The following is a 57,671-nucleotide window of genomic DNA, read 5'->3' as shown; positions in this document are numbered from 1 at the left end:
TTACAAAAATGTAGAGCTAGAGCGAACCCTTGCTTTAATAAACTTACCAGAGCTTGATAGCACTATTACGTTAGATATTTTTAATGCCAATGCCAATGCTAAGACTAAACATCAATTTGATTTACCCCTTCACTACAAAGGGCAGCTCATTGACACAAGTTTTGACTTAAAAGCGAATGCATCACAGCTATCTGCATTAGGCAGTAATAATGGTTACCAGCATTTATGGCTTAAAGCACAAGCAACACCTCAAAGTGGTCTTGCTAAGGTGACATGGCTCAATGATAACGGACGCTTTTATACGCAAACAAGTTTAGTTTCGGGTGATGAAGAATTTTTGTTTACTCAAATTGGTGCAAACGATCCACACTTTAATTTACGTAATGAAAATGGCTTTATTCGTCGCGTAGAAGATCAAAAACAGCATACGTTTGTATCTATCTTAGAGCCTCACGGTGAATATAACCCTAGTAAAGAATATACCCTAGAGGCTGTTAGCCGTGTGTCAGCTGCCAACTATATCGAGCAGGGTAATTTAATGCTCGTGCATTTAATCATTAAGAACAAAGCCTACTTAGTCGCTATTAATAAAGCGCACAGCAAAGCAAGCAACACATTCACATTTAAAAATAAGTCATTCACCTTAAACGACCGACTTGGCGTTTATGCGTTGAAGAATAATTAGGAGTAATTAGGATGCAAAAGCAAAGTGCACATTTTTCATTTGGTGACAAAACTGAAATTGAAGATTTAGGCAATGGTTTAAAGCGTCAAATGTTAGGTTTTAACGAAGAGCTTATGGCCGTTAAAATTTGGTTTGAAAAAGGCGCAATTGGTTATAACCATGCCCATAGACACTCACAAGTAACCTATGTAGTTGAAGGTGAATTTCACTTTAACATTGACGGCGTCACTGAAATTTTAAGACCCGGTGACAGCTGTTTTATTCCCCCGTTTGCAGATCATGGCGCTACATGCCCAACAGGTGGTATTTTAATCGATACTTTTAGTCCAGCTCGTGAAGACTTTCTTGAGGAATAATTATGCAACTTAAAGGCTTACGCTGGTGGGTTATTGCGTTAATCGCGTTAGCAACCATCATTAATTATATCGACCGCCAAGCACTTAGTGTGCTTTGGCCGGATATTGTAGAAGAAATGTTCCCTGATGAATCAGCATTAGAACGTAAACAAATATACGCAAATATTTCCATCGTGTTTGTATTTGCCTACGCATTTGGCCAAGCTATTTTTGGTAAAATATTTGACTGGGTGGGCACCCGTTTTGGTTTTGTTTTATCAATTGGTGTGTGGTCGTTGGCAACCATTGCGCATGCATTTGCACAAGGTGTTTTAAGCCTGAGTATTTTTCGTGCCATTTTAGGGGTAGCTGAAGCCGGTAACTGGCCAGGTGCTGCCAAGGGAAACGCTGAGTGGTTCCCAACTAAAGAACGCGCACTCGCACAGGGTATTTTTAACTCTGGTGCTGCAATTGGTGGCATTATCGCTATTCCTCTAATCGCTTACTTAACAGTGTATTTTAGCTGGCAAATGGTGTTTGTTTTTGTAGGTGCCTTGGGTTTTCTATGGTTAGTTCCATGGTTAATTTTAGTAAAAGCGCCACCAGGTTCTCACCCTTGGATAAGCGAAGAAGAGCGCGAGTACATTTTAACAGGTCAAAGACGTGTTGATGACAACGGCGATGTAACAGGCGAAGATGAAGAAGAATATAACCCTTCTACTGGCGAGTTGCTTTCACGTAAACAAAGCTGGGGTGTAATTATAGCTTCTGCGGCGATTGACCCAATCTGGTGGTTATTTGTTTTCTGGATCCCTATTTATCTAAACGAAGTGTATGCCATGGATGTTAAATCTATTGGTATATATGGCTGGGTTCCTTATGTAGGCGCAATGTTTGGTGCATGGTTTGGTGGTCTACTTGCTCAAAATAGACTTAAATCAGGTTGGAATACTGACAAAACACGCAAGCTCACTATTACACTTGGTTGTTTAATCATGCTTCCTGCATTACTTGCCATGGCTAACCCAGGTGGACCAACAACAGCTGTTCTTATCATGGCCGTTATTTTGTTTGGCTTTCAAACAGCTATTGGTAATGTTCAAACTTTACCAAGTGACTTACTGGGTAAAAAAGCAGTAGGTACCTTATCTGGTTTTTCTGGCATGGCTGCAAAACTAGGTGCGGTAGGTCTTACGTCACTTGTACCAATATTAACCGCTGATGGTAATTATGCTCCGGCATTCATAATTGGTGCATCACTTGCCATTATAGCAATGGCTGCAGTGTGGATTTTAATCCCTAAAATTGAACCTCTTAAAAAGCCTGATTAATCTGCTTCAACTGCTATGCCAACACGGTAGTGCTTGTGCATAGCAGTTAGTTACAAAGGATACTTTTAAAAATGAATACTATTTATTTTATGGGTGAATGCATGGTAGAGCTCAGGGCTATGAGCGCTGCTACGTTACATCAATCTTTTGCAGGCGATGTATATAATTCAGCGGTATATTTGAAACGCTGTTTTCCTGAAATAAGCACATCTGTAATTACGGCTTTAGGGCAAGACAACCTAAGTAAAAAAATGCGCGAACGCTTTGAAAGTGAACAGCTTGATACACAGTATGTATTTAGCCACGAAAGCAAAGTGCCCGGCATGTACTACATTGAGACAGATGAGCACGGTGAGCGAAGCTTTATTTATTGGCGAAGTGATTCTGCGGCTAAAAAAACAGTTGAGTTTTTAAATACCGAGTGCGTTGACCAATTATGCCAAGGTGATATGTTTTTCTTCTCAGGGATTTCTTTAGCCATCATAGACAAAACATCACGAGAGCAATTCTGGAAGGTTTTAGAGCAACTAAAAAGTGCTGGGGTTAAAATTGTATTTGATCCTAACTACCGAGCTCGTTTATGGGACAGCGTAGAGGATACTAAGGCGCAGTATCATTTAGCATTTGGCCTTGCAGATATAACTCTACCAGGAGTTGAAGACCTAACAATATTATATGATGTTCACAGCGTTGAGGCGGTAATTGAGTACTTGAAGCCATATCAAATTAATGAGGTTGTGGTTAAAAATGGTCCAGAATCTGTTATTACACAACAAAACAACACACTTCAAAGCCACACAATAATACCTGTCACCACAGTGGTAGATACAACGTCAGCAGGCGATGCCTTTAATGGTGTTTATTTAGGAGCTCGACTTTCAGGTAAGTCAATTGCGGCAGCAGTTCAACTTGGCGCTAAAGCAGCCGGAGCTGTGATTCAACAACCGGGTGCAATTGCACCAAAAGATGTTTTTCAACATGCAATGGTTGAAGCTGGTATCTAATAAAATTTAAGGCCTCCATACCCCGGCCAAACTACTTAAAATAAAGGAACAACGTTATGACTCGCTTTTCTGAACTTATGTCAGGGCAAACTCTGCTACCTATAATTCAAGCTGATACCCCAGAGCAGGGTGTTCAAATTGCAAAAGCTATGGCTAAAGCAGGCCTTACTTTGGTTGAAGTTGTGCTAAGAACAGACGCCTCAATTGATGCTTTAAAAGCGATTAAAGAGCAAGTCCCAGAGCTTAAAGTTGGCGCAGGTACCGTTATTAACGAAGCTATTTTACAGCAAGCAATTGAAGCAGGTTCTGATTTTATTGTAACCCCAGCGGTATCTCCTAAATTACTAACTGCACTCACAAAGTGTGGTGTTCCTGTTTTACCCGGCGTATCAAATACCGGCGATATTCTTATGGCGCTAGAGTATGGCTTTGAGGAGCAAAAATTATTCCCTGCATCGCTAGCCGGAGGAGCTCCGTTTGTGTCGGCTGTCTCGAGTGTATTTAGAGCGGTTAGCTTTTGCCCAACGGGTGGGGTAAGTGAAAGTAACAAAATGGATTATCTTTCTTTAAATAACGTATTTGCTGTAGGTGGTACATGGGTTGCTAAAAAGGAATGGGTTGCACAAGAAAACTGGCAAGCTATTACAGACTCATGTATTCAAGCAATAAAATAGCAGGGAGCGCTAAAATGAACGATTTATCTCAAACTATTTTACCTGGCGTAATAGTGGGTGACGAGGTAAGTGCAATATATAACCATGCGCGTGCTAACCAGTATGCGCTGCCAGCTGTAAATGTAGTTAGCACAACCTCAATTAATGCAACTCTTGAAGCCGCTAAAAAACTGAAGTCACCGGTTATTATTCAGCTTTCAAATGGGGGTGCACAGTTTTTTTGTGGTAAAGGCCTCTCATTACCAGAACAACAAGGTGCAGTACTTGGTGCGGTGAGCGCAGCTAGGTATGTACATAGTGTTGCGGCGCACTACGAAATCCCCGTTATGCTTCATACCGATCACGCAGCCAAAAAATTATTACCATGGATTGATGGTTTGTTGGATGAGGGTGAAAGGCATTTTAGATTGACAGGTAAGCCGTTGTTTAGCTCACACATGATCGATTTATCTGAAGAGCCGCTAGAAGAGAACATAGAGATATGTGAGCGCTACTTAGCACGCATGGCTAAAATAGGGATGACACTAGAAATTGAGCTTGGTTGTACAGGCGGAGAAGAAGACGGTGTTGATAATTCTCACCTTGATAGCTCAGCGCTTTATACGCAGCCAGAAGATGTTGCTTACGCTTATGAACGCTTAAGTGCTATTAGTCCTAATTTTATCATTGCCGCTTCTTTTGGCAACGTGCATGGTGTTTATAAACCAGGAAATGTTGTCCTTACGCCTACTATTTTAAAAGATTCGCAAGCATATGTAGCGAAAAAATTTAGTTTACCGAGTAATTCAATTAACTTTGTATTTCATGGTGGCAGTGGTTCAGAGGAAGAAAAAATTGCAGAGTCATTAACGTATGGTGTAGTTAAAATGAACATTGATACCGATACGCAGTGGGCATGTTGGAACGGTGTTTTAGATTACTACAACAGCAACGAGGCCTACCTACAAGGTCAAATTGGTAACCCTAACGGTGATGATAAACCTAACAAAAAGTACTATGACCCACGCGTGTGGCTTCGTCACTCTGAGCAGCATATGGTAACAAGACTCATCCAGTGCTTTAAAGATCTTAATTGTGTAAATCGGTATAGCTTATGAAAAGACTCAATACAGTATTAAAAGAAGATGGTGTAAGAACGGATCTAATTTTACTTATCCGTACTATTTTAGCCACAAGTAAAGAGATTGCGTTTAGGGTTGGTCAAGGTGAACTTGCAGGTGTTTTGGGTTCCACAATGAATGAAAACATTCAGGGTGAAGTTCAAAAAAAACTAGACATAATTGCCAACCAATTACTTAAAGATATTCTTCTTGACGACAGCTCTGTAAGAACCGTTGCCTCTGAAGAAGAAGATCATGCGGTTGGTGGCCACCCTGAAGGCACTTTTATTGTTGCTTTTGATCCACTCGATGGCTCTTCTAATATTGATGTAAATGGTCAAATAGGCACAATATTTACTATTTATTTGGCAAGAGACGACGTACCTTTTGACAGTGATGAGCAGTTTAACCAACCGGGTGTAAGCCAAGTGTGTGCAGGCTATGTATTATATGGCCCTTCATCATTGCTCGTAATGACCACCGGTGGGCCAACACGCTGTTATACCCTTGACTCAACACATGGTGGGTATTTACTCACTAATCCACAACTACAAATTCCTTCGCAAAGCCGAGAGTTTGCCGTAAATATGGCAAATTATCGTTACTGGGATGAGCCTACACAAGTGTACTTTGACAAGTTGCTTTACACATCTGAAAGCTTTGAAAAAAGCTCAATCCGATGGAATGCGGCAATGGTAGGTGATGTACACCGGATATTATGTCGCGGTGGCTTATTTTTATACCCGCAGGATAAACGCGTTGGTAATGACAATGGCAAAATTAGGCTTTTATATGAAGCCAACCCGCTTGCAATGCTCGTAGAAAATGCGGGAGGCAAAGCCACATCGCGTGGCGCTCGAATTTTAGATATAACTCCTGACGATTTACATCAACGAGTTCCCGTTACTTTAGGCTCGATTGAACCCGTTGAATATTTTAACAATTCAGCGCTAAGCTAATTCGATACCCTTCACTTCGGTTATTTAGTAACAGAGAAAGCTTTTCTCTGTTACTTTCCTTTTCAACTAATTACTTATCTTCTTGTTCTAGCAATTCTATTAATACGCTCATTAGTTAAATAGTCATTTGTATTTTAGAGTCATTATTGTAAAGCCAATTGGAAAAAATTTATTTTTTGTCAATGCTGATTTTTGTACATTTATGCATCCTTTAAATAGGTTGGTGGGTTACCTATGTGCCTTGTATAGGTAAAAAGGTACATTGACATCAGTAAATAAGCTGGAAATATCATTTCTATTGTGGTTATATGACCAAGTTGGTTAACAAATTATTTTCAAATAAAGTAAATTTGGTAACAACTAATACGATTATTTGGTAACACACACAATAGCTGGCCAAATATTTAACCTATAAAATGGAGAATAGAGGCATCATGAATTTAAAACACTTTGCACTATGCGCTATTGCAGCGGCAATAGTTGGTTGTGACACTGACGCAAACAACAATGACAACGAACTGGGCTCTATTGCTCTGTCAGGAACAGCCACAAGCGGTCAAACATTAACAACAAACGTGTCAGATCCTGATGGTATATCAGGAACTGTTTCTTATTTTTGGTATGCAGATAACGAAGTAATAGAAGGCGCTAATAGCGCATCGTTTACACTTACGGACGATCAAATTGGTTTAGCTATCACAGCTCAAGCTAAATACACTGATGATGGTGGTGTTAACGAGTCACATATTTCAGATCCGACCTCTGACGTAGCAGCCATTGCATTTCCAGCAAGCGTAACAATAACAGGTGATGCACTTATCGGGTCAGAGCTGACCGCGAATGTTGAAGACGAAAATGGTTTTGATAGTTTAACAGTTGTATACGAGTGGTTGGCGGATGACGTAGTAATTGAGGGAGAAGTTCTTTCGTCACTCATGCTTACTGAAGCACAGTTTAATAGCGTGATCACCGTTACAGCATCGTTTGAAGACGATCGTGGGTTTGCTGAGTCAGTGACGTCTGTTGGCACTGCGCCTGTTGCGCGTGTTAATGCGCAAGGTGATGTAGCAATTAGTGGCACACCCACAGTGGGTAATACGCTTAGTGCTGATATTACTGATATGGATGGTGTATCTGGCGAAGTCATTTATCAATGGTTTGCTGACGATGAAGAAATAGTTGGTGCAAACCAAAGCGAATATATTGTAGAGGCTGCTTTAATTGGGCAAGCTGTATCGGTAAAAGTGACTTATACAGATGACAATGGTTTTGTAGAAGATAATACATCAGAAAAAACAATTCCCGTATCGGCTGTTGCGGTTGATGAAGCGGGAAGTATTACAATTATAGGCACATCACCTTACTTAGTTAGCGGTGAATTAACAGCGCAACTAACAGATAATAATGGTATTGAAGAAACAAATGTTACCTATAGCTGGTTTGCCGATGGCGTTGAAGTAGCCGATACAAACAGTAATACGTTTTCACCTGCGGCATATGCGGGTGCAATTATATCTGTGAGTGCTTCTTATACCGATAACGACGGATTTGAGGGTTCTGTAAGTGGCTCACTAGAGACGGTAATTTATTCCCAACTTGTTAGCTCACCAACAGAGCTACTAAGTGCGGTAAGTGGCGGCCTTGCTGATGGTGATGTTGTTGGCCTTAATACCGGTGTTTACGCTGATATGGATGAAGTTTTACTCACCAGTGGTGTAACGCTTCGCGCTGTTGAAGAACAAACGCCAGTTATTAGTGGCGAAGTATGTATTCACGTTGCTTCAGGTGTAGAAGGTGCAGCGCTAACAGGCCTTACGTTTAAAAATATAGATACAAAATCAGGCTCATTTTGTGAAACCCAAGAAAGTGCAATTATTTATTCTGAAGGGAATAACTTCGAGTTTACTCAAAACACAATGGATGGCGATGAAGCCGAGTTAAATAATTCGACTTACCACTGGTTAATGATCAAAGGCACGGGCGCGCTAATTGAGCGAAATACATTTAGTAATCGTGATAATGCTGAAAATGGCTCCGTTATTAAAATTGCTTCATCAGGCAGCGACCATGTTGTTCAATACAATTTATTTAGTGGCACCAGTGCGAATCCAAATTTTGGTAACTCAAGCCTTCATTTAATTAATGCGGGTAGTACTACCGGTTCAGATGCAGCTGACGATGCAAACTTTACTATTCAATATAATCGAGTAGAAAACTTTGTAACCGGTCGTCGTTTAATGCGTGTGCAAACATCGGGTGCAACTATCAAAGGTAACACTGTGGTTAACCCTAATGGCGGGATTTCACTAGAAGATGGTGGTTTTAATAACGTGACAGACAACGTTATTATTCGTACTACTGATATTGCAAGCTCTAGCGATCGTCCTGCTGGTGTGCTAATTACACCGCTAGGCCACACAGTTAGTAACAACTACATTGCAGGTATTCGTTCTGGTAATAAAGAGGCTGGTGGAATTGTATTTACAGCAAATCCATTCTCTCAAGCTGATGGCGGTATACCAAACTCAGGCAACCAAGCTGTATTAGATGCGGCGGGTGACTTCACATTAACGGTAACTAACAACACTGTTTTGAACTCTCAGCAACCAATCGTGTTTAGTACTGAAATAGGTTCTCGTGCCCCTGTGGGTGATTGTGATGAACTTACAGTGGATAATGCTCCTGTACTCTATGGCTTAACTAAAAATGCATTTGTCATAAACTTTGATGGAAACCTTATTGCTAATGGCTTAGGTGATCAAACTGATGCAGATACCATTGAAAGTAGCGCCTTAACACAAGGATTATTCTATCCAAATACGCTTGATAGCGACCATGCTTTTGAATACGACTGTGATTTAATCAAGCATGATACATCAGTATTAAGCAACAACTTTGGTTACATGGATAGCCGTGTATCTGGTGATACAAGTGGCGATTGGGTTGCAATCAGAAACCTAAATGGTAACGGCTCATTTGATACCGATGGCGCTATTGATCAAGACCCAGCTGCAAACGGTAAAGAAATACTTGAATATGTATTCGCAGCAAGCACATTACTTGAAACCGACCCAGCAGGTTTACAAGCTGTGGCAGGTGCAAAAGGGCTTTACTACATTCAAGCGAGTGATGTAGGTGTTGGCTCAACATGGGTTGTTAATAACGACTAACCTAAGTAAACACTCTTAATTAAAAAGCCCCTTTTTTGGGGTTTTTTTATGCCTGTGAGTAAAATATGACCGAAAAATGCGTTTGCTTTTCTAATTATTTTTCATTATAACGCCGCCTGACCCCTTGGTAATGCTGGTTTGTGAAAATTGGTATGTTAATTGGTAATGCTTTGGTTGTAAAATTGGTTGATCATCCGTGGTTACTTGAGTATATTAACAACAGTTGTCACATAACTTATACAGATGAATAACAAGTCAACACACAACAATCACACAACAATAACCAACGGAGCATAAAAATGTCGTTGAAGTCTTCAAAAAATAATAAAATGCGTTCAGGTCAATTCGCACTGAGCCCGGTAGCTAAGTGGGTACGAACAGCCGCTATTGCCGGTGTAGCAAGCTCATGTGTATTTTCAGCGCACGCACAACAAGAACAAGCAAAAGCGACTGAGGTCGAGCCTGATGTAGAAATCATCAGTGTTACAGGTACACGCAGAACAATTCAAGATCAAATAGCCATAAAGCGCGAAGCCACAACCGTTGTTGATGGTCTTTCATCTGAAGATATTGGTGATTTACCCGCTTTATCGATAGGTGAAGCATTAGAGTCTATTACAGGCGCAGCATCGCATCGTGAAAATGGCGGTGCGACAGAAATTACCATTCGCGGCCTAGGCCCATTTTTAAGTGCAACACACATAAACGGCCGTGAAGCGACCAATGGTAGCGGTGACCGCTCAGTAAACTTTTCACAATTTCCATCAGAACTTGTAAAAAAAGTAGCTATTTATAAAACCCAAGATGCTTCGATGATTGAAGGTGGGGTTGCGGGTGTTATCGCACTTGAAACGGTTACCCCATTGGATTATGGCAAGCAGCGTTTGCAAGGTGAGGTTAAACTTAACTACAACCCTGACGAGAGTAATGTAGATAACTCACTACAAAGCGATTTAGGTTACCGTGGCACATTTAGCTATGTTGACCAGTTTGAGTTCGATAATGGTCAGGCAGTTGGCTTTTCTTTTGGTGTGCAACGACAAGATATTTCGCAGCCAGAAGCAGAATACCGAAGCTCTAGCCCATCAGGTTCTTCGCTTTGGGCATGTTTAAATGATCCAACAAATACAAATGAAGGTTTTTACCGCAGTAGTGCAGGTGATTGTGAGGATCAAGTAAACGGAAGTAATAACCAAGGTTATGACACAGAAATTGACCCTGACACAGGCAAAGCTGTAAGTGACGGCACTCCATACGCATGGACTGGCAGCAGCCGAAGCTTTCGTCAAAACGAAACGTCAGACGAGCGTGACGCTGTATTTTTTGCCTTTCAGTACCAGCCGTCTGCAGAATGGGATATTAATTTTGATAGCCAAATTTCTGATAGAACGCAACGAGAAGCACGCCATGATTTAATTTTCTTACAAAAGCGCGCAACACCAGGTGTAACCGGCCCATCACTTGTCACTAACGATGTAGGCGGCATTTTACATTGGGAAGGTGAAGAGCGTATTGAGTCTGCTGGTGAGCAATTTTCTCGTGAAGAAAACTACCGTGGTTACGGCTTAAATATCGAACATACTGTAAATGATAGACTGACCATAGATTTAGATTTAGCGTATTCAAAAACTTCGCGTGAAGAACTGCAAATTTCTAACCGAGGCAGAACCGCTGGACGTAGTTACTTCTCGTGGGATATGGGCGATAACATCCCACATTTTACGCTTACTGATTTTGACGTAACAGATATATCTAATTTTACAGACAGCTTAAGAACGCGTATTGACCGTGAAAACGTGAGAGATAACAAAGTTGTGTCTGCTCGTTTAGATTTTGACTATTTAGTTGATAGCGGTATGTTCACCACAATTCAAGGTGGCGTCCGTACCTCAGAGCTTAGCTTTACACAATTTGGTGGAACGAACGGTAACGGCTCTCGTAATCAATTTACTTTAGGTTCAGGTGCTGAAGCGCTCGATGTGCTTCAAGGTTGTCAAATTGATTTTCCTGAATCAGGCTTTTTGTCTAGTGTGTCAGATGGGAATATCATCACGCATGTAGATAGCGATGGCAATGTGGTAGACACAGGGACAGGCTCTTCATGGGCGACTTACGATAATGAGTGTTTTTCTCAAGCTGTTGTCGCGTCTAATGAGGGGGGAGTATTTGAATACCCTGAGGTTGAATACCAAAACGCAGGAACCATTGACGTAACTGAAAAAACAACTGCTGCTTACTTAATGGCTAATTACGATACAGAAATGTTTGGTAAGTTTATTCGTGGTAACTTTGGTTTGCGTATTGTCGATACTGAAGTTACATCAATTGGTTTTAGAAATAGTTTTGACGTTGTTACCAGTGATACAGGGGTTCTTTCTCTTGTTGAATCAGACACTGGCACACTTGATAAAATAAAAGGGGGCGGTGATTACACCAAGTTCTTACCTAGCTTTAACTTAGTGGTCGATTACAGCGAAGATATTTTATTACGTGCGGGTATTTACCGTGGTATGTCGCGTGCAGACCCTTCTGATTTAGGTTATAGCCGCTCTTTTCAAGAAGACACATCTGATACGGCCACTACAATTAGTGACTTGTTAGTGGGTGTAAACGGCTCTGGTAACCCAGATACGCAGCCTCTAATGTCATGGAACTACGATGCAGCATTTGAGTGGTACCCTAATGAAGATTCAATTTTTGCATTAAGCCTATACTACAAACAGTTCCAAGGCGGCTTTCAACAGCGCACAGTTATTGAAGACTTTGTTGTAGGGGGGGAAACCGTTTCATTGCCTATTACAAATTCAGTAACAAACGACGAAGAGAGTGAGATTTTAGGCCTAGAAACATCATTCTCATACCGTTGGGACAATGGTATAGGTGTTAAGTTTGGTTATAACTATGCCGACACTGATTTTGAATTTGAAGACAGCCTATACGGTGATACATTTGTAACAGACGTTGATGGCAATACAACTCAGCTTAAAGAAGGCATTGTTGAGCCAGGTTCTGTACCAGGGTTTTCTAAGCATGTATTTAGCAGCCAACTTTATTACCAAATAGGTGGCTTTGATACTGCGGTTATTTACAAATACCGTAGTGAGTATTTCCAACCTTATACAAGCAATGGCACACGCTTACGTTATGTTGATTCGGTAGGCGTATGGGAAATGCGTGCATCGTACAAAATTAACAAGCACTTTAGAGTTAAAGCAGAGGCAATTAATCTATTCAGTGCTCCTAAATCTCAAGACTTTTTTGTTGAAGATAACTTAGGTGAAGTAAACGATTACGGCCCACGTTTATTCTTAGGTTTAAGTTATAAACTGTAAAAGTTAGTAACTTATAAAAACCCCCAATTGGTTTAACTAATTGGGGGTTTTTTGTATCTACGTGGATGTGCATACCTTTATCACTGAAATGTCTTAACTAAACCATCTAAACTGATCGCAGATTAAATTCTATTCAACTTTTACAGCCTTTGTTGTAAGCCAAAAAAACTCCTTTGTATTTTTATAAGCGTAAATGCGATTAGTCTGTTTTATTTTTGTACCTTTTTATTCTAGCCAAAAGTCTAATAGATTTTTAATTGGTTAACCAATTTGAGAGCTTTTTATACTTTTATAATTAAAAGCTTTCAGTTTATAGCTAAATAATATAACGGAATAATGAACTTAAAAATACAATCTAACTACTACTATAGTGCTACACACCGGATTTGAAAACTATATGTATTACAGGTGGTTGTATTTTTTTCCTACATTGTTGTAGTTGTCAGGTATGGGGAATTTATTTTTGGTAATAACAAACTTGAATTATTTTATAATATTTGACTTACAACGTGGTTGACCTTTTTGGTTTTGAGTGTAAATATTCAGTTAACCTTTTGTAATACATTAATTCACTTTTGTATGAAAAGTAACAAGTAGCATAGCGTTTCACACACACAGGAAAAAACTATGAATCATAATTTATCAAAAATCACACTGGCGGTTATCTCTGCAACGGCAATGAATATGTCTTTATCTGTTCATGCGCAGGAAGAGACAAAAAATGTTAAGGATGACCTAGAGGTAATTGAAGTTTCTGGTATACGTCAATCTTTAACTAATGCGCTTGCTGAAAAACGTTCAGCAGACAGCCTTGTAGAAATTATTCAGTCAGAGGATATTGGTAAGTTACCTGATCAAAATTTAGCTGAAGTACTTGAGAACGTAACGGGTATTCAGATCACGCGTCAGGCTGGTGTAGGTACGGGTGTTCAAATTCGTGGTACCGATGCAAACCGTACTGAAATAAATGGCGTTTCAACTGTGGGTTCAGGCTCTGGACGCAGCGGCATTAGCTTTGAAGATGTGTCGGCTTCTATTATCTCTAGTTTAGAAGTTATAAAATCGCCTGAAGCCAAAACAATTGAAGGCTCCGTAGGCGGAACAATAAACCTTAAAACAATACGTCCACTCCAACTAGGTGAACAATTAGCCACAATTAGAGTACAGGGCGAAAATAGTAGTTTAAGCACTGATAGTGGCTTACAACCTCGTTTTTCTGGTACTTTTGCAGATAACTGGGAAGGCGACTTTGGTGAGTTTGGTATTTTAGTAAGCGGCAGTTATGCCGAGCAAGATGTGACTGCATTTCGCCCTCGTGCGGATAGAGATAACATAATTACCGCTGATAGCGGGGTCGCGAGTGCACAGTCTTTCGACTTTTTGCCTATCCAGTTCTTTGTGCAAGATTACGATAACTACGAATACGAAACAAAGAACTTTGTAGGTACGCTTGAGTGGGCACCAAATGACAATACTAAGTTTTATTTTGATGCTGTTGTAAACGATCAGGAACGTCGTCAAGAGAGCTCTCGTGTTCAAGCGTCGGGTGTCAGTGCATTGAATGACATTTCGGTTCCTGATGAATTTGAAACAATTAATCTAGGTTCTTTAGGTGGAACTAATTTAGGTTCAATTCAAGCGGCTTTACGCGGTGTAATCCCAGTTAATTTAGCAAATGATGATGACGATCCAAATTTACGTTTTTCGAGTGATACAAATTCTCGTGTTACCGACAGTAATATTTTTAGGCTAGGTGGTGAATGGCAAGGTGATAAATGGTTTGTAAGCGCTGAGGTTGCTTCGTCATCTTCTGATACAACAACACCAAGCTTTAATACTACACTTAACTTCATTAACCCTAATGCACCTTTAGATGCTGGTGGCGGTAATGATAACAGTGTGCCTTTTGAATACGACCTGTCAGGTGGAGCACTTACTTTTGGTATTGCACAAGGTGCTGAATATGCACCTTCGGTTGAGCAATTACTTGACCCTGCAAATGTAGTACTACGCGACGTAAACATTGGTCAAGATACCGTTGAGAACTCTGAAGATGCGTTCCGTATAGATTCAACATATTACACAGACTCAATAGTTACCTCTGTTGATTTTGGTTACCGTTACAGCAAATCGGCGAGTAAGCAAAACGAAATCACATCAAGTGTTGGTCTGCGCTCTATGGCAGATAGCCCAAGAGGTGATTTATTCGCTGATCTTTTAGTTGCGGGCCCTGATAACTTTAATGAGGCTGATGGTCGTTCGTTATACATAGGTGATTTTTTACTGATTGACCCAGAACTTGTGGCATCAGACCCAGATGCAGTTCTTGCAACACTTCAGCAAGCATTACAAACTCATGGCTCTAGCCGTACGTTAAATGCACCAACTTCAAGTTCTTCAGGCTTTTTTGATATTGAAGAAATTACTCACGCTTTTTATGCGCAAGCTAACTTTGAATACGACATGTTCCGCGGTAACTTTGGTTTACGTTATATTCAAACTGATGTTGAATCGACAGGTAACTCTGTAACGCAAGACGGCAGTGGCAATGAGCTAGTAACGCGTATTACGAATGAGTCAGACTACAACTTTATCCTACCGCGTTTAAACTTAGTTGCCGATGTGTCAGAAGATGTAGTGGTTCGCTTTGGTGCAGGTAAAGACATTCGTCGTCCAGATTATAACGACTTATCTACTTCTATTACTTATAGCACGAGCCCAAATGATGAAGTTGAATTTGGTAACCCAGCACTAAAACCAGAAGAAGTATTATCTTATGATTTATCAGCAGATTGGTACTTTACTGAAGCGAGCGTATTTAGTGTAGGTATTTTCCACAAAACGCGTAAAGAGCTTCATGTTAATCAGTTAACATCGCCGGTAGAAGACCCAGTAACAGGCTATCGTGACTTAACAGACCCATGTGAAGGGGGGGGCATATTTAACCCAATTGCAGACATTAACGTGTTTGGTCCTGAAAATGGTCGTGGTGTATGTGTAGGTACTGAGACAAAAGTAAACGACACTGGCGAAACAACCCAAAAAGGGATTGAGTTTGCGTTCCAGTATGACCTATCTAGCTTTGAAAAAGATTTAGGATGGGCGTCGGGTTTTGGTGTTTTAGCTAATTACACAATTCAAGAGTTCTCGGGCGGGGAAACAGTCAATAAGGCTACTTCAAGAGCGAGTAACGTATTTGCTGCAAGCACTGGTACACCGGGTATTGAAGTAAGCGAAATACAAGGTTTGCTTAACTTATCAGAAAATGCGTATAACTTTACTCTATACTACGAAAAGTTCGGTTTATCGGCACGTATGCGTTACACATGGCGTGAAGGTTACCGCTCAAACGATTTTGGTAGCACGTCAAGCTTCCCATGGGGGTTCCCTGTAGTGCAAGAGGACCGTGGCCAGCTTAATGCAAGTATTAGCTACGATGTAAATGAGCAGCTTAATATTGGCTTAGAAGCCGTAAATATTACTGAGTCTGAAATTAGCCAGTCTTGTGTTAACGAAGGGTCGTTATTGTGTTTCCAAGGCCTTACAGACCGTCGTATTACGTTTGGTGCTAGTTACCGTTTTTAAAATTTATGTTGAAAGTGTGTAGCCTTTGAACGGGCACAAAAAGCAAGCCACTATGGCTTGCTTTTTTATTTTTAAGGTTTAAATAATGAGCAGTTTTTAAATTAAATTAGGTACTAATTGGTTTCATTTTCTCTATTTGTTTACTACCTTTTTGGTATTAATATTTTTTTAAATGAGATCATTCATGAATGGTATCAGTGATTTAAATTTTAAAAACTTACTTGAGTATGCACAAGTAGGTGTGATTATTCATAACTGGGATACATCAATTGTTTACATAAACCCAATCGGTTTGCAGTTACTAAATTTAGATTACGAGCAAGCAATAGGGCGAGACATTTATGACCCTAATTGGACACTCATTGACGAGCAAAGCAATCTAATGTCTGTTGATGATTATCCAGTTAATATTGTTAAAGCTACAAAAAATAAAGTAGTTAATAAAATTATAGGTGTTGTTGGCGGGGCAAAAAAAGACATAAGCTGGTTTATGGCTAACGCTTACTTTGAAGGACATGACGATGATAAAAACTTTATTGTTGTAACCATCACTGATATTTCTGACGCTAAGCAGCAAATTTCGTTTCAAGATGTGGTCGAAAATACGCAAGACATGGTTGTTATTACCGATGCAAAAAATATCAAACACCCTGAAGGGCCTAAAATAATTTACGTAAATAAGGCTTTTGAAGTACTCACTGGCTATACCTCAGCAGAAGTTATTGGTGAAACGCCTCGAATTTTACAAGGTGATTTGACCGATTCTAAAGGCAAACAAAGAATATACGCTGCGCTAGAACGTAACGAAGAAGTAACTGAAACACTGTTAAATTATGATGTTAGAGGAAGGCCTTACTGGGTTGAAATGAATATTATTCCATTAAAGAATAAATTTGACGAAGTAACTCATTTTGCAGCAATTCAACGGGATGTTTCAAAAAGTAAATTTCAAACAGAACAGTTAGAAAAACGAAATAAAGATTTAAAAGAGTTAAAAGTTAACCTAGAAAATTTAGTACAAGAAAGAACATTTGAATTACAACAAGCTAAGTCTCAACTTGAAAAAATAGCGTTTTTTGACCCATTAACTGGAATTCCTAATCGTCGCTTTTTTTCAGATCAAGTTAATAAATTAGTCAAAGGAAGTGTCAGGCGTGGGGGTATAATTGCGTTTGGATTATTTGATGTTGATAACTTTAAAGCTGTTAACGATACCTATGGTCATGATGTGGGTGATCGCGTACTTGTTGAATTAGCAAACATATTAACGCACATATTGAGAATTGATGATGTATTTTGCCGCTTTGGTGGTGAAGAGTTTGCTTTTGCTGTTATTTTAAAAGAAGTAGACGATGCTGAACCCGTTGCCGAAAAACTTATAAATGCAATTAGAGATCTTAAAGTGCCTGTTGAAGGTGAAAACACAATAAATGTAACCGTAAGTATGGGGTTAAACGTGGTATCACCAAACAATAGTACTGACATAGATGATGAAATAAAAAAATCAGATGCGGCAATGTACCAAATTAAAAAGTCTGGCAAAGATCGTTATAAAATTATTCATGAACCATAAAATAAGTTGGGTTATGCAATGTTACTAAGCTAATAAGTATAACTTTTCGCAAGTTAGGTACTCACTCTTTTACATGTATAAGCCGTTAAAATATCGCCTTTATTGTGCTAATTTTGTTGGCTCCATTGCTTGGGCGATAAGCCGTACATTCTTTTAAATTCTCTGCTGAACTGAGAACTGCTTACATAACCCATTTCCATGGCCGCAACGTTGACATTGGTACCTTGTGTTATTTTCATGGCAGCATGATTAAGCCTCATTGATTTAACAAATTGAATAGGGGACATGTTAGTTGCTTGTTTAAATTTACGATGGAATACAGCGCGGCTCATACCTATTTGGCTAGCCATGTCTTCAATAGTTATGTTTTCATGCAAATGAGAGGATAAAAATGCAATTGAACGTGCAATCTCGTTACCCACACCAAATGCTCGTTTAAATGCATAGCCTGCTTGACCTTTTAACAGCGCGTAATATAGCTCACGCAAGCGTGCTTTTTTCAATATGGCTAAATCAACAGCATCATCGTCGAGCAACAACATTTTATATAACGCATCGGTAAAGTTAGGGTCCCAATCGGCAGTTAAAATACTTTGTGAAGGATAACTCACGTTAGGTATTTGTTGGGTGCTAGTTGCGCTTTGAATCTCGAGTGCTAACTCGGTCATAATTCCTGTATCTATCGAAATGTATACACCTATTAATGGGTTATCTGTCGAGGCTTTTGGAGTACCGGCTTCAATAGGCATAGGCATTGTGCAACATATGTATTGTGTGTTGTCATAAAGGTGTTTGTTGCCATCTAAAATAGCTTCTTTTGTGCCTAAAACAATAGCCGTGACAGAAGGTTCATAGACCGCTGGTGAACATTCAATAGGGTCTGTGATTTTAAATAATTGAATGCCTTCAATACCTGTTTGTACCATGCCGCTTTCATTCATTTTTCTATTAATTAGTTGTAGTATTTTGGCTTTACTCATAGTCAATAATCACTCATTAAACAGGTGGTAAAATTAGCATTAGAGTTTGTGTAACTCAACAAAGTGATACAAATAGGCATGTTTTAAGGATTATTACGCCTTTTAGCATGTGTGGCTGAGATTATAATGTCTGCATATTAAAATTAACATTATTCATCTTGGACAACATTATGACGCAAAAAAATCAATTTGGGCCTAACGGCTGGACACCTGAAAACTTAAGCGCTTTGCATGGTAAAACTTATCTAATTACGGGAGCAAATACAGGCGCGGGCTTTCAAGCAACTCGCATATTACTCTCTAAGGGAGCCAATGTTGTTATGCTAAATCGTAATCGAAATAAATCTGTGCTGGCAATTACAAAGCTCAAGGATGAATTTGGCAGTGGCGCAAACGTCAGCTTTATAACATTGGATTTAGCCGATTTGACATCAGTACGCACTGCTTGCACAGAAATTTTGATAAAAGTACCTCAAATTAACGCACTAATTTGTAATGGTGCAATAGCGCAAGTTGAGCAGCAACAATTTACAGCAGATGGTTTTGAAAGCCAGTTAGGGGTTAACCATTATGGCCACTTTTTATTATGTGGTTTGTTGTTTGAGCGAATTAACACATCGAAGGGACGTATTGTTGTGGTGTCGAGTGAAGGGCACAAAATGGGGCTCAAAACAATTCAGTTTGAAGACATGAACTGGGATAAAAATTACAACGCGAATAAAGTGTATAGCCAAAGTAAATTGGCGCAAATGATGTTTGCTTACGAGCTACAAAATAAAGTTAAAGCGGCCGATAAAAATGTGGAAGTATATGTTTGTCATCCTGGGGCATCAAACACATCATTAATTAGGGAAACAGCAAGTTTTGCTACTAGGTTATCGTGGTCATTTATGGTCAAACTGGGTGTTGCTCAATCAGCTGAAAAAGGCGCTTATCCAGAAGTAATGTGCGCAGCTCAAAGTAACCTAAAACAGCATGCCTACTACGGACCAACCGGATTTTTAAACTTTGGCGGCCCTGTAGGCGAATGTAAGCTCGAATCATTTGTGTTAGATAAAAAGGTTTTAACAAAATTATGGACGCTTTCCGAACAACAAACAGCATTTAAATGGCAACTGTAGAAAGCAATATTTACTTGACGGGCACCTCACCTATGAAACATTTCATTTATATATTGGGAGTATTTATGTCGGCCTCAACAACGTTAGCGAATGAACTTATTAGCGAACAAAACACTTCACAACCATCAATAAATAGCGCGTTGGTTCAGGATCATGAAGGTAATATTTATCGAACAGTTACGATTGGTAAACAAATATGGTTAGCTGAAAACCTTCGTGTGACTAAGTTTCAAGATGGCTCAAAGGTTAATACTGGCTTTATACCTAATGATGATAAAAGTAATTTAGCTATTTATGGTAGGCTTTACGATTGGTATGACGTAACAGATACGCGAAACCTTTGCCCAGAAGGATGGCGAGTCGCCTCTGATGAAGACTACAAAGCTTTAGAGATAGCTATAGGAATAGATAAAACAGACGTGGATAAACTTGGGTGGCGTGGACAAGACGACGTGGCAATTACGTTAAAAGTAAAGCAACCCGACACTATTTTTAAGCGTTTTAATCAATTGCAAGTAAATAAATACGGCTTTTCTGCTATGCCTGCGGGGGTTAAATTAGGAAATTGGTATATCACTCAGGGTATGTATACCGAGTTTTGGACAAGCACCAATGCAACTAATTCTGAGGCTTATGCAAGAACACTTGCTTATTCGTGGTGGAACTCTCACAAGGGCGAAATTCGCCGTGCGAAGCTTAATAAAGAGTATATGTTTTCAGTTCGATGCGTAAAAATTTAGGTGGTTAGATAATGCTATTAAAAATTACATTTGTGTTGTTTATTACACTTTTTACAGCAACAGGTTGCGTAAATACGAACCAAGCTTCGTCGGGCGATGATATTGATAAAGAGCTTATTGTGCTGGCACATGGATTAGGAAGAAGCGATTGGGCCATGTGGAAATTAGCTCAAAGGCTAGAGCAAGCAGGGTATAAAGTATGCAGTTTAGATTACGCAACAATTGGCGAAAGTGTTGAGGCAGTATTGAAAGACACAACAAAACAAATTGATGCCTGTATTATCAATGCCTCAAAAGTGCACTTTGTAGGGCATTCTTTAGGTGGGTTAGTAATTAGAGCATATTTACAAAACGCTAATCACACACTAAAAAATGTGGCTATAGGAAATAGCGTTTTAATAGGCACGCCAAATAAAGGGAGTGAACTGGCTGATCATTTTAAAAACTCTTGGTTAATTACTTTAGGAGGCGGCATCAGCAAATCATTAGTTACAGGTGTGAATAGCCTTGGTAATAATTTGGGAGAGTTAACTGTAAAGTTTGGCGTAATAGCAGGTACAAAGTCGTTTAGCTTAACTAACGATAAATTTAATGGTGTTAATGATGGGCTTGTATCGGTTGAATCCACTAAATTAGCGAACATGCATGATTTTATTACAATTAACGTAAGCCACTCTGAAATGCGCTACAACGAAAATGTTGCTTATCAAACTGTACATTTTTTACAAAAAGGTTATTTTAAACACTAATTTTATGTATATTTAGCTAGCTACTATCAAAAAATACTTCAGTTTATTTAACCTTATCAAAGAGGTTAAAAGCCACCGTTTAAATATTAAACCCACTTAATTAAGACTCTTCAGCAATATTTACCATCGACTAAAAATAGAGAGTTAACAACGCGTTTAACGCTTGAATTGAAAAATTTTATTTGAACTTGTGATTTTTTCGCAGTTGCTGCGAATAACTAGGTAATAAATTAAGCAGGTATTACTTTAGGGTCGGTGTTTGCATTTAAATAGTATTTAAAACACATCAAAAAACAAAGCTATAAAAAGGGCTAGAGTGTTTTATGCTATCAAATAAACAAACTTTAAAGTCTTAATATTATGAAATTAAGAAAAAGTGATGGATTAACCAGTAAATGACCACAATTAAAAAAACACAATTTGCTCAAGCAATGGAGCAACATAAAGGCATTATTTATAAAATTGTGAATTCATACTGTCAAAACAAAGATGACCGACAAGACTTAGCCCAAGAAATATTAACAACGATGTGGCTAGCTTATGATAATTACAACAATACTTATAAGTTTTCAACGTGGATGTACCGAATTTCGCTGAATGTAGCTATATCTTATTACCGAAAAGACAGTCGGCGAGAAGATAAAGCAAATGAAGAGTGCATAGTGAAGATTGCTGACTTATCGCAAGAAGATGAGAGCAACGAGGTGGTAAAGCAGTTATATGAGTTTATTGGTCAACTCGATAAATTAAATAAGGCGATTATGCTCCTTTATTTAGAGAGTGAATCTTATGAAAGCATAGCGAATAGCTTAGGGATCAGTAAAACCAATGTTGCTACGCGAATTAGTCGAATTAAACACACATTAAAACTTCAATTTGAAACACGGGATTCTTAACATGAATTTAGATAACTTTAAAAGCGCATGGGAACAACAAAGCACGGGTACACATGGCACTATTGAAATTAATCAAGCAAAGCTTGCTGAAATAAAAATAAATAAACAAATAAAAGCACTTAATAAAATGAAATGGGCACGAATAATTGAAAGCGTTGTCTTTTTAATTATTATTGTACTGTTGTGGAAGTATATTGCTGCAGGCTTTACTTTTTCAGCGCCAATAATTTCAGGCTTTGTCCTCAACCTGTTTGCCATCATTGGGCTTGCAGGAAATATTGGCCAAATTGTTTTAATTTCAAACATTGACTATTCAAAACCAGTTAACCAACTACAAAAAGATTTTTACCGAGTTTGTTCTCATAAATTAGAATTGACCAAGTTGCTACTTATGTCAGTTCCCTTTTATCTTGCTTATGTTTTTATTGGGTTTGACCTACTTTTTGGAATTGATTTATATCAGTATTTAGAGCTGCACATGATTTGGTTTTACTCTTTGTCGTCAGTACTGTTTTTTATAGCTACAGCATGGGTATTTGCTAAATTAAATTATAAGAACATTTCTGAGAAATGGGTTAATGCGAGTGTTCAATTTATTGTTGGTAAACGTTTGGTCACTATGGCTGAGTTTTTAAATAGCTCTGAGTTAATAGAAAGTTAGTTATCAAATGCTGTGTTTGTGTAGAAAATAGTTAATGATTTTTTTGCATAAACTCTTTAGATAATTGATTTTTATGAAATTAAGCTGCCAAATTTTTACATAGCTTCTATACTATGTAAAACGCGTAGTTAATGAGTTAGAAGTAGTGCCTGCCAGTAAAAATAATCTAGAGCAAGAAAACACAAAACTAAAGCGAGCGATTGCTGAGCTTACTTATGAACGAGATAAGTACAAAAAAACCTTTGACGCTTCGGCCGACGCGTATTCAGTTATCGATTTAAGCTCAGGTAAGTTTATAGAATGCAACCAAGCAGCTATTGATATGCACGGTGTTAATAGCATGGGCAACTTTTTAAACCTTAGTCCTGCTGACTTGTCACCCGAGTTACAACCCTGTGGTAATCGTTCAGATGTTTTAGCTAAAGCGCATATAAATTGCGCCATAGAACAGGGCTTTCATAGTTTTAAATGGATACATTCGCGTTTAGATGGCACAACGTTTAACTGTTTAGTTAGCTTGACTGGATTATTCATAGAGGGCAGTTAATTAATATTGGCGGTTGGTCGAGACATATCCGATATAGAAATAGCCCAAAAACAAATCAGTACCGAAGCTTCAGAAAAGCAGCGATTTAAACAAGCGTTTTTGGGAGAAAAAGAAAAGTTTGAAAAGTTTGTTGATTTGGCACCCGTTGGTATTGCAATTAATTCAATATCTGACGGCAGCTTTGAGTTTGTGAATGAGGAGTTTGGCAGAATCACAGGCTATAGTGTTGATGAGTTAAATCAAATGGACTATTGGCAGCTCACCCCTGAAAAGTATGAGAAGCGAGAACATGAACAGCTAGAATTACTTGCTAAATATGGCCAGTATGGGCCGTATCAAAAAGAATACATACATAAAAATGGGCATGTATATCCCGTATTATTATCGGGTATAAAAATTACAGATAGCAAAGGTGAAACATTTATTTGGTCTGTCGTTCAAGATATAACTCATCAAAAACAGAGTGAGCAACAAATTAAAACGGCGAAAGAAAAGGTGGATTCTTTTGCTTTGCGTATGCAATTAGCCAATGACTCTGCGGGTATTGGAGTATGGGAGTTAGATTTAAAAACAGAAAAACTAGTATGGGATTCTTGGATGTACAAATTATACGGCATCTCAGAGTTAGAGTTTTCCTGCACATACCAAGCATGGCTTGATAGAGTTCATGTTGATGACGTTGAACATAATGAACGTATGTTGGATGAAGCAATCAACGGGGTAGGCATTTACGACCCAGAGTTTCGCGTTGTACACACTGATGGAAATATCCGGACAATTAAAGCAAGTGCAGAGATATTGAGAGATTCGCATGGTGCAGCCATAAAAGTAGTTGGTGTAAATTACGATGTAACCGAAAAAGTAGATGCAATACGAAAATTGTTCGATGCAAAGTTAGCTGCTGAAAATGCTGCACAATCAAAAAGTGACTTTTTGGCTAATATGAGTCATGAAATTCGCACTCCTATGAATGCAATTCTAGGTGGTTTGCAACTGCTAGAAAATACTAGTTTACCTGATGAGTTAAGGGCAGTTCTTAAAAATGCCTCTTATTCGGGACAGAGCCTTTTAACTATTATTAACGATATTTTAGATTACTCTAAGATAGAGTCCAACCAACTACAGTTAGAAAAAGCATCATTCTCATTAACTGAGGTATTAAATTCTATAACCTATGACTTAGACTCCTTAGTTAGTGAAAAACGTATCGGCTTTACCGTAAATAAAGATGAAAGTTATTACGAATATTGGGTAGGTGATTTAGTTAGAGTTAAGTAAATAATATTAAATTTAAGCTCTAATGCGGTTAAATTTACAGATAAGGGAAGTGTTAAAATAAACGCGAGCAGTAAAGTTTTTGAAGGTAAAGAGGCTATATACCTAGAGGTTGTAGACTCAGGAATAGGGATGAGCAAGGAAGTTACTGAGCACATTTTTGAGCGGTTTACTCAAGCAGACTCCTCTACAACCAGGAAATATGGTGGAACAGGACTTGGCATGTCTATCACTATTAGTTTAGTTAAAATGATGGGCGGCGAAATCGATATCCAAAGTAAGCAAGGGCTTGGCACAACTGTCACGATTAAATTACCATTACCTAAAGCAAATAACATAGCAGATAAAGCCCCTAAAAAATCGTTTAAAGCGCCTAATTTACAGGGGAAAAAAATTCTTGTTGCCGAAGATAACAGTATTAATCAAGTGTTGATTAAAGCCATGATGGCTAAAACAAATGCCAATATTACAATTGTAGAAAATGGTCAATTAGCATTTGAAGCTGTTGGTTCCGAACGTTTTGACTTAGTACTTATGGATATTCACATGCCAATTATGGATGGGATTGAGGCTAATCAACAGATAAAAACAATACTGCCAAATTTGCCTATTATTGCGTTAACAGCCAATGTAATGGATAAAGACGTAAAACATTACTACCAGCAAGGTTTCATCTTTCATGTACCTAAACCAATCGATATCAACGAGTTATATGGCACACTCAGGCGTTGTTTGTATTTAATCGGTTAATTAATGTTGGCTATATAAAATAAGGCCTGTCCAATAGAAAAGTATTTGGTTTTGAAAATAACATCAGCAGGGTTTAAAAACTGCTGACAAATTTCTCGTAGAATATTGTATGTAATACTAATCCGCAATAATACTTAATCATTTTTCGAGGCTAAACATGTCGCTACCTGCGTTACAAAATGTTCATTTAGAGCAACTAAATAGTGATATTTTTGCCTAGCTATCAACACGTTTTTCCAGCCTCAAAATAGCTCACTTAATTAAGTGAATGGGTAAAATACTGGTTATTTTTCTATTTTACCTTTTAGAACATAAATTTCACCATCAAAGCTACCTTGAATAGTTAACCCTTGACCGGCAAGCTCTTTTAAGTATTCGATATGTTCTTCAGTGATGTGTTGCCCTGGAACTAATAACGGTATGCCTGGAGGATAGGGGGTAACTAAACCAGCACAAATACGATTATTGCTTTTAGCAATAGGCACCGACTCGCGTTCGCCATAAAAAGCATCGCCTGGAATACACGCTAAATCGATGGCTGGTAAGCTTTCTGGCAAGCGAGAGCGCCTTGTTGATTTGGCTAGTTTTACTCTCCCACTATCAAGTTTTTTTAATGCATTGTATAAACGAATAATCTTCGAACGAGTACCACCAAGCGTTAATAATACCAAAATTGTACTGTGAGTGTATTTTTCTATTTCTAGGCCAATTTCATCTAATAAAAACTTATGAATGTCTTTTAATGAGTAGGGTAATTCACTAATATCGATAAGGATTTTTAGTGGATCGTGACCCATATTATCTTCACTAAAGTGTGGAAATATTTCCATAAAATCGTCTTTACCCAGCACTTTAATATATTTCAACGATGCCATTTGTTGTTTAAATTCGTCGACATGGTTTAACAAGGCATTAAGTAATTTATAGCCTTCCATTTCCAATTGTTTTTGGCATACGTCAAGCGAGGCAATAAGCTGATACTTGGGCGATGTACTGGCGTAAATACTGTAAATTTCTCTAAAAAAATCTGCATCGAAGTCTGGATCATTCACATGAATATAAGACGCCTGTGAAAACGCCGATACCACTTTATGTGCTGAATGAGTGACATAATCGGCTCCAGCATGAATGGCTGAGTAGTAACGCAGGCTCGGGTGAAACAAAGAGTAAGCAAACCAGGCTTCGTCAATGAATACTTTAATGCCGTGTTGATGGGCAAAATCCACAACTTGTTTTAAATCGCTTAATAAACCATCGTAAGTACAACCGGTAAGCACCAGTAGTTTTGCATCGGTATTTTGCTCTATTGTTTGTTTTATATCGGCTAACGAAGGTGGCGCAAAAATACCATATTTAGGGTTTAATATACTCGATAAATAAATGGGTAAACTGGCTGATTGCAAAATGCCATAATGAACAGATTTATGACAATTACGGTCAATAATGACCTTATCCCCCTTACGTAACAGGGTTTGTAAAATAATTTTATTTGAAGTAGAAGACCCATTAGTAACAAAGTAGGTATGCTTTACCTCAAACGTTGCAGCTGCAGATTCTTGAGCACGCCCAATGGTATTGGTGCTATCAGATAAAGAGCCTAACGAATCGACAGATACCGACAGATCGCCAACAAATACATTGCGGCCATAAAACTGATAGAAGTCTTTAATATAAGGCGAGTTTCTAAAGCTAGAGCCACCACTATGGCCCGGTGTGTGCCATGAATCGTTCGACTCGCCAACATAACGGCGATACGCAGTCCAAAACGGGGTTTCTGAACGGTCGTCAAAGTCGTTGATCATATAGCCTAAAATAGCTTCGGGGTCAGAAATAACCTCGTCTTTAAAGAAAAACGATTCAATTTCTTCTGACTCGTTGACTATTTCCAGTCCTTTAGTATCATCGCCAATTACATAAACTGGAAGCTCTAATCGAATGGCTTTTAACTGCTCAATAAAGCGGCTATACGTTCTCTCGCCAACCTTGTTTTGTAAATCCCAACTAAGTACAACAGCCTGAATATCACCATCTTCTTCAACACTTGTTATCGCATCTTTAAGCGTAAAACGCTCAAGAATATCGATATGGATATCGTCTCGCTCAAAATTTGGTATCGCTTTAGAGAGATTTGTAGACAACTCTTTTAAAGTGGCTTGGTCTTGCTCAATTAATAATATACGCAGTAAAGGCAACATAGGGGTTTTCGTAATAAAATATTATAATACTCAGTAGCATAACCAATGCATTGGCACTTGTGAAATTAATACTTTGTAAATGTGCATTAATTATATTTTATGCACGTCCATGTTTAATGTTTCATTCTCAATAAAAGTTCACGCAAGCGAATGTCCTACAACTGTTTTAAAGTAAAAAGTTGATCACTATGCGTAAACTTATCTTTTACTCTGTTTTATCTTTAAACTCACACAAGTCTTCAATAATACAGCTGCCACACTCAGGGTTACGGGCGGTACGCACATAACGACCATGTAGAATCAACCAATGGTGCACATCAGCATTAGCCTAAACTTTAAATCCGCAAATGGTATCAGTTTTAACACTTGGCTAATCAACGCGCGTCTTAACCAGAGTTTGGAATTATTAGAATCAACAAATTTGGCTGTCACTGAGGTATCTGAAAAAGCAGGCTTTAGTTCGGAGCAAATTTATCGTAAACACTTTGTACAAAAGTATGGGATCGCCCCGAAAGCGTGGAAAAAAATGTTTAAGAGCAAAAGTACTAGATAAATGCCATGGGATATTGATGCAAATAAGCCGTTTAATTATCTTTAATTATTCGGTTTTGTCTTTAAACTCACACAAGTCTTCAATAATACAACTACCACACTTAGGCTTACGGGCTGTGCACACGTAGCGGCCATGCAGAATTAACCAATGGTGGACATCAACTTTGAACTCTTTTGGTACCACTTTTTCGAGTTTTTTCTCAACCTCAACCACATTTTTGCCCATAGCAAACTTAGTGCGGTTTGATACACGATCGATGTGAGTGTCGACTGCTATTGTCGGCCAGACAATGTATAATTAAACTAGATTGTGATACAGTCCTTTCATAATAGATAACTAACGATTTGAAAAGCCCTATGTCAGAAAAACCTTTGTTGTTCAGCTATGTGAGATTTTCTACTCAAGAGCAAGCCAAGGGACATTCCCTTAAAAGGCAATTAGATTATGCAAATAAAGTAGCTAAGGAAAGAGGATTATTATTGGATGAGTCTCTTACAATGAGAGATCTAGGCCTTAGTGCATATCATGGAAATAATATTAAAAAAGGTGCATTTGGAGTATTTTTAAAAGCGATAGAGGACGGTAATATCCCTTCAGGCTCAGTTTTGCTTATTGAAAGTCTAGATAGAATGTCAAGAAGGAAGGTCTCAGAATGCGCAAGTATTGTAACTCAGATAATCAATGCTGGTATTACAGTAATAACCGCAATAGACAACAAAGAATATAACAGCCAACTTATTGATGAAAACCCGTTTGAGTTACTTGCCATGTTGATGATCTTCATGCGAGCAAATGAAGAGAGTGAAACCAAATCTCAACGTGTACGAGATGTATTGAAACAGCAGTGTGATGATTGGAGTGCGGGCAAGCGTGGATTCAGAGTAAATTGTGGTAAGCCGCCTAGTTGGACTGTGTGGAATGATGATAAAAAAATATTTGAATTTGAGCCACATCATAAAAAAATTATGCTCCGCAAAATAGAGCTTTTTAAAAAAGGATATGGCGGCATAAAAATAGCAATGTTAATTAATAGTGAGTTTGGTGCAGGCACTATTCATCATACTGGTGCCAATGTATATAAAGAGGTTAAGCGTCGTTCACTTATTGGTGAGCTCAATGTAAAAGTAGGGAATGCAGAGTATGGCCTTAAAGGTTATTATCCTCCGCTGATGAGTGAATCTGAATTTAACTTTTTAGTCGCTGATTCATCTAAGCGTGGCGCTACTAAACAATCACAGAAGTTTGTTGGTATTTTATCTGGGGTAGGTGTATTTAAATGCGGCAATTGCGGAAAGTCTGTAGGTTCACATGTTGTTTATCGAAACAAATGTTTGAATGAAGTAAAAAGCAGCCATAAACGATATGGCTGTGTTGAAGCACGGCGAAAAAATAACTGTGAAATGAATTCAACCGTCCAAATTGATGTGATAGAAAAAGCAGTTGTCACTTTTTGCCAAGATAAGGTTAACCTACAGCGTATTTTGTTAAAAGGTGGAGATAGGGAGGCCATTAACAGCCAAGAGGCTAATCTTAGGGCGCGTTTAGTTAAAATTAATGGTGATATAGATTTATTTACTGAGGCTCTTCTGACTTTAAATGGAACTCCGCCACAGGCCATTGCTAACAAAATATCCAAACTTGAGTCTGAGGCACGTGATGTTGAGTCGCAGATTAGTATTAGTAAAAATAAGTTAGCTAGAATTGATAACTCATTTCGTGATGAAGTAACTGATCGGTGGTTATCAATTACTAAAAACCTTATAAAACTTTCCAACGACGAACGTCTAGCTATTCGTCAACTAGTTAAAGACACTTTTAAAAGCATCAGTTTACAATTAAATACATTTAGCGGCGATAAAGGTGGCCTCAATAATGTATTTGAGCGTCTGTTAGGTACCTCAAATGCTGATTACTTTGAGCTTTTACTTGAATTTCATAATGATAAGAGGCGTTTGTTACGTCTGCATAAACATACTGGTGAGCTAGTTAGTGGTTATGACTTTTGACGTAATTACGAAGAGGTCAGTTGCAAGTTTAACCTTGCAACAGGCCATACTTAATATTACTTAGCTAAAGGGCTTAGCTATTGAGGTTCTTTAAAATAATTAGGGTCAATACTTGTAAACTTAGAACAAAAGGTTTCAATAGTGTGGGCCAACATGGCTTCAAAGACCATTGACTCAACAACCATTCCTGACTGAATAATCTTACCTTGATTGGTAATTATCGCTAGCGCAAATCCTTTTTGCATTTGAAGTCCATCATTATTAGAAAAAATAATTTGCATAGAAACCTTTAATTTATTAAAAAAAGAATTGGTTAGCTTGAAGTTTTAATTAATCAAACTAATAGTACTATGATAACTAATTTCAATAAATTTCAAAAGTTTAGTGATTTTTTTGATGAACTTCTGAATACCTCCGCCAAATGGAGATTTACGTTTCATCTTGATTAAAATTCAGAAAAATATACAAAATTTTATTTAATTTTTTTTAGATAAATGGAGGATAAAGTAATTTTATTTGTGTTTTTTTTAAGCGATCGTTAGGGTTGGTTCATTAATTGTTCAATATTTTTATTATCAATAGGTAGGCTTAAGTTATTTTTCACACTGAATTATTTATGCACTTAAAGTGTAGGTTTACTTTCTGGACTTTTTAATAAGCTTGACTAAAACTATTGTTAGTATGGTCGCAGGTAATAGCCAAATATAATCAGTCATATTGTTCTACCTCAAAGTTAGGAACTTTTTTAACCTTAATGATTTTTATTCTTTTTGCAAATTTAGCCTACATAAACGTGATTTTCTATTTTTACCCATCGCATGGCCCTAGTTAATTTCAGGACAATTAACGAGGACAAATCATGAAAAATATTAAATCTCAATTTATTCGCCAATACGTTCGAGCCAGTAGATCTCCGTGGGATGACTGCTCTACAATTTTATTGTTAGCAGATGTAGTTAATGAACAAACATTAGAGTTAAATTTCAATAATTACATCTATTTACATAGAGATAGCGTTGGAAAAATACTTGGCATTAGTATTTCAAATAGTATGTTGGAAAAAAATCCAAGTTTTGAGAATAGGTATTTAGAAGGGCACGACATGACGCTTTTTTTACTTATCTACATAGAGCAAATAACACAGTTTTGTGAGCTGTTCTCTGAAGAGTTCCAGCAAATATTTATGCAAACGCCAACTGCATTTTTTGCAGCAACAGAAAGTGATTGGGTCGATATTATCGACAATGCATAACCCCCTAAGCGAACATTTGTTCGCTTTTTTAAAAATTTTTTTCGTAAACCGTTTTAAATACCCATGTCTGATTTTATTTACTAATACGTTATCGATTTTGATAACAAAACACACAAGGATAGTGAAAAAATGAAACATACATACGTATCAACATTGGATTTTTTAAATTTATTACACTCATTTAGCCGAGTAATCACCGCTAATGACCACCAGATAAACTTATTAGAATTACGCAGTGATAATGCGAATTTAGATGAGCTGTGGGAGGTTATTGGCCCTGAAATTACAGCAAATAGAGCGCTCAACCAGTATGCTATGCGAAAACTCACCTACGAGATTATGCATGCTCTAATTAGCGACCCAATAGAGCGTGTGGAGCTGCCGTGCGACTTTGAAGATGATGTTTTTGCTTAGTGTGAAATTGGAAATAATTAGCAGTTGAACTAGGTCATAATGGTTATTTTCAAATTAAAAAGTAACAGCCTGATCATGTCTCCCAAAATATGCCGTGAATCATTATTTGCTGATTCGTTGCCCTAACTGCAATAGCGTTTAATAGGGCATTTTACTCAGTTACTGAGTATCAAACCTGGGAGGAGGTCCTGCGCAAATACAGGATTTCGTTACGGTGGCTCAAAAGCGCAGTCATTGTAATCATGTTTGGCAGGGCGCATAGGTCAAATGCAAAAGGGAGGTAGATACGTCTACCTCCCTTTTGCGTATTTCAGTAAGGCAGTTAGTTCACTCAGTAGCCTCATTACAAATCATAGTGGCGTGGTAAAAAATTAAAAAAATAATTAATTTATATTTTAACCGCCAGAAATGAATTAATAAATCTATAAAAGTGCCAAATGAGTCTTTATTTTATCTTTTTCTATTTTAATACTTTTAGAGGGTCATAAGCTTGTGTAATGAAATGAAATATTTAAGTGTTTGGTGGGCAATTTATATGTTTATTGTGGCACTTTATACGAAATGAGTAGGCAATTTATACGGTTTAGGGGGACACCTTTACCGTGAATAAATAAAAATTTTATTTACCAAAAAACTTACCGAAATTTCTTTTATTGGTTGGGTCGCGGTTAGCATAACACCATCAATTAGAAATGAGGTAGAGAGATGAGCAGTAAAAATTCTCCAAAAATTGTTTTCGCTAATAAATTACTACATGCGGGTTATTCGCTCGATATTAATGAGCAGCGATTAATAAATCTAGCGCTGTCTAAAGTAAATTCAAAAAAGCCTAACCCAGGAAAAATTGTGATTTATCCAACGGAATATGCCAAGTGTTTCGGCCTCAATAAAAGCAGTGTCTATGAGCAGCTGAGCGCAGCTGCAGAGTCACTAAGAGATAAATCTGTCACTATTTTAGACGATAGTGGGACGTCGCTTTCAATCCCCTGGGTGAGCAATGCTAGATATGAAAAGGTGAAAAATCAGGGCTCGTTTATCACATTGGAGTTCTCAAAAGACATCGAGCCCTATATTTTTAATATTGAGGGTGATTTCACAGAGTTATTTTTTCATAACACAGTAAAATTAAACAGTCTGGCATCATTTCGATTATACGCACTCCTTAATCGGGTGCGAAATTACCACAATTACAAACGACGGGGCGCGGTAGTTGTGAATTTTCAATTACCAGAGATGAAACAAAAATTATTTTTATCCGAATCATATGGAGCATGGCGGGATTTTAAGGCTCGCGTACTCATACCCGCTATTGAAAAAATCAATGCTCATACAGATATATGCGTAACGTTTAGGCCAAAAAAAATGGGCAATTGTATTACTGCGATTGAGTTTGCGTACTTCACCCAATGCCCTAGTAAAAGTGAACATATAGCACGGCCGAATCTATTTCGCCGCCCTAAAGTCAAAAAAGGGTCAGCTAAAGAAGGTGTCTGGGCTCGTGAAAACCTCAAGCTATTAAGAACCTATGAGTTGTTAAAACAGAATCAAAACCCTGATTTTAGGTTGGCAAAAGTCGATATAAGGCGCTGTATAACGTATGCAAAAATCCTTGGTGACGATGAAACTAAGGTTTTTTACTCTAAACAATTGAGCAAAAAAACCATAACGCCTTAATGTTTATACTACTGCATTACGAGTAAAACATTTCATTAATTTCTTCACACAATTTAGTTCGGTATATTATTGAGGCACGCAGCAGCTCAGCATCACTTTCACTGAGAAGTGGTGCTCGTGTTTTTTTGTCGTAACGTTCAGGTAGCTCCGTAAGTAGCTGCTCATGTAATCGTTTTATATCATCAAAAATTTTGACCGACTGAGAGAATAAAAAAATCTTACTGTAATCCTTATTTTTTAACGAGGCCAAATATTTTAGTAAAATAGCCTGCCGTGCCGTTTTATTTTTAAATGAGTGCTCAATTTCAACTGCTGCAATAGAGCCATCTAAGAGTCGCACAGCACCATCCACGGTTCGTGTATCAGATAGGTTATTAATACGTTTAAATTCAGGCTCGGTAATAAACCCATTCCACATTGGTGCGTACGTTTCATCACTGTGGTAATTATGTATACCGCGCAGCATGACAAATGCGTTAATTAGATTATGCATTATATTATTTTGATTGAACTGCAAAGAAGGATTTTTGTTGCTCCTAAAATGCACGTCAATGCCCATTAACTCCTCGGCAAATTTGGCTGCAGTATAGGTAGGCACGTAGACACGACCATCTGGACTGCGGTGTGTTTTTACCACACGCAATAGCCCATCTTTTTCTTGCCGGTTTAAATGCTCTAATGCCAACCGATGATTGATGCCATATAACCAACGCACAATGCCTGGTGTAACAATAGAAAACCGAATTGCAATTAAAGCGGTCAACCTAGTTCGGTTAACCCCTTTTTGATGATTGTTTGCGCCTGGATAATACCGCATATCAATATCAAAATAGCGAGGGTAGTGAGTGAGAAGTAGGTTGTTCGTTTCTAAATCTTTTGATGGTTTCTGAGTCAATTCACAAAATCCTTTTAGTGAGTTAATTATTAAAATTAACTAGCACCGCAACACAAAAATTATCATCATTTTATAATTACATTGCCGTTTTTCATTCCGAGATGCTCTGACAGCATGCACGGAATCATTGTCGCGATAATTATCGCAACAAAAGCCGCTTTCAGCGGATGGTCTCTCAACTTCGTTGTTTAACCATAGGGACTAAAACGCCCGTCAGCTCTGGTGTTGCTCCGCAACGAGCTGACTCGACGCGCTATCGCACTAGCGTTGTAGACCCTGCGCGAATGCACCGAGCTACGCTCTGTACTAACCGCCATACTGCCGCTTCAGACAATGCGATGGGTGCCCCATTATCCGCATTTTTCTTCGCTTTTTATTTTCTACGAAAATAGATGGTTCGATATTAATTTGTGCCAAATTGATATCGAATTTCGCTGATGCGAAACACTATCGCGGTTAGTACAGACCAGCCTGTACATTCGCGCTGTCTCCATGTGTCTACGGCTTCGCCTACACCACATTACGCGCTTGTTGGCCTCATTCTGAGGCGCTATTTTTGCAGTTTTTCGTGCCGAAAAATGCGATCTTAAAACCTATCTTTCAGACAAAAACCGCCTTCAAATTAAACAATTAATAAAGTTTTTTAGAAAATAATAAGGGGTTTTTACTTAATAAAATTAGGTGAAGTAAGGGAAGGGCTAATTACTTAATCCAAACTGTTTGTTGCTGAACTGCGCAGTCAAACGAGTTTGTTTTTTATCACGAAATCATTAAATTGTGAAGTTGTAATTAATGATTAATAAGGTTTAAAAAATGAAAAACGACGCTATTGATATCGCAATTAACCCCTCAACAGGATTACCTATCACAAATGCCAGTACTAATATCGTAGATGTTGGTGGCAATGTGGTGGGCCAGCCAGACAGGGTAATGACTGTTTATGAGATTGAAGATTCGATAGCCGATTCAAACAATGATGACTGTTTTGATGCATTTGACTCGTTTGATGATGGTTTTTAATGCACAAAATATTGAAAACTATTAATCAATATCGAATAGAAGTCGTCTATTCGACTATTGCATTCATTGGCTCAGCTATACTATTTTTTCAATATCAATCAACTCAAAATTTTGCGTGGTTTATTTCGCTCACTTTATTCTGTAGCAAAATGGCTATTGGCATAATTAACTATGAGCAATATTGCCAAAGCAATAAGCGTAGTATGAAGATAGCGCTCAAATATTTGTTATTTAAATTTGTATAAAACCTGTTTATTTGTCCTAAACACAAAGCGCTCCGAGTTAATCAGGGCGCTTTTTTAGTTTTATAAGTATTTAAGTTTTTGACCAGTCTGCCTTTAAGCTAGTTAAAATATTTTGATTCGACAAACATCAACGTATAAATTATGAAATATTAGATATCAAGTGTGGGCTTGTGGGTACCATCATTTCAGATGATTTTGAGCCACAGCTTGAGAATAACTACAATTTGAAGTAAAACAGGGCACAAAAATTGATATTTTTGATTAGAGCTTCAATTTTAATTTAGAGTAAAAGTATTTTCAGTTAGTGCCAGAGTAGGTCGGATAAGCTAAGCGCCATCAGACACAGTAAAATACTTTACCAATTATTATGTTGTCGAGTGGCTGGAGAGTGCCAAAAGCGGACACTTCTAGTCAATGGTGAGCAACGAATTTATAGCTTGCACAAATATCAGATGTACCTAAAAGTATTTGTAAGTTTAATTAAAGCAATATAGCTGACGAATCCCCACGAATGGCGTAGATAAAACAAATAGTTAGAGGCGAAGGGAACATTCATGGCAGTTCCCGATCTGATCTTTCGCCAAAAACACCTAACCATGAATGCTGCCATGAATGTAAAAACAATGCTCGCCGATTTCCTCTCATTTGTCACCCCCAAATGTATGCACAAAGCCCGATTTTTAGCTGTGGGGGCGGCAGTACAAAGCTTGATGCAGAATGGCCAATGCACGGTAACGGCTATCGGCCGTAATTTTGACAGTGAAACGTCATAAAAACACGGCATCAAACGAGCTGACCGTTTGCTAAGAAATGAAGCGCTTCAAGCAGAGGCGCCGCTTATTTATGGCGAAATGACCCGCTTGCTACGTCAGGGCAAACAGCCGCTGATTTTAGTGGACTGGAGCAATGCCGACACCGAAAAGCGCCATTTTATCCTGCGTGCCAGCCTGGCGCTGGAAGGTCGCCCACTGACGTTACATCAAGTTGTTGTGCCGATGGACGAGTATACGTGCCCACACGTACACAGGGCGTTTTTATACCGGTTAAAGCAGGTACTGCCGGCAGACTTTAAGCCGGTGATTATTACCGATGCGGGTTTTAAAGTGCCGTGGTTTAAGCAAATACGTAAGCTCGGCTGGCATTACATTGCCAGAGTTCGTGGCAACCAGACACTGCAACTACCCGGCCAGGATGCCTATATCACGGTTGCCAAAGCCTACAAAAAAGCACGCCCTACGCCCCAAGTCTTGGGTGAGGTTAAGCTGACCAAAGCCCAGCAATATCGCACTCAAGCCGTGCTGGTGGGCACCGGTTGGAAGCTGCGAAAATCCGACAAACACAAGCAATATAAAGAGCCGTGGTTGTTGGTCTCATCCTTGCCCAATTGCTTCGATTACGCGACGAAGATTGCCAAATGCTACGGCAAACGCATGCAAATAGAAGAGAGCTTCCGCGACCAGAAAAGCCAGACCTATGGCTTAGGTAGCGAAGCCCACCGTACTTATAAACGCGAACGATTGGAAGTGCTGTTGCTATTGGCGGCACTGGCAAATTGGTTGCATTACATGATAGGGCTGGCGGCAGAGCTGGCCGGGAAGCACTTGCAGTTTCAGGCTAACAGCATCAAACATCGGCGAGTACTCTCATTTAACTACCTGGGAATGCGATTATCAAAGGCCGCCCAGCTGGGCTTAACTGAAGAAGAGATACAAGCGGCAAGACGGCAAGTCACGCTCTGGGCCGCAGAGTTTGACTGGGGTGTCATCAAACTGGAAAAGAGCTGATACTATGGTCAAATTCGAGGGGATCCCTCAGCAAATATTCATAAATGTTTATACAGCATCAATTGACTTAGTCAAAAATTTGCATTAGTATTAGAGATGTATATTTGTAAGAGAATTTTATGTCTAAAGCATTTTCAAAAGTCTTAGTAATGACGCTTATGCTGGTTGCCTTTGTAGGGCAAGCATTTGCGTATTCTGCTATGCCTTGCGAAATGTCATCAGGTTCTCACGAATCACACATGAACATGAACATGAACATGAACATGGATCATGGTGATATGAATAAAAGCAGTAATGGTCAATCAGAAGATTGTTGTGACGTTGAATGTATTTGTCCTGCAAATGCTTGCTCATCTACGACAGTCCTAAATTCCAGTATTGATTCGACAGATATTCAAATATTCAGTGAATCTGTAGCTGCTCTGCAATCTAAACAACCTCATTCAATTTCCACTTCCCTTTATCGTCCACCAATTTTTGCCTAATACAGGATTAGTGCGTCCAAATTTCTCGCACATGTAATTAATTTTTCTGTTAGTCAATATAGCGTCGTAGCGCTATAGATATTTTCCAGCGATGTCTGGGGGCAAAAATGATCAATAAGTATTTAAAAATAGCAGTAGTAATGCTGCTTTCACCTGCGTTTGCAAACGCCAACGAACATAACCATGCACACAATAACGACGTAACACCTTTGGAGTTAATCGTTTATAAAACCCCTACTTGTGGGTGTTGTAAAAAATGGATAACTCATATTGAAGACAAAGGGATCGTTGCGCATTCCAAAGATTTCCGAAACATCGGCAACATCAAAACTAAGTATGGTATCAAACCTAATTACCGTTCATGCCACACGGCAGTGAGTAGAAATGGATTTGCCTTTGAAGGTCATATACCTGCTAAATTTATTCAGCAGTTCTTATCAGAAGAACATCCCAATGCGATTGGGCTTTCAGTTCCAGCAATGCCAGTTGGCTCTCCCGGTATGGAAGTCGATGACCGCTTTATGCCATACAACGTGTTAATTCTATTTAAAGATGGAACGAGCAAAGTCTATGCAAAAGTTAAGACATACGAGGAGCAATTCTAATGAAATTGAACTCTTCAAACCTTACTTCACTTTCAACTGCATTAATACTCGGCTTATCTGTATTCTCAGCTCAAGCTGAGAAAGTAGTGTCGCTTGAACAAGCTATCACCTTAGCTCAGCAAAATGATCCTTGGCTTCATGGTAGCCGATTGAAACAAAGTGCAGTTGAAAATAGAAGTATTGCTTCAGGTACTTTGCCTGATCCGAAAGTATCGCTAGGGATAATGAATTTACCAACAGATACTTGGGATTTAGATCAGGAAGGAATGACTCAGCTAAAGGTTGGCGTCTCTCAAATGTTTCCGAGAGGCGACAGTCTAGAGATCAAGAAAGACCAGTTACAAATTGAGTCCACGAAATTTCCACTGTTACGAGAGGATCGTAAAGCTAAGTTGAAAAGCCAAGTGTCACAACTTTGGTTAGATGCTTACTTAGCCCAACAAACTATTAAATTGATTGAAGATGATTGGTCTCTCTTTGAGCAGATGGCGGAAGTGGCTAAAGCTAGCTATTCAAACGTTGTTGGTAAAACTAGACAGCAAGATGTTATTCGTGCTCAGTTGGAAATCGTGCAGTTAGATGACAGATTAACTTCGCAAAAGCAGAAACTAGAAACGACAATCGCTCGTCTCAATGAGTGGCTTCATATTTACGATGCGGATCGTTTGAATGAATCATTCAACTTTGACGCGCAACCATTAGAGTTTAGCGTCTCAAAAGAATTGCCTTCGATTCAATTGAATAATCCAACAGTCCTAAAAGCATCTAATTACTCAAGAAATCTATTGGCTCAGGAGCTTTCGAATCACCCAGTCATACTTGCGATTGATATAAAACGCAAAGCTTCAGAAAAAGGAATTGAGTTAGCCAAACAGCAATATGAGCCGCAATGGGGCGTTAATGCTAGTTATGCCTATCGCGACAATATGCCCTCTGGTGATAGCCGAGCTGATTTATTTTCTGTTGGGGTAACGTTTGATTTACCCTTGTTTACCGAGAACAGACAAGATAAGCAAGTTGCAGCTTCTATTGCAGATTCAGAGACTATTAAAACCGAGAAACTATTACTGACAAAGCAAATGATCAGTGTTTTAGAAAAAGAACTAAGACAGCTTAAACGCTTATCAGATAGACAATCTATCTATCAAGAACAACTCCTTAAACAAACTCATGACCAAGCAGAAGCGTCATTGACAGCCTACACAAATGATGATGGCGATTTTGCCGAAGTTGTTCGAGCAAGAATTGCCGAATTAAATACCAGAATATCAGCTTTAAGAATTGATGTTGACGCACTTAAAACAGTTGCTCGTATCAACTATTTCTTTGCGCATTCTCAATCTAACTCAAATGCTGAACATAAGTCGATGCAAACTTCACACAAAACTAATCAGCACTTATCCAGTCAGCAATTTGGAGAAAAATAATGTCAACGAATACAAAAACAATTATTGCCATCATCATTGGGGCAGCACTTGGTGCTGGAGCATTGAGTTTATATCAAGGTACTGGCTCAAACAGTAATAGTAATGAAGCAACATCAGGAGAAAAAAAGCCTCTGTATTGGGTTGCACCGATGGATTCTAATTACCGCCGGGACAAGCCCGGTAAGTCGCCTATGGGGATGGATCTAATTCCAGTGTATGAGGAAGGATCATCTGGTGATGACTTTGGCCCCGGAGCAGTAAAAATTGCGCCTCATGTAGTGAATAACCTTGGGGTTCGCACTGCACCTGTTGAACTGAAAAATATGCATACTGAAATCTCAACGGTAGGTTATGTTCAATATGATGAAGATAAGCTAATTCATATCCACCCACGGGTTGATGGCTGGATTGATAAACTTTACATCAAAGCAGCAGGTAACCCTGTAGAGAAAGGGCAGCCTCTTTATACACTATATTCTCCTCAGTTAGTTAATGCTCAGGAAGAGCTGTTAATAGCGTTAAAGCGCAACAATAGTTCTTTAATTTCAGCAGCCAAAGATCGCCTAAAAGCGTTACAGCTTTCAGCAGACTTTGTTCAAAAGCTAGAAAAGACACGAAAGGTTCAGCAAACAATTACCTTTTATTCACCACAAGCAGGTGTTGTCGATGGTTTGAAGGTTAGAGAAGGTTTTTATGTAAAGCCGGGAAACACCTTATTAAGCATTGGCCAGCTAGATCAAGTTTGGGTTGAAGCAGAAGTGTTTGAACGTGACGCAGCCTTAATTAAAAAAGGACTTCCTGTATCAATGACACTGGATTATTTACCCGGTGAGGACTGGGCTGGTGTCGTTGATTATGTTTATCCAACATTGAACAGTAAAACACGCACACTCCGAGTGAGATTGAAATTTGATAACACAGACTATCAATTAAAACCAAATATGTTTGCACAAGTCTCTATTCACGCTAATCAAGCTGATAGCACCATCCTCGTGCCTAAAGAAGCCGTTATTAGAACAGGTAAACAGGACAGAGTAGTACTTGCGTTAGGTGATGGGCAATTTAAATCTATTGAAGTGACTATTGGCCGGGTTGATATCGACAGCATCGAAATATTAGACGGCTTAAATGAAGATGACGTTGTGGTGACATCTGCCCAATTCTTGATTGATTCTGAATCAAGTAAAAGCTCTGACTTTAAACGAATGACTCATGATGAAGTGCCTAACTCTGTTTGGATGCAAGGGGATGTTAATAGTGTTATGGCAGGGCACCGCATGGTTAATATTTCACATGGCCCTGCTGAAGCTTGGGATTGGCCTGAAATGGTTATGGATTTTACTGTGGCTGAAAAAGTCGATATTGACTCATTAAAGTCAGGTCAATCTTTGCACTTTGAAGTGAGCAAAACCGAAGACGGTGGATATGAAATTACTGGAATTCATATCATGAGTGAGCCTGAAGTATCATCAGCAACAGTATCTGGTTTGATTAATGCGATTGATATTGATACACGGATTCTAAATATTAGCAGAGGCCCAATAGAGAAATGGGATAGACCTGCTGCGACGATGGATTTTATCGTCGCGGACAATATAGAAATGGTTGATTTCAATGTCGGTGATAATGTCACTTTCACTTTTGAGGTTAGAGATGACTTAGTTATCACTGACATTTCTCTTGAATCAGATGAACAACACGGCAAGGAAAATAAAGCTGCTGTTGATCATTCTAATCATTAAGTGGGAGAAAAATAATGATTGAATCAATTATTAGATGGTCTATCGGCAATCGTTTCTTTGTTTTGTTGATTACCTTAATTATCGCGTTTGGTGGTTTGTATTCATTACAAAAAACACCAGTAGATGCACTCCCCGATCTTTCTGATGTGCAGGTGATAATTAAGACGAGCTATCCGGGACAGGCACCACAAGTAGTGCAGGATCAAGTGACATTTCCTCTTACTACAGCGATGTTATCAGTGCCGGGGGCGCAAACTGTTCGTGGTTACTCATTTTTTGGTGATTCCTACGTCTACATTATTTTTGATGACGATACTGATTTGTATTGGGCTAGAAGCAGAGTACTTGAATACTTAAGCCAAGTAGCATCAAGCCTGCCTGATTCGGCAAAACCTCAATTAGGACCTGATGCAACAGGTGTGGGTTGGGTATACATTTACGCTTTAACAGATAAGTCTGGAAACCATGATCTAAGCCAATTAAGAAGCATTCAAGACTGGTTCTTAAAGTATGAACTACAAACTGTTCCGGGCGTGTCCGAAGTTGCCGCCGTTGGTGGTATGGTTAAGCAGTATCAAGTGCAAGTAGATCCTGATAAATTGAGAGCTTACGATATTCCTCTAAGTTTAATACAAATAGCCTTACAAAAAGGGAACAAAGAAACTGGCGCATCCGTTGTGGAAATGGCTGAAGCTGAATATATGGTTACCGCAACGGGGTATATTCAATCAGTTAGTGATATAGAGAAAATCCCACTTGGTATTAACGAACAAGGCACGCCATTGCGTATTGGTGATGTTGCTACCGTTAATTTAGGGCCTCAAATGCGCCGTGGTATCGCAGAGCTTAATGGTGAAGGCGAAGTTGTTGGTGGTGTTGTCGTTATGCGCTTTGGTGAAAACGCTCAACAAACCATAAACGGGGTAAAAGAAAAACTTGAATCGCTTAAATCTTCTCTACCAGAGGGGGTGGAGATTGTCCCTGTTTATGACAGATCGAAGTTAATAGATCGTGCTGTTGATAATCTTTGGAGCAAGTTGCTAGAGGAGCTTGCAGTCGTTGCTATTGTCTGTGTGGCTTTCCTATTTCATCTTCGCTCATCTATTGTGGCAGTTGTTACTCTGCCATTAGGTATCTTGGTGTCGTTCATTATCATGTATATGCAAGGCATCAATGCCAACATTATGTCTTTAGGCGGTATCGCTATTGCGATTGGTGCGATGACTGATGGTGCAATAGTGATGATTGAAAATATGCACAAGCATATGGAGAAAACACCACTAACAGATGAAAATCGCTGGCAAATTGTTGCTAAGGCTGCGAGTGAAGTAGGCCCTGCACTATTTTTTAGCTTACTGATCATTACAGTCTCATTCTTACCTGTATTTATCTTGGAAGCGCAAGAAGGAAGAATGTTCTCTCCGCTCGCCTATACAAAAACCTATGCAATGGCGGCATCAGCAGGTTTGGCGATCACATTGGTGCCTGTTTTGATGGGCTACTTTATTCGAGGCAAAGTTGTTTCTGAAAAGAAAAACCCGTTAAACCGATTATTGATTGCTATCTACATGCCTGTTTTAAAGCAAGTCATGAAGTTTCCAAAATCGACAATAGTAGCAGCAATATTAGTGACTATCGTTGGCTTTTGGCCTGTCGATAAAATTGGTAGTGAATTCATTCCGCCATTGGATGAAGGCGATCTCATGTATATGCCTACTACCTATCCCGGTATTTCAATTGGTAAAGCAAGGGAGTTATTGCAGCAAACAGACAAGCTTATTCGCACTGTGCCAGAAGTTGAAACTGTATTTGGTAAAGTAGGAAGAGCTGAAACTGCAACCGATCCTGCACCTTTAACCATGATTGAAACCTTTATTCAATTGAAGCCACAAGAGCAGTGGCGAGAGGGTGTGACTACTGAATCGTTAAAAGCTGAGTTTGATAAATTGGTTAAGTTTCCGGGCTTAACGAATGCTTGGGTTATGCCAATCAAGACCCGAATCGACATGTTAGCAACAGGCATAAAAACGCCTGTGGGTATTAAAGTCGCCGGACCAGAGCTTGATGTGATTCAGGAAATCGGCCAACAAATAGAGCAAATTTTACCCGAAGTTACAGGCACAGCATCAGTTTACTCAGAGCGAGTTGCAGGTGGACGATATATCAAGGTTGATATTTCACGCGATAAGGCAAGTCGCTTTGGGTTAAACATCGAAGATGTTCAACAAGTGGTTTCTACAGCTATTGGTGGTATGAACGTTACCCAAACGGTAGAAGGTCAAGAGCGTTACCCTGTTAACTTACGCTATCCGCAAGACTATCGAGACTCTCCTGAGCAGCTATCACGATTACCTGTTGTAACACCAAGTGGTCAACGCATTGCACTAGGTGATGTCGCAGATATTCGAGTTGAGAACGGTCCGCCGGGGATTAAGAGTGAAAATGCTCGTTTAAATGGCTGGACGTTTATCGATATAGACGGTGTTGACGTAGGTACTTATGTTGAAAGTGCAAAAATACACTTGGCTAATAATCTAAAACTACCAGCAGGTTATTCAATTACTTGGGCTGGGCAATACGAATATATGGAAAGAGCGAAAGAAAAGCTCACCTATGTATTGCCTTTAACACTCGCCATTATTGTTATTCTACTTTACTTAAACTTCAGAGCGTTTAGTGAGGTGGCTATCATTATCGTTACCTTGCCGATGGCGATGATTGGTGGCTTATGGTTGATGTATCTGGAAGGGTTTAACTTCTCTGTGGCTGTTGGCGTGGGCTTTATTGCTCTAGCTGGGGTAGCGGTTGAGATTGGTGTGATAATGTTGGTCTATCTTAATCAGGCACTTGCTGAGCTTAAGGAAAAAGCTGAAGAGCGAGCTGAACCTATCTCTGATGATGCATATCAAGATGCATTATTGCACGGTGCAGCCTTACGAGTTCGTCCAGTAATGATGACAGTTGCAACAATCATTATCGGCTTGATGCCCATTTTATATGGTACAGGAACAGGTTCGGAGATTATGAGTCGTATTGCTGCACCTATGGTAGGCGGAATGACAAGTGCTGTGCTACTCACTCTTATTGTGCTCCCAGTAATTTACTCAATCGTTAAAAAGCCAGAATTAAACGCCTTTAACAAGGAGCTTTCTAAGGCGGAGCTAAAAAGTAATGCTTAGCGAAGTTAAGAAACCATAAATAGCAATTTCAATAAACTAAAATAGAGGTAAATATGAAAAAACTAATTAAATTTTTAACCGTAATCAGTGTCGTTTTTAGTAGTGCGGTATTTGCGCATGTGCATCTTGAAAAAAGTGTGCCTGCTGATAATGCAATGCTAATGAATCCTCCAGAAGAGTTAACTTTGGTGTTCACCAAAGAGGTACGTGTTGTAAAAGTTTCATTGGCCAATAAACAAGGCGAAGAATTTAAATTTGGATTCGAGCCTTCTAAAGTCGCTACTAGCAAATTTACATGGAAACTACCTAAATTAGCTCCTGCAAACTATGCTGTGGATGTAACCTTCTTAGGTAACGATGGTCATAAAATGAAACATAGCTTCGGCTTTATGGTTCACTAAAATAGGCGGTGTGATTGATATGGAAATGTATATCTGGAATACAGTCATTGTACTGTCAAAAATTGTATTTTACGTCGGCTTTGCCTGTATTGCTGGTTATACATTTTTCAGGCAAATATTTGAGAATAATGAATCTCATACTAATACTGTAATAGCGAATTTAACGTGGACAAGAACTTATATAGTTATGGCTTTGATCGCTAATATTACTTGGTTCTTTGCCAGTACTGGTGCAATGGCAGAAGAGGGAATTCAGGGGGCGATAGACGCTGATATATTGGCTATTATGTGGGACTCCTCTGTCGGCACTGGAGCTTTGCTTCGAGCGCTTGGGCTAGTTACCGCAATAATCGCTTTAGCTTTAAGGTTCAAACTCGCTGTGAACTCGTACTTAAAACAAAGCGCTTTAATGTTGAGTTTATTAATCCTTGCATACTCATTCACGTTACTGGGTCATATTTCTGAGTTAGGCACAATTGAAAAAGGCTTGCTTATTTTGCATGTGCTCGTTATGGCATGGTGGTTTGGGGCGTTATTGCCACTAAAACAGGCTTGCCATCAGCTAAGTTATGCAGAACTTCATTTGCTGATGGAAAGCTTTGGCAAACAAGCAAGTTTTACAGTGAGCCTATTGTTGGTAGCAGGCCTCTGGCTCGTGATTCAATTGGTCGGAAGTCTTGATGCACTAATAAGCTCAAGTTACGGACAAACACTGTTGTTTAAATTGGCCCTTGTAGTGTCTATTTTGGCACTTGCTGCTAAACATAAACTAATACTCGTTCCACAACTTAAAAATAGTCAAGGCAGAGAGGCTTTATCTAAATCTATCTCGATAGAAATGCTAGTAGCTTTTGCCATTTTATCTGTAACGGCTGGGCTTACTAGTGTTGTTGGCCCTGCAAATTAAAACCTAAAAGAGAGAATGAAAATGAAAACAATAAATATATTACTCGTTTTATTAATGACGTTTAGTTTCGCAGCAAACGCTCATGGTGATAAGAACAAAGACAAAGGTTTGTTTAAAGGTATAGATACCCCTGCCGCAAAAGTTGTTTTGGCATTTCATCAAGCACTTGAAACTGGCAATCAAAAACAGGCTAGAGCGCAGTTAGCGGATGATGTCACCATTTTCGAGGGAGGCCGCGTTGAAAGGAGCGCTGATGAATATGCTCATCATCATATGTTGTCGGATATGAAGTATTTAGCAGCGATGAAGAGCGACACACTTGAACATCAAGTGACGATACTTGGAAATACCGCTATCTCTGCGTCGCGTAGTCAAACTACAGGTACTCATAAAGGTGTTGAACGCGATTATCAAGGCATGGAAACGATAGTGCTGGAAAAACAAAATGGTGAATGGAAGATTAAGCACATTCATTGGTCACATTAATTTATTGGTTAAATAACGGAGTACAAAATGAGAATTAAAAGTCCATTACATCAAGTTTCTACGCCACGTAGACGCTTTGTACAAGGTGTAATTGCTGGCGGTGTATTAGCTGCTTTTCCAAGTGTTCTTCATGCAGCTTCATCTTTGATTGCTGGAACTTCAACAGGTACTGCGCCCGAACTAAGTGGAGAAGTAATAGATTTAGTGATAGATGAGTCACCCGTAAACTTCACAGGTGTTGTAAGAATGGCTACAACAATCAATGGCTCAATACCAGCTCCTACCTTGCGCCTCAGAGAAGGTGATGACGTTACTATCAGGGTAACTAATAAATTATCAGTGCCGAGTTCAATTCATTGGCATGGGATCATTCTTCCGTATCAAATGGATGGCGTACCGGGTATTAGCTTTAAAGGTATAATGCCGGGTGAAACCTTTGTTTATAAATTTAAGCTGCAACAAAGCGGCACATATTGGTATCACTCACACAGTGGCTTTCAAGAAATGACAGGTATGTACGGCGCATTAATTATTGAGCCAAGAGAAAAGGATATTATTAGTGCTGACAATGAGCATGTCATCCAATTGTCTGATTGGACTGATGATGACCCAATGGATTTGTTTCGCAAGTTAAAAGTACAGGGCGATGTATTTAACTTTAATCAACCTACTGTTCCAGAGTTTTTTGATGACATTTCAAATAGCAGCGTTTCAAATGCGCTACAACGCCGGGAAATGTGGAATAAAATGAGAATGAACCCTACAGATCTTGCAGACTTATCAGCATCTGCAATGACTTTTTTAATGAATGGTTGTGCGCCTTTGACAAACTGGCGTGGAATGTTTAAAGCTGGCGAAAAGGTTAGGCTTAGATTTATTAACGGTTCTAGCAATACGTTTTTTGATGTAAGAATACCTGAGCTGAAGTTAACAGTTGTACAAGCTGATGGACAAAATGTTGAACCTGTGACAGTAGATGAATTTAGATTTGGTCCCGGTGAAACTTATGATGTACTTGTCGAGCCAAAAAATGATGCATATACGATTTTTGCACAAAGCATGGATCGCTCAGGTTATGCTAAAGGTACTTTATCAATGGCACCTAACGTTGATGCACCAGTACCTTCTTTAGACCCCGTTGAGTGGTTAACGATGACAGATATGATGGGCAATATGACCCATGATAGTGTGCATTCTACAATGGCTGATACGGCAGGTATGTCGGGCATGAATTCTAATAAAATGGATCATAGTGCAATGGGTCATGGAGCGATGGCAATGGATCATAGTAAACATGGAATGACTAAAAACCCATTAGCTGTTGCTAGCACTAAAGTGCGTCATGCAAAAACAGAGTATGGAGCTTCTGTTGATATGCGTGTTGATATGCCTAGAACAAACCTTGATGATCCCGGTATAGGTTTACGTAAAAATGGACGCCGTGTTTTAACACTTGCAGATTTACATTCTCTTGAGGGAATTACAAACCAGCAAGAGCCAGAGGCTGAAATTGAATTACATTTAACTGGAAACATGGAGCGTTATAGCTGGTCATTTGATGGCTTGGAATTTGGAAAAAGCACGCCAGTTCACATGAAGCATAATCAACGTTTAAGAGTTATTTTACAAAACGATACAATGATGACACATCCCATGCACCTGCATGGTATGTGGAGCGATTTGGAGAATGAAAAAGGTGATGTACAGGTTCGTCGCCATACTATCCCTGTACAACCAGCGCAAAGAATTAGTTTTTTAACAACACCTCATGACGTAGGTCGCTGGGCATGGCATTGCCATTTATTATTCCACATGGATGCAGGTATGTTTAGAGAGGTAGTTGTATCATGAAAAAATTAATACTAACCAATACGTTAAGACTATTATTAATAGGTTTGCCCCTTATAAGTGTATCTGTATCTGTATCTGTATCTGCAAAAGATGAGATGACTGAGATGGGTGATTCTAAAATGCAAGCACAAGGTGGAGATGCACCTAAAGATGCTAGAGACCCCCATGCTTATGCAGCAGGTACAACTTTGACTGAAGGCCCTTATGCACTCAGTAGCGACAAACGACTGACTTTGGCAGATGAGCATTCATTTTACGCGCTACTAGGGGATCGTCTTGAATATAATGAGCAAACAAACGCAGGTGTTTTTGACTTTCAGGCATGGTATGGCACTACTTTTGATAGATTAGTCATCAAAACTGAAGGAGATTTTAGCGAAGGTAATTTAGAGGAGAACCAAACAGATTTTCTATGGGGCCACGCAATATCTGCTTATTGGGATACACAAGTCGGTATTCGACTTGATTACAATAACGAAGGTGAAAACCGCAAATGGCTAGCTTTTGGTTTACAAGGTCTAGCCCCCTACTGGTTTGAAATTGATATGACTGCGTATTTAGGAGAGCAAGGTAATAGTGCATTTTCGATCGAAGCTGAGTATGAGCTATTACTTACTCAAAAGTTAATTGTTCAACCACGAGCAGAGTTGACGCTTTACGGTAAGGATGACGTCCAAAATAACCTTGGTAGTGGCTTGTCTAGCAGTGCTATTGGTTTTCGGGTTCGTTATGAGTTTACCCGCCAGTTTGCTCCCTATGTTGGCGTTGAGTGGACAAATAAATTTGGTAATACAGCCGACTTTGCGAAGTTAAATGGGCAAAGTACTCGTGATACTGCTTTTGTTGCAGGTATCAAGTTCTGGCTCTGATATGAAGAAATACTATATTGACTTGATGAGAGCTACCGCAACTATATTGATGGTAGCTTTCGTTTTTTGGGATTTAAACCATTTTAGTTATGTTAGGAAAGGCCTAGCTAATAGTTTTTTTGGAAAGAACTAAGAGCAGTAATAGTAAGCTACTTCTTGTTTTCAATCGGTGCCAGTCTGGTGTATACCTATCAAGGTGGAATATCAGCTAAGAAGTAAAGTTGGCGAATGGTTAAGGTTAAAGAGTCAAGGCAAAAAACATCGCCATTGAAAGACGTACAATAGGCCATTTTATCACTTTTGATGAACGGGAATTGGATGTGCCCGGGATAGAACCGATTGTTGCAAAGTACTGCGCTTAAAGCTGAACAATTGGAAAAATGATCCATTACTCAATACCTAGTTATGAGCGTAGGGTTTTTATTTCTTTTAGTGGTGCTCATGCTTGGCTTCAATCTCATGAGTATAAATTAGACACCCCTTTTATACTTGTGAAGTTAAAGCTGTTTAAAAAAGTAAAAAGTAAAAAGTAAAAAGTAAAAAGTAAAAAGTAAAAAGTAAAAAGTTTAGGTTTTAGTTCAAAGGTTGATCAAGATCATAAAATTATTTTTATAAAGTGGCTAATATTGTAGGTGATAAATAAGGAATTAAAATGTTTGGACTTTTCAAGTGGTTTAAAATAGTGGTAATTACTCTGTTGCTTACGCAGCATGGCTTTGCTATTGCTAAACCAATGAATTGTGAAGAACATCAAAATGGATCTTCCGACACGCATATTATACAACCAAGCAAAAATATGCATCATCAATCAATGAATGACAATAGTCACTATCACACTGAAAATTCGCAAGATTCTAAAAACCGTCATGGTGATGAAGACTGTGAAAAATGTAAAGCTGGTGATTGTGTTTGTTGTGAAGGCGGTTTTTGTACAAGCTTTCATTTAAATGCCTATCTTGTGGAAGCGCAAGACGAAGGTATTTGCAATATTCATTCTGAGCTAATTCTACAGCGTATACCCCTACCAAAATCTGGTATCCATCTCTTACTTTATCGTCCACCAATTATTGGCTAATCACGGGATCAGTGCGCCTTTTTTTCGCCAGTCCCATCAAAAATAAAACGATTTACTGATTGGTTTAAATTACCAACCGTTTTGAACAATTAGCACAATATTTTTTGGAGGCATGATGAACATGCTCAAACTATTGCTATTTACAGTACTTAATGCTGTCGATTTTGACCGAGATTTCTCTTTTACCAAAAAATTAGTTTTTAGCTTATTCACTAGAATTAGTACTTGACCTGTGTCTTAGACACAGGTCTAAGCTGAAGATGAGAGTACAAACTTAGCTAAAAAACTGAGGAGTGAATATGAAAGTTGCGGAGCTGGCAAAAAGCCTTGGAACGACTGCTGATACGGTGCGCTATTACACCAGATTAGGATTGTTAAAACCTGCTAAGTCAGTGAACGGCTACAAGTCATACTCGAATAAAGAAGTATCGAGACTTAAATTCATTTTAAGTGCCAGAAACCTTGGTTTTTCCGTTGCAGATATCAAGGAAATTATTAATGAATCTGAAGATGGTAAAAGTGCGTGCCCATTAGTCAGAAGCCTGATCAAAGAGCGGCTTGAAGAAACAGAAAAGCAGTTTCAAGCAATGTTGGCACTTCGAGGAAAAATGTCTTCTGCGCTTTCTCGATGGGAAGAAATGGAAGACAAAGCACCGACTGCAAACATGGTTTGTCATCTCATCGAAAACTTTGAGCAAATTAAAAAAGCATAGGAGGAAAAAGGGTGGCTACTAACACAAATATAAAAACTGAATCAGGCTGTTGCTGTCAGGCAAAAGCTCAATCCTCTTCGTGTAAAAGTAAGGAGAATACGTTGGAGAAAGTATCACATAACCAACAGCTTATCATTGAAGGTGCTGGGTGTGCTAGCTGTGTAGGCAAAATTGAAGGGGCGTTGAAGGCAACTCTTGGAGTCGTCAGTGCGGAAATGAATTTTGCTGATAGGACAGTAACAGTTTATGGGACAGCTAAAACAAAAGAGTTGATCAAAGCTGTTGAGTCAGTGGGGTATAACGCGAAGCCAATTGATGATAGCTCAGCAACAGATGCGCTTGATGAGAAAGAGGCTGCGGATTTTGCATATTACAAAAAGCTAATGCGCGATACGTTTATTGCCCTTTCACTCGGCGTTCCTTTGATGATCTACAGCATTGTAGTTGGAGAAATGACGGTTGAAACAAACCTTGAACGAATTTCTTGGTTGGTTGTAGGCATTTTAACTTTTGGTGTTATGTATTTTTCAGGCAAGCATTTCTATGTAGGAGCATGGAAGAGCTTCAAAAATCATTCAGCCAATATGGACACCCTAATTGCTTTAGGAACAGGCACGGCTTGGTTGTATTCGATGGTTGTCGTGTTTGCACCTGACGCTGTTCCATTGATGGCACGGCATGTTTATTTTGAAGCTACCGCCATGATCATTGGCTTAATTGATTTAGGTTTAGCATTAGAAATCAAAGCCAGAGGTAAAACCTCTGAGGCCATTAAACGTCTTATCGGCTTGCAAGCCAAAACAGCAACCGTGGTTCGTGACAACAAAGAAGTTCAGATAGGTATTGAGCAGGTTTTATTTAACGATATTGTGAAGGTAAAACCGGGTGAAAAAATTCCCGTCGATGGCGTGGTATTGGAAGGACACACCTCTATTGATGAGTCCATGCTGACAGGCGAACCTATGCCTGCTGAAAAAGCTGAAGAAGATGAGGTTGTCGCAGGTACTTTGAACAAATCAGGCATGATTTTATTTAGAGCCACACGCGTTGGTAAAGACACGGCGCTTGCACAGATCATCAATATGGTGAAACGAGCACAAAATTCGAAACCGCCGATTGGCCGTTTGGCCGATGTTATTTCAGCTTTTTTCGTACCTGTCGTGATGATCACCTCTGTGTTAAGTGCGCTAGCATGGCTTAACTTTGGACCTGAGCCAGCCATTGCTTTTGCCATCGTTTCAGCAACTACTGTGCTTATTATTGCCTGCCCGTGTGCTTTAGGCTTGGCAACACCCATGTCTGTCATGGTGGGAGTAGGAAAAGCAGCAGAAGCCGGAGTGCTTATTCGCAACGGTGAGGCACTGCAAACCGCCTCTAAAATCACTGCCATGATTTTAGATAAAACGGGCACTATTACTGAAGGGGCACCTAAGGTAACCGATATTATTTTAGCAAAAGCTACTGACGAAAAAGACGTACTACAGCTTGCAGCAAGTTTAGAAAGCGGCTCAGAGCATCCTTTAGCGCAAGCGATTGTTGAAAGTGCGTTAGATCAGGATATTGAGTTACTAAAAATTGAAGCCTTTAACGCCATTACGGGTTTTGGTGTAGAAGCAAGCTGCAACAACAAAGCCCTGCTTTTCGGAAACGATAAACTAATGAAGTTAAAAGGCATAGACCTCACAGGCTTTGTTGAACAAGCACAGTCTTTAGCCAAAGAAGCCAAAACACCTATGTACTTTGCTGTAGATGGTGAACTTGCAGCAATCATTGCTGTTGCAGATCCTATCAAGTCAGACTCAATCTCTGCTATCAAACGGCTTCAGGCTAATGGTATACGCGTCATCATGTTAACGGGTGATAACAAGGAAACCGCTGCCGCCGTAGCTAAAAAAGTGGGTATTAGTGAGTTTCTTGCTGAAGTGCTGCCAGAAGATAAAGCCAACAAGGTGAAAGAGCTACAAGAAGGCGGCGAAATTGTTGGTATGACAGGAGATGGCATCAACGATGCTCCTGCGCTAGCGTTAGCCGATGTTGGCTTCGCCATAGGCACAGGGACTGATGTAGCTATCGAAAGTGCTGACATTACCCTAATGCGTGGTTCACTTCATGGCCTTGCTGATGCCATAGCGGTAAGCAAAGCTACTTTACGAAATATCAAACAAAACTTGTTTGGCGCGTTTGTCTATAACGTAGCCGGGATTCCTTTTGCTGCGGGGGTTCTATATCCCTTCTTTGGCATTCTGCTTAGCCCTGTAATTGCAGGTGCTGCAATGGCGTTTTCGTCATTGACTGTAGTGTCAAATGCAAATCGACTTCGCTTTTTTAAAGCAAAAGAGCATTAAGGAGAATCACAATGATGGTTATTAACTTATTAGGCTTAATGTTAATCGCGCTGATTGTTTGGTGGTTTTGGCTATATAAACCCAATAAAACAATCGTTCAAGGTAATGAAGTACTCATTGAAGTGAGGGATGGTGTGTATTCCCCATCCTCAATTCAGGTGTCTGCTAGCCAACCTGTCACTCTGAAGTTTATGCGCAAAGATCAATCCCCCTGCGCTGAAACAATGCTTATTCCTTCATTGGATATAAGCGAACAGCTTAAATTAAATGAAATTACTCAAATTACCCTATTGAACTTATCACCGGGAGAGCATGAGTTTCACTGTCAGATGCAAATGTATCGCGGTGTCTTAAAAGTCGTTTAGGAGGGCAATATGAAAAATCAACACCCTAATTTTTGGTCAACACCTACAGGCTGGGCTGCACTGGCACTTATTGCCGCAGTGACCTACTTCTTAGTGCTTGAGCATGGTCAACATATGCTGCAATTTCTTCCCTACTTGATTTTATTGCTATGCCCCTTGATGCACGTATTTATGCATGGCAGTCATGGTAAACATGGTCACGATCATTCACATGCGCCTGATGAAAAAAAGGAAGAGAGCTTTCAAGAACTCACGGATAAAAATGCAGCCTATCGCGATGGCTACATACAAGGGTTAGAAAAGGCACGTAAGGAATCACATAAAAAGGAGAGCAGTGATGAATGAAACATATGATTATGACTTATGGTCAATGGTGATACTGAACTCAGCAATTTTTATCTTTTTTGCCTTTAGTTTTGTCAAACCAAAAACATCAACTGATTGGAGAAGTCTAAGCGCGTTCTCTGCCTTTATTGTTGCCCTATTTACTGAAATGTATGGCTTTCCTTTAACTATCTATTTTCTGTCGGGGTGGCTGACGGAGACCTATCCAGAAGTAAATTTCTTTGCGCATGAAAATGGGCATTTATTACATACTTTCTTTGGATTTCAAGGTGATGCCCATTGGGACCCATTTCATATAGTGAGTATGGTGTTAATTGTTGCAGGTTTCTTTATGTTGTCTTCAGCATGGAATGTATTGCATCACGCGCAAAAACATCATCAATTGGCTACAACTGGATGGTATGCAAGGTGTCGCCACCCACAGTATGTAGCTTTCATTCTAATCATGTTCGGCTTTTTATTGCAGTGGCCGACAATCCCAACACTTGCGATGTTTCCGATCTTAGTCGTTGTTTACGTCAAGCTAGCGAAACGCGAAGAAGCACAAGCGATTGCTGAGTTTGGTTCGGAGTACCACAGGTATATGGAATCGACACCAAGTTGGATCCCAAATTTTAATAAAAGTGTAGAAGGTAAAAATCATGAAAACGTTAACTAAATCAATTTTATTTATTAGTTCACTACTTATAACCACTAGCTCATTTGCCCAAAACAATGAGCATAAGCATGAAGGTGCGAACAAAGCTGATATGCATCAAGGCATGGCAATACCACATGAGAACATGGGAGAAATGCACAAAAAGATGATGGAAATGAAAAAGGAAGTCCATGCCATTAAAACTGAAAAAGATCCTGAAAAGCAACAGCAGATGATGGTTGAACATCACCGTTCAATGATGAAGATGATGCAATCCATGCACAAAAACATGGAAGAAATGCCAATGCATCAACAAATCAAGATGGCTGAACATCATTTAGAAATGATGGGGAACATGATGCCGCAGATGAACCGTAAAATGGAAGAAATGAAAGATAGCAATCAACAGCATTCACACAAACATTAGGAGAAAAATTATGAGCGATTTAAATCATAGAGTTGGCGTTAAAGAGCAAAATTTAGTTGTTCGAAACCTAAAGCTTAGCAATGTCACAGAAGAAAGCTGTGACGAGTTAGTAAAAGAAATAGATCAGCTTTTTGGTATAGATGAAGTTAGTTACAACATCAAAGAAGGTGAAATACACCTTGCCTATGATGCCGCAAACGTAAGCCTTGATGGGATTGAGGAGGTAATCCGTAAGTATGGCGCAGATGTTCATGATGATTGGTGGACACATACTAAAGAAAGTTACTATAAATTTGTTGATCAGAACATCAAAGATAACTCTGTTCATAAGCCTTGGAGTTGTCATCAAGCACCTTCGGGGGCTGGCCGGAAAAACAAATGAATTCATAAAAAAGTGTATAGATAATTAGTTAGTCAAATGAGGTAACAGTGATGAAAACACCCTATATAAAAGCTCTTTTATTGCTTACATTCGGTTTATATTTAGTGGGTTGTTCCAATACCACTTTTTATCATAAATACATGATGAGAGGTCAGGTAGTAGAAAGTTCTGATAATCGAACTCTAATCTGTATTGGTGCTAAGCATGGCGCAGAGGTTGGGCAAAAATACAGTGTTATTAGATTCCATGAAAGAATAGTATTGAGTGAAGGTGAAGATCCCTACACTATCGAAAAGGTAGGAACGGTACAAATTACTAAAATTGTGAATGATCATTTCGCAACTGTAAAGCTAGTGTCTGGTGACATTGCAGCGAAAGATATGGTGGAACTTGAAAACTAATAAAGTGGTGGCGAAAGCCACCACAAGAGCATAACAATAAAACTTAATGAAAAAACTTTAGTGTTATTTTGTACAACCTTTGAGATTGTTTGCTCAGTTCTGGTTATCTTGATGCCAGTACGACAGAAAAAATGTTACATATGAATTAGAAAGGTATGGGCTGGCATCCTAAATAGCTGTTCCAAATAGTAGATCACCCGAGGAAGGGAACTCAATGCGGTTTGCGCGATCAGATCAGTCGCCAAACATAACCAATCAACAACCGCATTGAGTATGAACAAAATAGCATTTTTATACGGCGCAGAAACCCGCCGCTTGAAGAAAATTGTACATAAAACCCGAGATAAAGACCTGTGCCGCCGGGCAAATGCGGTGTTATTGGTGCTAAAAGGTGAAACCAAGTCGCAAGTAGCCCGTGTTTTGCAAGCAGGCCGTTCATCAGTAAACCGGTGGGTAACCTGGTATGAAGCAGCAGGTATAGATGGCCTTAAAACCAAGGGTGCTGGGCGACCACCAAGTCAGCCCAAAGGCTTTATCTGCGGTGTTTTAAAACTGTTGGTGAACCATGTACCCAGGACACTGGGTTATCAGCGGTCGCGTTGGAGTAGTGAATTATTCGCACTGCTACTGCATAAGCTTTACCGTATCGTTATTCATAGCTCAACTCTCAGGCGGTGGTTGCCACAAGTCGGCATCGTCTGGCGTCGTGCGGCACCGACGCTGTATATCCAAGACCCAGATAAAGAAGCTAAGTTAGCAGCCATGCGGGAGGCACTTGAAAATTGCAGCGTGGACCATCCGGTGTTTTATCAGGATGAGGTGGATATCCACCTGAATCCGAAGATTGGTGCCGACTGGGGCTTTAAAGGTAAACAGCGTAAGGTAGCTACACCCGGCCAGAATAAGAAACACTATCTGGCGGGGGCACTGCACAGCCAGACAGGACAAATCAGTTATGTTGGTGGTGAGCGCAAGACCAGTGATTTGTTTATTGCGCTGTTGGAGCAACTGAAAGGGCAATACCGGCGAGCGAAAAGTATCACGCTAATTGTGGATAATTACATCATCCATAAGAGCAAAAAAACGCAGAAATGGCTGAATGAGAACCCAAAGTTCAAGCTCTTGTTTTTACCGGTATACAGCCCGTGGCACAACAAAATTGAAAAGCTATGGCATGCGTTGCATGAAACGATAACCCGTAACCATCAGTGTAAGAACATGGATGACTTACTGGAGCAGGTATACCACTTTATGGACACAGCGGCTCCGTTCCCAGGTGGCAAGCATGGCTTGAAGCAGGTGTATCACAATTAGGATCAGTTATTTAGTCAGCAGTAAATCCCTAGCATGGACTTGCATCTGGCACCAAACTCTACGCAGTTCTTTTCCATGTGCCGCGCAAAAACTTTAGCTCAAAACCGTTCAGTATTCGGTAATGCTGAAGTGAACGTTGATGTCCGCTATTCGCTCTTTGCCGAAGTTTGGCTAAGTGCCATGAGCAGTCATTCATGATTAACTCGTTTC

49 protein-coding genes and 3 pseudogenes (1 of these 52 running past the window's edge) are annotated in these 57,671 nt (G+C 39.3%); 46 read left to right on the top strand and 6 right to left on the bottom strand.

What is annotated here, in order from left to right; genetic code table 11:
• The 11 genes from AC27JL_RS18275 to AC27JL_RS18225 all read left to right on the top strand — a co-directional run.
• A protein-coding gene (locus AC27JL_RS18275) for a heparinase II/III domain-containing protein (RefSeq protein ID WP_487196269.1) crosses the window boundary here: on the top strand, nucleotides 1-685 show its final stretch. It extends 1,529 nt beyond the left edge of the window; the window shows 685 of its 2,214 coding nt (coding positions 1,530-2,214); the start codon falls outside the window, past its left edge; it ends in the stop codon at nucleotides 683-685.
• Nucleotides 686-696: 11 nt separating this feature from the next.
• Nucleotides 697-1,041 carry a cupin domain-containing protein gene (locus AC27JL_RS18270; RefSeq protein ID WP_006794594.1) on the top strand — a complete coding sequence of 115 codons (345 nt, stop codon included), beginning with the start codon at nucleotides 697-699 and terminating at the stop codon, nucleotides 1,039-1,041.
• 2 nt (nucleotides 1,042-1,043) lie between these two features.
• A complete protein-coding gene (locus tag AC27JL_RS18265) occupies nucleotides 1,044-2,351 on the top strand; it encodes an MFS transporter (protein ID WP_006794595.1) in 1,308 nt (435 codons plus the stop codon).
• A 71-nt stretch (nucleotides 2,352-2,422) separates the two neighbouring features.
• Nucleotides 2,423-3,355: a sugar kinase gene (locus AC27JL_RS18260; protein ID WP_487196268.1), complete on the top strand. Its 933-nt coding sequence runs from the start codon at nucleotides 2,423-2,425 to the stop codon at nucleotides 3,353-3,355.
• A 56-nt stretch (nucleotides 3,356-3,411) separates the two neighbouring features.
• Nucleotides 3,412-4,029 carry a bifunctional 4-hydroxy-2-oxoglutarate aldolase/2-dehydro-3-deoxy-phosphogluconate aldolase gene (eda, locus tag AC27JL_RS18255; RefSeq protein WP_006794597.1) on the top strand — a complete coding sequence of 206 codons (618 nt, stop codon included), beginning with the start codon at nucleotides 3,412-3,414 and terminating at the stop codon, nucleotides 4,027-4,029.
• A gap of 14 nt (nucleotides 4,030-4,043) precedes the next feature.
• Nucleotides 4,044-5,126, top strand: a complete 1,083-nt coding sequence (gene fbaA / locus AC27JL_RS18250) for a class II fructose-bisphosphate aldolase (protein WP_487196267.1) — start codon at nucleotides 4,044-4,046, stop codon at nucleotides 5,124-5,126.
• Nucleotides 5,123-6,088 (top strand): class 1 fructose-bisphosphatase, encoded by a 966-nt coding sequence (locus AC27JL_RS18245; protein WP_487196266.1) that lies wholly within the window; start codon nucleotides 5,123-5,125, stop codon nucleotides 6,086-6,088. The genes fbaA and AC27JL_RS18245 overlap by 4 nt, the downstream gene beginning before the upstream one ends.
• A gap of 434 nt (nucleotides 6,089-6,522) precedes the next feature.
• Nucleotides 6,523-9,258, top strand: a complete 2,736-nt coding sequence (locus AC27JL_RS18240; protein WP_277054268.1) for a poly(beta-D-mannuronate) lyase — start codon at nucleotides 6,523-6,525, stop codon at nucleotides 9,256-9,258.
• 299 nt (nucleotides 9,259-9,557) lie between these two features.
• Nucleotides 9,558-12,590: a TonB-dependent receptor gene (locus tag AC27JL_RS18235; protein ID WP_487196265.1), complete on the top strand. Its 3,033-nt coding sequence runs from the start codon at nucleotides 9,558-9,560 to the stop codon at nucleotides 12,588-12,590.
• Between the two features lie 627 nt (nucleotides 12,591-13,217).
• Nucleotides 13,218-16,175, top strand: coding sequence for a TonB-dependent receptor (locus tag AC27JL_RS18230; protein ID WP_487196264.1), 2,958 nt, complete (start codon nucleotides 13,218-13,220; stop codon nucleotides 16,173-16,175).
• A gap of 184 nt (nucleotides 16,176-16,359) precedes the next feature.
• Complete coding sequence (locus AC27JL_RS18225) at nucleotides 16,360-17,748, top strand: sensor domain-containing diguanylate cyclase (RefSeq protein WP_487196263.1); 1,389 nt, start codon at nucleotides 16,360-16,362, stop codon at nucleotides 17,746-17,748.
• A 107-nt stretch (nucleotides 17,749-17,855) separates the two neighbouring features.
• On the opposite strand, the gene AC27JL_RS18220 is transcribed toward AC27JL_RS18225, so the two are convergent.
• A complete protein-coding gene (locus AC27JL_RS18220; protein ID WP_248519927.1) occupies nucleotides 17,856-18,728 on the bottom strand; it encodes an AraC family transcriptional regulator in 873 nt (290 codons plus the stop codon).
• Nucleotides 18,729-18,898: 170 nt separating this feature from the next.
• Here AC27JL_RS18220 and AC27JL_RS18215 point away from each other — a divergent pair, with 170 nt between their 5' ends.
• The 8 genes from AC27JL_RS18215 to AC27JL_RS18180 all read left to right on the top strand — a co-directional run bounded on the left by AC27JL_RS18215 (nucleotide 18,899) and on the right by AC27JL_RS18180 (nucleotide 25,467).
• Nucleotides 18,899-19,849 (top strand): SDR family oxidoreductase, encoded by a 951-nt coding sequence (locus AC27JL_RS18215; RefSeq protein WP_487196262.1) that lies wholly within the window; start codon nucleotides 18,899-18,901, stop codon nucleotides 19,847-19,849.
• 65 nt (nucleotides 19,850-19,914) lie between these two features.
• Complete coding sequence (locus AC27JL_RS18210) at nucleotides 19,915-20,589, top strand: fibrobacter succinogenes major paralogous domain-containing protein (protein WP_010558047.1); 675 nt, start codon at nucleotides 19,915-19,917, stop codon at nucleotides 20,587-20,589.
• 11 nt (nucleotides 20,590-20,600) lie between these two features.
• Nucleotides 20,601-21,338, top strand: a complete 738-nt coding sequence (locus AC27JL_RS18205) for an alpha/beta fold hydrolase (RefSeq protein WP_487196261.1) — start codon at nucleotides 20,601-20,603, stop codon at nucleotides 21,336-21,338.
• Nucleotides 21,339-21,733: 395 nt separating this feature from the next.
• A complete protein-coding gene (locus tag AC27JL_RS18200; RefSeq protein ID WP_286889642.1) occupies nucleotides 21,734-22,234 on the top strand; it encodes an RNA polymerase sigma factor in 501 nt (166 codons plus the stop codon).
• A 1-nt stretch (nucleotide 22,235) separates the two neighbouring features.
• The gene (locus AC27JL_RS18195) at nucleotides 22,236-22,895 is read left to right on the top strand and encodes a hypothetical protein (RefSeq protein WP_487196260.1); all 660 of its coding nucleotides are present in this window, start codon (nucleotides 22,236-22,238) and stop codon (nucleotides 22,893-22,895) included.
• A 145-nt stretch (nucleotides 22,896-23,040) separates the two neighbouring features.
• Nucleotides 23,041-23,442: a PAS domain-containing protein gene (locus tag AC27JL_RS18190; RefSeq protein WP_487196259.1), complete on the top strand. Its 402-nt coding sequence runs from the start codon at nucleotides 23,041-23,043 to the stop codon at nucleotides 23,440-23,442.
• Nucleotides 23,443-23,448: 6 nt separating this feature from the next.
• Nucleotides 23,449-24,720, top strand: coding sequence for a PAS domain S-box protein (locus tag AC27JL_RS18185; protein WP_487196258.1), 1,272 nt, complete (start codon nucleotides 23,449-23,451; stop codon nucleotides 24,718-24,720).
• Nucleotides 24,721-25,467, top strand: coding sequence for an ATP-binding response regulator (locus AC27JL_RS18180; protein ID WP_487196270.1), 747 nt, complete (start codon nucleotides 24,721-24,723; stop codon nucleotides 25,465-25,467).
• 284 nt (nucleotides 25,468-25,751) lie between these two features.
• Here the strand turns inward: AC27JL_RS18180 and AC27JL_RS18175 are convergent, their stop codons facing one another.
• Nucleotides 25,752-27,662: an aminotransferase class V-fold PLP-dependent enzyme gene (locus AC27JL_RS18175; RefSeq protein ID WP_008131420.1), complete on the bottom strand. Its 1,911-nt coding sequence runs from the start codon at nucleotides 27,660-27,662 to the stop codon at nucleotides 25,752-25,754.
• Between the two features lie 205 nt (nucleotides 27,663-27,867).
• Nucleotides 27,868-27,981, bottom strand: a pseudogene (locus tag AC27JL_RS18170) (endonuclease III); the annotation flags it as partial.
• Between AC27JL_RS18170 and AC27JL_RS18165 the strand changes: the two are divergent.
• Nucleotides 27,970-28,215, top strand: coding sequence for a helix-turn-helix transcriptional regulator (locus tag AC27JL_RS18165; protein ID WP_487196257.1), 246 nt, complete (start codon nucleotides 27,970-27,972; stop codon nucleotides 28,213-28,215). The pseudogene AC27JL_RS18170 and the gene AC27JL_RS18165 sit on opposite strands and share 12 nt — an antisense overlap.
• 45 nt (nucleotides 28,216-28,260) lie before the next feature.
• Here AC27JL_RS18165 and AC27JL_RS18160 read toward each other — a convergent pair.
• Nucleotides 28,261-28,500, bottom strand: a pseudogene (locus AC27JL_RS18160) (endonuclease III); the annotation flags it as partial.
• 71 nt (nucleotides 28,501-28,571) lie between these two features.
• Between AC27JL_RS18160 and AC27JL_RS18155 the strand changes: the two are divergent.
• Complete coding sequence (locus AC27JL_RS18155) at nucleotides 28,572-30,221, top strand: recombinase family protein (RefSeq protein ID WP_004589241.1); 1,650 nt, start codon at nucleotides 28,572-28,574, stop codon at nucleotides 30,219-30,221.
• Between the two features lie 77 nt (nucleotides 30,222-30,298).
• On the opposite strand, the gene AC27JL_RS18150 is transcribed toward AC27JL_RS18155, so the two are convergent.
• Nucleotides 30,299-30,502 (bottom strand): hypothetical protein, encoded by a 204-nt coding sequence (locus AC27JL_RS18150; protein WP_004589242.1) that lies wholly within the window; start codon nucleotides 30,500-30,502, stop codon nucleotides 30,299-30,301.
• A 578-nt stretch (nucleotides 30,503-31,080) separates the two neighbouring features.
• Here AC27JL_RS18150 and AC27JL_RS18145 point away from each other — a divergent pair.
• From AC27JL_RS18145 to AC27JL_RS18135, 3 genes are all read left to right on the top strand, one after another.
• Nucleotides 31,081-31,473: a hypothetical protein gene (locus AC27JL_RS18145; protein WP_004589243.1), complete on the top strand. Its 393-nt coding sequence runs from the start codon at nucleotides 31,081-31,083 to the stop codon at nucleotides 31,471-31,473.
• A 129-nt stretch (nucleotides 31,474-31,602) separates the two neighbouring features.
• Nucleotides 31,603-31,887, top strand: a complete 285-nt coding sequence (locus AC27JL_RS18140) for a hypothetical protein (RefSeq protein ID WP_004589244.1) — start codon at nucleotides 31,603-31,605, stop codon at nucleotides 31,885-31,887.
• Nucleotides 31,888-32,592: 705 nt separating this feature from the next.
• Nucleotides 32,593-33,561, top strand: coding sequence for a replication initiation protein (locus tag AC27JL_RS18135; protein WP_464707946.1), 969 nt, complete (start codon nucleotides 32,593-32,595; stop codon nucleotides 33,559-33,561).
• Nucleotides 33,562-33,577: 16 nt separating this feature from the next.
• Here AC27JL_RS18135 and AC27JL_RS18130 read toward each other — a convergent pair whose 3' ends face one another.
• Nucleotides 33,578-34,456 carry a hypothetical protein gene (locus AC27JL_RS18130; RefSeq protein WP_464707950.1) on the bottom strand — a complete coding sequence of 293 codons (879 nt, stop codon included), beginning with the start codon at nucleotides 34,454-34,456 and terminating at the stop codon, nucleotides 33,578-33,580.
• An 813-nt stretch (nucleotides 34,457-35,269) separates the two neighbouring features.
• Here AC27JL_RS18130 and AC27JL_RS18125 point away from each other — a divergent pair.
• The 22 genes and pseudogenes from AC27JL_RS18125 (at nucleotide 35,270) to AC27JL_RS18020 (ending at nucleotide 57,461) form a co-directional block, all read left to right on the top strand.
• Complete coding sequence (locus AC27JL_RS18125; RefSeq protein ID WP_004589247.1) at nucleotides 35,270-35,476, top strand: hypothetical protein; 207 nt, start codon at nucleotides 35,270-35,272, stop codon at nucleotides 35,474-35,476.
• Between the two features lie 853 nt (nucleotides 35,477-36,329).
• Nucleotides 36,330-37,505, top strand: a pseudogene (locus tag AC27JL_RS18120) (IS4 family transposase).
• 119 nt (nucleotides 37,506-37,624) lie between these two features.
• The gene (locus tag AC27JL_RS18115; RefSeq protein ID WP_010558035.1) at nucleotides 37,625-37,990 is read left to right on the top strand and encodes a hypothetical protein; all 366 of its coding nucleotides are present in this window, start codon (nucleotides 37,625-37,627) and stop codon (nucleotides 37,988-37,990) included.
• 107 nt (nucleotides 37,991-38,097) lie between these two features.
• On the top strand, nucleotides 38,098-38,595 hold the full coding sequence (locus tag AC27JL_RS18110) for a DUF411 domain-containing protein (protein ID WP_004589252.1): 498 nt from the start codon (nucleotides 38,098-38,100) through the stop codon (nucleotides 38,593-38,595).
• Nucleotides 38,595-40,022 carry a TolC family protein gene (locus AC27JL_RS18105; RefSeq protein ID WP_010558034.1) on the top strand — a complete coding sequence of 476 codons (1,428 nt, stop codon included), beginning with the start codon at nucleotides 38,595-38,597 and terminating at the stop codon, nucleotides 40,020-40,022. The genes AC27JL_RS18110 and AC27JL_RS18105 overlap by 1 nt, the downstream gene beginning before the upstream one ends.
• Nucleotides 40,022-41,764 carry an efflux RND transporter periplasmic adaptor subunit gene (locus AC27JL_RS18100; protein ID WP_004589254.1) on the top strand — a complete coding sequence of 581 codons (1,743 nt, stop codon included), beginning with the start codon at nucleotides 40,022-40,024 and terminating at the stop codon, nucleotides 41,762-41,764. The genes AC27JL_RS18105 and AC27JL_RS18100 overlap by 1 nt, the downstream gene beginning before the upstream one ends.
• 14 nt (nucleotides 41,765-41,778) lie before the next feature.
• Entirely contained in the window at nucleotides 41,779-44,943 is a 3,165-nt protein-coding gene (locus AC27JL_RS18095) for an efflux RND transporter permease subunit (RefSeq protein ID WP_010558033.1), read from the top strand.
• Between the two features lie 53 nt (nucleotides 44,944-44,996).
• On the top strand, nucleotides 44,997-45,344 hold the full coding sequence (locus AC27JL_RS18090; protein ID WP_010558032.1) for a copper resistance CopC family protein: 348 nt from the start codon (nucleotides 44,997-44,999) through the stop codon (nucleotides 45,342-45,344).
• 19 nt (nucleotides 45,345-45,363) lie between these two features.
• On the top strand, nucleotides 45,364-46,251 hold the full coding sequence (locus AC27JL_RS18085; RefSeq protein ID WP_010558031.1) for a copper resistance D family protein: 888 nt from the start codon (nucleotides 45,364-45,366) through the stop codon (nucleotides 46,249-46,251).
• 15 nt (nucleotides 46,252-46,266) lie between these two features.
• On the top strand, nucleotides 46,267-46,737 hold the full coding sequence (locus tag AC27JL_RS18080) for a YybH family protein (protein WP_021032425.1): 471 nt from the start codon (nucleotides 46,267-46,269) through the stop codon (nucleotides 46,735-46,737).
• Between the two features lie 27 nt (nucleotides 46,738-46,764).
• Entirely contained in the window at nucleotides 46,765-48,588 is a 1,824-nt protein-coding gene (locus tag AC27JL_RS18075; RefSeq protein ID WP_010558029.1) for a copper resistance system multicopper oxidase, read from the top strand.
• Nucleotides 48,585-49,457 carry a copper resistance protein B gene (locus tag AC27JL_RS18070; RefSeq protein ID WP_021032426.1) on the top strand — a complete coding sequence of 291 codons (873 nt, stop codon included), beginning with the start codon at nucleotides 48,585-48,587 and terminating at the stop codon, nucleotides 49,455-49,457. The genes AC27JL_RS18075 and AC27JL_RS18070 overlap by 4 nt, the downstream gene beginning before the upstream one ends.
• Before the next feature lie 652 nt (nucleotides 49,458-50,109).
• Nucleotides 50,110-50,532, top strand: a complete 423-nt coding sequence (locus tag AC27JL_RS18065) for a hypothetical protein (protein WP_010558026.1) — start codon at nucleotides 50,110-50,112, stop codon at nucleotides 50,530-50,532.
• 299 nt (nucleotides 50,533-50,831) lie between these two features.
• Nucleotides 50,832-51,245: a MerR family transcriptional regulator gene (locus AC27JL_RS18060; RefSeq protein ID WP_008467855.1), complete on the top strand. Its 414-nt coding sequence runs from the start codon at nucleotides 50,832-50,834 to the stop codon at nucleotides 51,243-51,245.
• 101 nt (nucleotides 51,246-51,346) lie between these two features.
• Nucleotides 51,347-53,590, top strand: a complete 2,244-nt coding sequence (locus tag AC27JL_RS18055) for a heavy metal translocating P-type ATPase (protein ID WP_008467856.1) — start codon at nucleotides 51,347-51,349, stop codon at nucleotides 53,588-53,590.
• 11 nt (nucleotides 53,591-53,601) lie between these two features.
• A complete protein-coding gene (locus AC27JL_RS18050) occupies nucleotides 53,602-53,955 on the top strand; it encodes a cupredoxin domain-containing protein (RefSeq protein ID WP_004589267.1) in 354 nt (117 codons plus the stop codon).
• 9 nt (nucleotides 53,956-53,964) lie between these two features.
• Nucleotides 53,965-54,300 carry a DUF2933 domain-containing protein gene (locus tag AC27JL_RS18045; protein ID WP_008467859.1) on the top strand — a complete coding sequence of 112 codons (336 nt, stop codon included), beginning with the start codon at nucleotides 53,965-53,967 and terminating at the stop codon, nucleotides 54,298-54,300.
• The gene (locus AC27JL_RS18040) at nucleotides 54,293-54,958 is read left to right on the top strand and encodes a methyltransferase family protein (protein ID WP_010558024.1); all 666 of its coding nucleotides are present in this window, start codon (nucleotides 54,293-54,295) and stop codon (nucleotides 54,956-54,958) included. Before AC27JL_RS18045 ends, AC27JL_RS18040 begins: the two co-directional genes overlap by 8 nt.
• Nucleotides 54,942-55,364 carry a hypothetical protein gene (locus AC27JL_RS18035; protein WP_008467863.1) on the top strand — a complete coding sequence of 141 codons (423 nt, stop codon included), beginning with the start codon at nucleotides 54,942-54,944 and terminating at the stop codon, nucleotides 55,362-55,364. The genes AC27JL_RS18040 and AC27JL_RS18035 overlap by 17 nt, the downstream gene beginning before the upstream one ends.
• 10 nt (nucleotides 55,365-55,374) lie before the next feature.
• Nucleotides 55,375-55,746: a hypothetical protein gene (locus AC27JL_RS18030; RefSeq protein WP_008467865.1), complete on the top strand. Its 372-nt coding sequence runs from the start codon at nucleotides 55,375-55,377 to the stop codon at nucleotides 55,744-55,746.
• Nucleotides 55,747-55,796: 50 nt separating this feature from the next.
• Nucleotides 55,797-56,147: a hypothetical protein gene (locus AC27JL_RS18025; RefSeq protein ID WP_004589646.1), complete on the top strand. Its 351-nt coding sequence runs from the start codon at nucleotides 55,797-55,799 to the stop codon at nucleotides 56,145-56,147.
• A gap of 273 nt (nucleotides 56,148-56,420) precedes the next feature.
• Nucleotides 56,421-57,461, top strand: a complete 1,041-nt coding sequence (locus AC27JL_RS18020; RefSeq protein WP_010558023.1) for an IS630 family transposase — start codon at nucleotides 56,421-56,423, stop codon at nucleotides 57,459-57,461.
• The last annotated feature ends 210 nt before the right edge of the window (nucleotides 57,462-57,671 follow it).

Source organism: Pseudoalteromonas sp. 4NS20-0020, assembly GCF_057554385.1.
This window is presented reverse-complemented; position numbering and strand designations above follow the sequence as displayed.

Excerpts from the sequence above, each read along its gene's own strand:
- AC27JL_RS18270 (WP_006794594.1), top strand. The coding sequence starts at position 697 with ATGCAAAAGCAAAGTGCACATTTTTCATTTGGTGACAAAACTGAAATT.
- AC27JL_RS18265 (WP_006794595.1), top strand. The coding sequence starts at position 1,044 with ATGCAACTTAAAGGCTTACGCTGGTGGGTTATTGCGTTAATCGCGTTA.
- AC27JL_RS18260 (WP_487196268.1), top strand. The coding sequence starts at position 2,423 with ATGAATACTATTTATTTTATGGGTGAATGCATGGTAGAGCTCAGGGCT.
- eda (WP_006794597.1), top strand. The coding sequence starts at position 3,412 with ATGACTCGCTTTTCTGAACTTATGTCAGGGCAAACTCTGCTACCTATA.
- fbaA (WP_487196267.1), top strand. The coding sequence starts at position 4,044 with ATGAACGATTTATCTCAAACTATTTTACCTGGCGTAATAGTGGGTGAC.
- AC27JL_RS18245 (WP_487196266.1), top strand. The coding sequence starts at position 5,123 with ATGAAAAGACTCAATACAGTATTAAAAGAAGATGGTGTAAGAACGGAT.
- AC27JL_RS18240 (WP_277054268.1), top strand. The coding sequence starts at position 6,523 with ATGAATTTAAAACACTTTGCACTATGCGCTATTGCAGCGGCAATAGTT.
- AC27JL_RS18235 (WP_487196265.1), top strand. The coding sequence starts at position 9,558 with ATGTCGTTGAAGTCTTCAAAAAATAATAAAATGCGTTCAGGTCAATTC.
- AC27JL_RS18230 (WP_487196264.1), top strand. The coding sequence starts at position 13,218 with ATGAATCATAATTTATCAAAAATCACACTGGCGGTTATCTCTGCAACG.
- AC27JL_RS18225 (WP_487196263.1), top strand. The coding sequence starts at position 16,360 with ATGAATGGTATCAGTGATTTAAATTTTAAAAACTTACTTGAGTATGCA.
- AC27JL_RS18220 (WP_248519927.1), bottom strand. The coding sequence starts at position 18,728 with ATGAGTAAAGCCAAAATACTACAACTAATTAATAGAAAAATGAATGAA.
- AC27JL_RS18215 (WP_487196262.1), top strand. The coding sequence starts at position 18,899 with ATGACGCAAAAAAATCAATTTGGGCCTAACGGCTGGACACCTGAAAAC.
- AC27JL_RS18210 (WP_010558047.1), top strand. The coding sequence starts at position 19,915 with ATGTCGGCCTCAACAACGTTAGCGAATGAACTTATTAGCGAACAAAAC.
- AC27JL_RS18205 (WP_487196261.1), top strand. The coding sequence starts at position 20,601 with ATGCTATTAAAAATTACATTTGTGTTGTTTATTACACTTTTTACAGCA.
- AC27JL_RS18200 (WP_286889642.1), top strand. The coding sequence starts at position 21,734 with ATGACCACAATTAAAAAAACACAATTTGCTCAAGCAATGGAGCAACAT.
- AC27JL_RS18195 (WP_487196260.1), top strand. The coding sequence starts at position 22,236 with ATGAATTTAGATAACTTTAAAAGCGCATGGGAACAACAAAGCACGGGT.
- AC27JL_RS18175 (WP_008131420.1), bottom strand. The coding sequence starts at position 27,662 with ATGTTGCCTTTACTGCGTATATTATTAATTGAGCAAGACCAAGCCACT.
- AC27JL_RS18165 (WP_487196257.1), top strand. The coding sequence starts at position 27,970 with ATGGTGCACATCAGCATTAGCCTAAACTTTAAATCCGCAAATGGTATC.
- AC27JL_RS18155 (WP_004589241.1), top strand. The coding sequence starts at position 28,572 with ATGTCAGAAAAACCTTTGTTGTTCAGCTATGTGAGATTTTCTACTCAA.
- AC27JL_RS18150 (WP_004589242.1), bottom strand. The coding sequence starts at position 30,502 with ATGCAAATTATTTTTTCTAATAATGATGGACTTCAAATGCAAAAAGGA.
- AC27JL_RS18145 (WP_004589243.1), top strand. The coding sequence starts at position 31,081 with ATGAAAAATATTAAATCTCAATTTATTCGCCAATACGTTCGAGCCAGT.
- AC27JL_RS18140 (WP_004589244.1), top strand. The coding sequence starts at position 31,603 with ATGAAACATACATACGTATCAACATTGGATTTTTTAAATTTATTACAC.
- AC27JL_RS18135 (WP_464707946.1), top strand. The coding sequence starts at position 32,593 with ATGAGCAGTAAAAATTCTCCAAAAATTGTTTTCGCTAATAAATTACTA.
- AC27JL_RS18125 (WP_004589247.1), top strand. The coding sequence starts at position 35,270 with ATGAAAAACGACGCTATTGATATCGCAATTAACCCCTCAACAGGATTA.
- AC27JL_RS18115 (WP_010558035.1), top strand. The coding sequence starts at position 37,625 with ATGTCTAAAGCATTTTCAAAAGTCTTAGTAATGACGCTTATGCTGGTT.
- AC27JL_RS18110 (WP_004589252.1), top strand. The coding sequence starts at position 38,098 with ATGATCAATAAGTATTTAAAAATAGCAGTAGTAATGCTGCTTTCACCT.
- AC27JL_RS18105 (WP_010558034.1), top strand. The coding sequence starts at position 38,595 with ATGAAATTGAACTCTTCAAACCTTACTTCACTTTCAACTGCATTAATA.
- AC27JL_RS18100 (WP_004589254.1), top strand. The coding sequence starts at position 40,022 with ATGTCAACGAATACAAAAACAATTATTGCCATCATCATTGGGGCAGCA.
- AC27JL_RS18095 (WP_010558033.1), top strand. The coding sequence starts at position 41,779 with ATGATTGAATCAATTATTAGATGGTCTATCGGCAATCGTTTCTTTGTT.
- AC27JL_RS18090 (WP_010558032.1), top strand. The coding sequence starts at position 44,997 with ATGAAAAAACTAATTAAATTTTTAACCGTAATCAGTGTCGTTTTTAGT.
- AC27JL_RS18085 (WP_010558031.1), top strand. The coding sequence starts at position 45,364 with ATGGAAATGTATATCTGGAATACAGTCATTGTACTGTCAAAAATTGTA.
- AC27JL_RS18080 (WP_021032425.1), top strand. The coding sequence starts at position 46,267 with ATGAAAATGAAAACAATAAATATATTACTCGTTTTATTAATGACGTTT.
- AC27JL_RS18075 (WP_010558029.1), top strand. The coding sequence starts at position 46,765 with ATGAGAATTAAAAGTCCATTACATCAAGTTTCTACGCCACGTAGACGC.
- AC27JL_RS18070 (WP_021032426.1), top strand. The coding sequence starts at position 48,585 with ATGAAAAAATTAATACTAACCAATACGTTAAGACTATTATTAATAGGT.
- AC27JL_RS18065 (WP_010558026.1), top strand. The coding sequence starts at position 50,110 with ATGTTTGGACTTTTCAAGTGGTTTAAAATAGTGGTAATTACTCTGTTG.
- AC27JL_RS18060 (WP_008467855.1), top strand. The coding sequence starts at position 50,832 with ATGAAAGTTGCGGAGCTGGCAAAAAGCCTTGGAACGACTGCTGATACG.
- AC27JL_RS18050 (WP_004589267.1), top strand. The coding sequence starts at position 53,602 with ATGATGGTTATTAACTTATTAGGCTTAATGTTAATCGCGCTGATTGTT.
- AC27JL_RS18045 (WP_008467859.1), top strand. The coding sequence starts at position 53,965 with ATGAAAAATCAACACCCTAATTTTTGGTCAACACCTACAGGCTGGGCT.
- AC27JL_RS18040 (WP_010558024.1), top strand. The coding sequence starts at position 54,293 with ATGAATGAAACATATGATTATGACTTATGGTCAATGGTGATACTGAAC.
- AC27JL_RS18035 (WP_008467863.1), top strand. The coding sequence starts at position 54,942 with ATGAAAACGTTAACTAAATCAATTTTATTTATTAGTTCACTACTTATA.
- AC27JL_RS18030 (WP_008467865.1), top strand. The coding sequence starts at position 55,375 with ATGAGCGATTTAAATCATAGAGTTGGCGTTAAAGAGCAAAATTTAGTT.
- AC27JL_RS18025 (WP_004589646.1), top strand. The coding sequence starts at position 55,797 with ATGAAAACACCCTATATAAAAGCTCTTTTATTGCTTACATTCGGTTTA.
- AC27JL_RS18020 (WP_010558023.1), top strand. The coding sequence starts at position 56,421 with ATGAACAAAATAGCATTTTTATACGGCGCAGAAACCCGCCGCTTGAAG.